Genomic DNA, 53,867 nt, shown 5'->3' with positions numbered 1-53,867 from the left:
CCGCACCAAGGATCCTGCCGAGGCGCACTGGACCTGGCGAAGCTACCAAATCACCGACCTGCGCGCACGCCAGGAGATCGGCGCCGAGCAGGCCCTGCCGGCGTCGGTGCGCGACGCCTTCCTGTCGCCCAGCCACGGCTGCCAGATAGATTTCGAGGACGACTTCCTCTATGGCGACCTGCCCGACCTCAGGCACGATTTCGCGGAGGCGCGCGGGCTCACCCATTTCCGCTTCGCCTTCAACGACAAGATGCTGGTCGGCGCCCGCAAGCAGCCGCTGGAATCGGTCGACAAGATCCGCAAGCAGGTGGAGAGCGGCGCGCGCAAATTCCGCACGCCGGCCGAGCTGATCGAGGCGGTGATGGGCCAATCGCTCGACGGCATGGCGGTCGAGCTCGACAAGATGGGCGACACGCTCGACGGCATCGAGGACCGCATCGTCGTAGACGCATGGCATAGCGAGCGGCAGGCGCTGGTCGACGCACGCCGGCAGTTGGTGATCATCCACCGGCAGATGGCGACGCTCACCAACCTCTTCCGCCATCTCGACCACTCGCATCGCGACGAGCTGCCGGACCCGATCAACGAGATGGCCGCACGGCTTTCGCACCGGGCGCACACGCTGCATCACGACGGCGAGCAATTGCAGGCGCGCACGCGCCTGTTGCAGGACGAGCTGATGGCCAAGCTGACCGAGCGGTCGAACCAGCTGCTCTACGTCCTCTCCGTCATGACGGCGGTGCTGCTGCCGATGACCATCATCTCGGGCCTGTTCGGCATGAATGTCGGCGGGCTGCCGCTGGTCGACACGCCGATGGGTTTTTGGGTGGTGACGGCGATTTCGGTCGTCATCGCCGGCATCGTCTATATGTTCGTGCGGCGGCTCGGGCGGGTGTAGCGCTACGCTCTTGCTCGCAAATCCTCGACGATGGTGCCGACCGCACTGACTTCCGCCTCGTGGCCCGGCTCACGCCACGTCTCGGCAAGCCCGGCCGCGTACCATTCGCGCATGGCCGGCAGGTCGAGCAGCCGCTTCGGATAGGCAGCGGCCGCACCCTCGAAAGCCAGGCCATAGGACTGCGCCCTGAACGCAACGGGGGCGAAGAAGGCGTCGATCGCGCTGAAGCGGGCGCCGGTCAGGAACGGCCCGCCAAAGCGCGCAAGGCCATCGTTCCACAAGTCTCCCATGCGGAAGATGTCGTGCTTCAGCGCATCGGACATCGGTGCCAGCTCAACGCGCACGCCGCAGCTCATCGGGCAGTCATTGCGCAGGGCGGTGAAGCTGGAATGCATCTCGGCGGCGGCCGAACGCGCCCAGGCGCGCGCCTTGGCGTCCGCCGGCCAGACGCCTTGATGGCGTTCGGCAAGATATTCGACGATCGACAGCGAATCCCAGACCGCCCAGCCGTCATCGACCAGGCACGGCACGCGGCCATTGGGCGAGAACGACCGAAAGAGGCTGAAGCTCGGTCCGGTCGGGAACGGCGTCAGCCGCTCCTCGAAGGGAATATCGAGGACACGCATCAGCAGCCAAGGCCGCAGCGACCAGGACGAATAGTTCTTGTTGGCGATATGCAGAACGTACATCGGGCGCCCTCTTGTCTATCGTGTCGCGGAGGCCGGTTGGCGAACCTCGCGGCCCCTGAACATCGACCAGCTGTACATCGCCAGCGCCGCCCAGATCAGCGCGAAGGCGATGGCCTGGGTCGTGCCGAACGGCTCATCGAAGATCAGCACGGCGATCAGGAACACCATGGTCGGCGCGATGTATTGCATGATGCCGATGGTGGACAGGCGCAGCAGCCTGGCGCCGAAGGCAAAGAGCAGCAGCGGCACCGCGGTGATCGGACCGCAGCCGATCAGCAGCGCGGTGTCGGCACCGGCGCTGGAAATGAAATGATCCTGGCCAGTGGCGATCAGGTAGGCGATGTAGCCGAGCGCCGGCACGGAGAGCAGCAGCACTTCGAGCAGGAAACCCTGGCTCGGGCCGATCGGCAGTGTCTTGCGGAAGAAGCCGTAGGCGGCGAAGGAAAAGGCAAGTGCCAGCGACACCCAGGGCAGCTTGCCACCCTCGATGGTGAGCACCGTCACCGCGATCGCGGCCAGCGCAACGGCTGCGATCTGCAGCCGGTCGAGCCGCTCGCCGAGCAGCACCGCTCCGACGACGACGCTGACTAGCGGGTTGATGTAATAGCCGAGCGCTGTCTCAACGGTGCGGTCGACCGCGATTGCCCAGACATAGATGCCCCAGTTGATTGAGATCAGCACTGCCGTCAGCGCCGCCATCGCAAGGCTCTTCGGCGAGCGGATCGCCGCCTTGAAGTCGGCGGTGCGGCCGGCCCAGATCAGCACCGCCGCTGCGATCGGCACCGACCAGACGACCCGGTTGGCGATCACCTCCGCAAGCGGCAGATGCGCCACCGCCTTCATGTAGAAGGGCAGCAGCCCCCAGAGGAAATAAGCGCCAAGCGCCAAAAGAAAGCCGCGGCGGGCCTTGGCGTCTTGATCGAGATCGGCTGTTGCGGTCACCATGGCCCAACGCTATGGCCCAGCGGGCTGTTCAAGACCATCACAAAATTATGATGGATCAATGGACTTTTTGTGATGGTTCAAGCGGCTTTCGCAGGCCCCTCTCCCCGCTCCGCGGGGCGAGGACAGGAGGCGGTGCTACTCCGCCGCCACCAGCCCGGCCATCTCGCGGTTCTTCATCAGCTTGTAGACGATCGAATCCATCAGCGCCTGGAAGGACGCGTCGATGATGTTTTCCGAGACGCCCACCGTCCACCAGCGGGCGCCGGTGGAATCATGCGATTCGACCAGGACGCGGGTGATGGCCTCGGTGCCGCCGTTGAGGATACGCACCTTGAAGTCGGCAAGCTCGAGATCGACGATCTCGCTCTGGTACTTGCCGAGATCCTTGCGCAGCGCGATGTCGAGCGCGTTGACCGGGCCATGACCCTCGGCCACCGACATTTTTTCTTCGCCATCGACCTCGACCTTCACGATCGCCTCGGAGACGGTCTTGAGATTGCCGTTGGCGTCGAAGCGGCGCTCGACCATGCAGCGGAAGGAGGTGACGTTGAAGAACTCCGGCAGGCCGTGCAGCATCTTGCGGGCGAGCAGCTCGAACGAAGCGTCGGCGCCCTCATAGGCATAGCCTTCGGCCTCGCGCTCCTTGACGACCGAGATCAGCGCGTCGAGCCGGTGGTCGTCCTTCGGCACATCGATGCCGCGCCGCTTCAATTCGGCGAGGAAATTGGCCTTGCCGCCCTGGTCGGAGACCATGACGCGGCGACGGTTGCCGACCGCCTCAGGCGGCACGTGCTCATAGGTCGCCGGCTCCTTGGCGAGCGCCGAGGCATGGATGCCCGCCTTGGTCGCAAAAGCGGACGAGCCGACATAGGGCGCCTGCGCTTCCGGCGCGCGATTGAGCAACTCGTCGAAGGCGCGGGAGAGCCGCGAAATGCCGGTCAGCGCCTCGGCCGAAATGCCGGTCTCGAAGCGATCGGCGAAGGCCGGCTTCAGCGCCAGCGTCGGCACGATCGAGATCAGATTGGCGTTGCCGCAGCGCTCGCCGATGCCGTTCAGCGTGCCCTGGATCTGGCGCACGCCCGCCTCGACCGCGGCGAGCGAATTCGCCACCGCCTGGCCGGTGTCGTCATGGGCATGGATGCCGAGATGGTCGCCGGGAATGCCGCCGGCGATGACTTTGCCGACGATTTCGCGCACTTCCGAAGGCTGCGTGCCGCCATTGGTGTCGCAAAGCACCACCCAGCGCGCGCCGGCGTCATAGGCGGTTTTGGCGCAGGCCAGCGCGTAATCGGGATTGGCTTTGAAGCCGTCGAAGAAATGCTCGCAGTCGACCATGGCTTCCTTGCCCGCGCCCACCGCCGTCTCGACCGAGGCCTTGATCGATTCCAGGTTCTCCTCGTTGGTGCAACCGAGCGCGACGCGCACATGATAGTCCCAGCTCTTGGCGACGAAGCAGATGGCGTCGGACTTCGACTGTACCAGCGCCGCCAGCCCCGGATCGTTGGAAGCCGAGACCCCTGCCCGCTTGGTCATGCCGAAGGCGACGAAGCTGGCATTTGCCGTCCGCTTTTTCTGGAAGAAGGCGGTATCGGTCGGATTGGCGCCCGGATAGCCGCCCTCGACATAGTCGACGCCGAAATCGTCGAGCAGCTTGGCGATGGCGATCTTGTCCTCGACGGAAAAGTCGATGCCCGGCGTCTGCTGGCCGTCGCGGAGGGTGGTGTCGAAGAGATAAAGGCGTTGTTTTGTCATGACAGTAACTCGAAAGGCCGCCGTAGAGCACGAACCTGCATGGTTATTTCCCCGCAAACCCATCCGTCGCGCGGATCAGCCGATCCTGTATCCCCGGCTCCGAATAAGCATGGCCGGCGCCCTCGATGAGGTGGAAATCCGCCTTCGGCCAGGCCTTGTGCAGCGCCCAGGCGTATTTCGCCGGGCACGGCATGTCGTAGCGGCCATGGACGATGGTGCCGGGGATGTCCTTCAGCTTCCACGCATCGCGCAGCAACTGACCTTCCTCCAGCCAGCCGGCATGGACGAAATAATGGTTCTCGATACGGGCGAAGGCCAACGCATAGTCGTCCTGGCCGAACGGCGTGCTGGTCTCGGGCTCGGGCAGCAGCGTGATCGTCTCGCCTTCCCACAGGCTCCAGGCAAGCGCGGCCTGAACTTGAGCCTTGCGGTCGGAGCCGACAAGCCGCTTGCGGTAGGCGGCCATCATGTCGCCGCGCTCGACCTCGGGGATGGGTGCTACAAAACGCTCCCATTTGTCGGGGAACATTTCGGAGACGCCGAACTGATAATACCACTCGAGCTCGGCGCGGGTCAGCGTGTAGATGCCGCGCACGACGAGCTCGCTGACACGTTCCGGATGCGTCTCGGCATAGGCGAGCGCCAGCGTCGAACCCCAGGAGCCGCCAAACACAAGCCATTTGCCGAAGCCCGCCATCTCACGCAGCCGCTCGATGTCGGCGACGAGATGCCAGGTGGTGTTGGCCTCCAGCGAAGCGTTGGGCGTCGATTTCCCGCAGCCGCGCTGGTCGAACAGGATGACGTCGTAGAGCTTTGGATCGAACAGCCGCCGGTGCTTTGGCGAGATGGTGCCGCCCGGGCCGCCATGCAGGAACACGGCGGGCTTGGCGCCCCTGGTGCCGCAGCGTTCCCAATAGATGGTGTGGCCGTCGCCGACATCGAGCATACCCGACTCGAACGGCTCGATCTCGGGATAGAGCGTACGCAAGGAACTGCCGTGGATCGTCATAGTTTCAAGCCATGCTGCGGCCAGTTGGCCGTCTCGTGGTCGGGATGCTGGAAGGAGATGATCTGCTCCTGCCGCCGATAGAAGTCGGGGTCGTCGAGGACCGGCGCCTCGAAGATCTTCTCCACCCAGGGCAGGCGAACCGCGTAGTTGACCTGGATCTGCGGCGCGAGATCGGAGCGGTCGTCGAAGGCGCCGATGGCGATCTCCAGCGCGCCCGGCTGACGATAGGTCAGCGGCGTGCCGCAGCGCGCGCAGAAGCCGCGATCGATGTTGACCGACGACTGGAAGTAGCTCGGCTCCTCGTGGGTCCATTCGACGCCGTCCTTCGGCACCGTCACCAGCGCGCCGAAGAAATTGCCGAATTGTTTCTGGCACATGCGGCAATGGCAGATGGACGCACGCCCGAGCTTGCCCTTGATGCGGAAGCGTACGGCGCCGCACTGGCAACCGCCGGTTCGAACTTGATCGGTCATGGTGTTTCCTCCGGCGGCCATTGGTCGGTGTCGTGATCGGGATGCTGATAGGAGACGAGCTCGGCGAGATAAGGCGCCGAGGCGATATCGGCCATCGTGTCTTCGCCCGGCAATTGGGGAATTCCATCGACGTAAGGGAGCTTCGCCTCGATGCCCCATTGGACGGTCGGGACAATGCCGGACGGATCGTCGAAGGCGGCGATTGCCAGCGCCATGCCGTCCGGCGCCTCGAAGGTCAGCGGCGTGCCGCATTCGGCGCAGAAGCCGCGCCAGACGGCATTGGATGAACGGAAGCGCTTCGGCTCGCCGCGCGTCCAGTCGAGCTTCGCGCCGCGCACCGAAACCAGCGGCAGATAGAAGTTGCCGCTCGCCTTCTGGCACATGCGGCAATGGCAGACCGAGGCGTCGCCCAATGTCCCCTCAACGCGGAAGCGCACGGCGCCGCACTGACAGCCGCCTGTATAGACCGGCCGGTTGTCGAGGCTCATGATACACTCCGGGTCATCGGTTCACTCCGGGCCATAGCAGACCGCCTCGACATTGTTGCCGTCGGGATCGAAGACGAAGGCGCCGTAATAATTGGGGTGGTAGTGCGCCCGCAGGCCGGGCGCGCAATTGTCCCTGCCGCCGGCGGCAAGGGCGGCCGCATGGGACGCGTCGACCTCGGCGCGGCTGCGCGCGGTGAAGGCGACATGCTGGGCGGTCCTGGGTTTGTCGGTTCCACCGCTCAACCAGAACACCGGCCGGTCGCGGCCGTAACCGCCGACCTTGGCGCCGCCGGTATATTCCTCCGGCACCATATAGAGCAGCGAAGCGCCCAGCGGCGCCATCGCCTTGTCGTAGAAGGTTTTGGACCTGTCGAAATCGGAGACGGTGATCCCGAGATGGTCGATCATGGAACGAGCTCCTGCGTTGGTGGCGCGGGCACATCGGCCACGCCGGCCACGATGACGATGTGCTGGCAGACATTGTCGATATCGCGGATCACGTCGTCGTTCCAGAAGCGCAGGATGGTCCAGCCGCTGGCGGCTAGATAGGCGCTTCTTGCTTCATCGTATCGTGAGTGCTCTGCATCCGCGTGCTGGCTGCCATCGACCTCGACTATCAGGCGATGTGTCGAGCAGGCGAAGTCAACAATGTAAGGCCCTATCGGCACCTGCCGCCGAAAGCTCATGCCCATCAGCCGATGGGCGCGTAACTCGTTCCAAAGCTTCAGCTCGGCATCGGTCATTGCGCGCCGCATCGATTTGGCGTTTTTGCGCTGACGGGATGGAACGAGGTCGTGGCCCATGGCTACACGACCCCACGTTGAAGATTAGCGAAACCGCAGGCGAGAGCTAATCTCCCCCCTTGCGGGGGAGATGTCCGGCAGGACAGAGGGGGGTGCTGTCCCGCCAACGTGGCAGTTGGAAAGAGCTGCTTTCTCTGGGAGTGGCGGCGAGTGTAGAAGCGGGCAAGCCGAAACGCTGGCGTTCCTTCACACCCCCCTCTGTCCTGCCGGACATCTCCCCCGCAAGGGGGGAGATCAGCTGTCACGAGCGCTTTCGCCAATCGCCAAAGTACCCTCACCGCTTGATCTCCCACGTCGTCACGCGCTCACCGGTAACCGGATCCTTGCCGTCCTTGAGCTGCACGCCCTGCGCCAGGAGTTCCTCGCGCATGCGGTCGGCTTCGGCCCAGTTCTTGGCGGCAATCAGCGCAAGCCGGTCGGCGATCGCCTTGGCGACCGCGGCCTCGTCCACCTTCGCCGCCCCGATATCGAAGCCGAGGAAGGCCAGCGCCGCCTTCAAGGAAGCAGCGGCTTTCTCGCCGGCGGGGCCGGCATCGATCGCCTCGCCGGCAAGCTGCGTCAGCCGCTGGAAGGCGGCGTAGGTGGCGAGGTCGTCGGAGAGCGCTTCCACCACCTCGGCCGGCAGGTCCTCCGCGGCCGCGGGCGCGAAGTCCGCGGCACGCTTCCATTTGCGCAGCGTGTTTTCCGCTTCCTCCAGCTTGCGCACGGAAAAGTCGATCGGCTCGCGGTAGTGCGTCATCAGCATCGCCAGCCGCAGCACTTCGCCCGGCCATTTGCGGCCGCCGAAAGTCTCGGTCTCCAGCAGTTCGTGGATCGAATAGAAATTGCCCAGGCTCTTCGACATCTTCTGGCCTTCGACCTGCAGGAAGCCGTTGTGCATCCACACATTGGCCATGACCTTGGTGCCGTGGGCGCAGCGCGACTGGGCGATCTCGTTCTCGTGGTGCGGGAAGATCAGGTCGAGCCCGCCGCCATGGATGTCGAAGACCTCGCCAAGATAGGCGGCAGACATGGCCGAGCACTCGATATGCCAGCCCGGCCGGCCCCTGCCCCATGGGCTTTCCCAGCCGGGCTCCTCCGGGGTCGACAATTTCCACAGCACGAAGTCGCCGGGGTTCTTCTTGTGCGCGTCGACCGCGATGCGAGCGCCCGCTTGCTGCTCGTCGAGGTTGCGCTTCGACAATTCGCCATAGTCCGGCATCGAGGCGGTGTCGAACAGCACCTCGCCGCCGGCGACATAGGCGTGGCCGCGCTCGATCAATTGCCGGATCAGCGACAGCATGTCGACCTTGCCGTCGGCGCGGGGCGCGACGAATTCGGTCGCGCGCGGCTCGTAGGTCGGCTGCAGGCAGCCGAGCGCGGCAACATCCCGGTGGTACTGGTCAGCGGTCTTTTCGGTGACCTTGCGGATGGCGTCGTTGAGCGAAAGCCTTCCGGCCGCGATCTCTGCGCCGAAATCGCGAAGCGCGCGTGTGTTGATCTTGTCGTCCACGTCCGTGATGTTGCGCACATACGTGACGTGGTCCTCGCCGTAGAGATGGCGCAACAGACGGAAGAGAACGTCGAAGACGATCGCCGGGCGCGCATTGCCGACATGGGCAAAGTCGTAGACGGTCGGGCCGCAGACATACATGCGCACATTCTGCGGATCGATCGGGATGAATCGTTCCTTCGTCCGCGTTAGCGTGTTGTAGAGACTGAGGCCCTTCGATGCGTCAGACATGCGTGCTCCGATTCCCTGGACTTGGATGGAACCTCCTTGCGCCAAGGCGCAAATCGGGTTCCAGCCTGCTGGCCGGGGCGTTTGTCCAATCTAGGGAAAGATGAGGCGAAAACGTCCGGACCAGCGCGAGGCTAGCCAATAATGCAAATGCCACAAATGGCGAAAGACGTTTTCATGGGCGGCTTTATCGCGCTGGCGGGTGTTGCCGTCAAGTCGCTCAACTTAGGAAAAATGTCGTTGGATCACAGGTAAAGACCGGCCGAAACATTTTATTAAACATGTCGGCACAGTGATGAAACATTCGCCGGCTAGACCCGCCAGATGTCACGATTTGGTCGGAATCGGCCGCCAAACGCTGAACACGAAACTGTTACCAGGGAAGAGAACAATGGCTCGCAACAAGCAGGAACAGACCCGAACGGCGCAACCGGCCTTGGCCAGCCACTATCGCGCAATCGGCCCGGCTGCCATCGTCGCAGCCCTCCTCCACACCGCGAAGAAGAAGAAGCCGGCGCAGAAGATCGTCTCGCCGCGCGCTGCCTGAAAAGGCACGACCGGCGCAGTCTCCGATCCTGGACGCCGGCGATGAGGGCGCGAACGAGCGCCCTGGAGATGAAGGCCCTGCAAGCAGCCTCTCGAGGCCAGCAGCCTTCGCTGGTTTGACGCAATTGCCGACGGAAAACCGCTCCACACTTTTCCTGGAATTGCTTAAAACAAGCTCATCTGGTTCTCGTCCGCGCCGGGCTTCCGGCGACTGACTTTTTCGGCTTGCGGCCCGACGACGCCGCGCTCCTGAATCTCCGGCCCGGTTTTGGCGACCTTATTGACCAGGTCGGAAACCGGAATTGCCTCGAAGAAATCGGGCTCGGCGGGCTTCAGCAGATCGAGCACGTCGCGCGGCTCCTGCGTGCGGCAATCGAGCCAGCGGGCGAAGTCACGCTCGTCGATTACAACCGGCATGCGGTTGTGTATGTGCGCGATGCCGGCATTGGCCTCAATCGTCAGAATCGCCCCGGTGTCCATCTCCGAGCCGCCCGGTTCGGCATAGGTCTCGATCAACCCGGCGAAGGCGACGACCCCGCCCTGCTTCGGCCGGATCCAGTAGGGTTGGCCCCCTTTGCCGCCCGATTGCTGCCATTCATAGAAGCCGGAAGCCGGAACCAGGGCGCGGCGATGGCGCATGGCGGTCTTGAACGAGGCCTTTTCCAGCACGCCTTCCGAGCGGGCGTTGAAGAGCAGCGGAAAAGCCTTGGTGTCCTCGACCCAGGTCGGAATCAGGCCCCAGCGCACCAGCATCGCCTGACGGTCCGGCAGGTTGGAACCGGGCGACCGTTGCGGCCCGGCGAGCGCCATCAGCACCGGCTGCGTCGGCGCGATGTTGTAGCGCGCCGGGAATGCCTCCAGTTCGGCCAAGCCGAGGAAGGCGGCGGTCCGGTCCGGCGTCGCGGTCAGGGCAAAACGTCCGCACATGCATCTGCGCTCTTGATTGATGTGCCATCAAAGTGGCGATGGAACCGCCGCGCTGCAACGGTTAAAACCCGGTCGGATCAACCGGTCCACAACACAGGCTGCGGAAAGACTCGGCGACCTCATGGAACAGCGCAAGATCATACCAGCCGTTTCCGTCGCCGTCATACGCGGCGAGACGGCGCTTCTGGTCAAGCGCGCGCGAGCGCCATCGCAAGGGCTCTACGCCTATCCCGGCGGCAAGGTCGAATCCGGGGAAACGCTTGCGCAAGCCGCGGCGCGCGAGTTGCGGGAAGAGACCGGCCTCGATGCGAAGGACTATCGCGCGTTGCGCGACATCCATATCGACGGCCGTGCCGACAACCATCCGGTCGATTATCTGCTGACGGTATTCGGCGCCGCCTATGCCGGCGGCGAGCCCGTAGCCAGCGACGATGCCGAAACGGCCGCCTTCTACACGCTGGCGGAAATGGCGGAAATGCCGCTCGCCGGTGACGTGTTGTCGGTCGCTGAAGAGTTGCTTGGACCGTTGCAAAACGCCCGGCGATAGGCGTTAAAAATCGCCTTGCAGGGAGTAAAATGATTCGCCACAAAAGCCCTGCCCTTTGATCGCAAGGCTTTGATGACCCGCGCTTCCCCTCTCCTCGCCGCGTGCCTTGCCATCAGCATGGCTGTCGCGGCGCGGCCGGCGTTCGCGGCCGAGTCGCCGTTCGAGCCCGGGCTGATGCGGCTGGCGGAAGTGCTGGGGTCGCTGCATTTCCTGCGCAACCTGTGCGGCGAGAAGGGCGATCAATGGCGGCTTGAAATGGAAAAGCTGCTCGAGTCGGAGAATCCAGACCCTGACCGGCGCGCCCGTTTCATCGCCTCGTTCAATCGCGGCTACCGCTCCTTCAGCGGCACCTACACCCAGTGCACGTCTTCGGCGACCGAAGCCATCGCCCGCTATATGAAGGAAGGCGAGACGTTGTCGCGCGACATTGCTTCGCGTTACGGGAATTGAGGCCGGGCGGGCCGCTGCAGCGTGTTTCGCGCAGTTTTTGCAACAATCGGCGCTAACGCCACGTGCCTTATTGTCCCAGTCTGAGGCAATCATATGTTGCACTTGTGCAACAGCATTAATGAAACGTTAGCGCGCGATTGTGGAATTAACTCAAACTGAAGGTTTTGATGCCGCAAGACGGTCTAATCGGCTAAGCTCGACACCAATTGAGCGCAGTTTCGCTCGCGACGTAGATTTCGACCCTAAAAATGTCGTATTTACAAAGACTTAGTTGAGGCTGCGGACGAACTGACAGCCCCAAGCCGGGATCGATCATCGGATCGCCGCTTGCAGAAGGTGGACATCGCAATGGAACATGGTGTCAGCGACATCGACGCGTTGGTCAGGGAGGAAAAGCGCCTGACCGCCGTGGAGAGCCACAGCGAAGCCTGGGCGGAGGGCCTGTCGGCTGGTATCGAACCGGAAATCATCGCCGAGGCAGCGCTGGAAACCGCTTTCGGCGAGATGCTGCGCGCCAATGGCGAGACCTCGGCGCTGGCGCTCCTCGACCGCATGCGCGAGAAGGTGATCGCCGGCGCGTTCGAGCCGGAACGCCTCAAGCACTAGCCGCCTGTTTCGACAGCGACTTTTGACGGCGACGCGCCGTTTGGGCATCATGCCCACATGCCTTGTCATTCAGAGCCCCGCTCGGACCAGGCCGGGTAACAATGGAGAGGCAAGCGGTGAGATTTCCGATGTCAGGCCGGCCACGCGGGCCGGCCCTCTGCATCCTGATCGCCGTTTCCTGCCTGGCGCTGCCTGTGTGCCTCACCAGCACGCCTTCTTACGCGTTGAGCGAGATCCAACGCGAGGACCTGCCTTCCCCGGTCGCTCCGCCGCCAGCCAACGGCAATAACGCCGCGCCCGGTGCCACCGTGCCGATGCCGGAGGCGCCCGGCGGCAAGCCCTCGGACAGCGGCCAGCCGGCCGACGACACGGACAAGTCGGAGCCGAAAACGCCGCCCGCCAATGGCGGCATCACCAGCCCGCGCGCCGATCCCGATGCTCCGCCGCCAGCGGTCGTCTACGACCTCGACACGCTTCCCGAACCGGTCAAGCGCATGCATGGGCTGATCATCGAGGCGTGCAGGAGCGGCGACATCGAGAAGCTGAGGCCGCTGATCGGCAAGGGCGAAGCGATGACGCAATTGTCGCTGGGCGACATTGACGGCGACCCGGTCACTTTCCTCAAGAGCCTCTCGGGCGACGGCGACGGCCAGGAAATCCTCGCCATCCTGGAAGAAGTGCTGTCGGCCGGTTACGTCCATGTCGACGCCGGCACGCCGCAGGAACTCTATGTCTGGCCGTATTTCTTCGCGCTGCCGCTCGACAAGCTCGATCCCAGGCAGCGTGTCGAACTGTTCAAGCTGGTCACGGCAAGCGACTATGACGACATGAAACAGTTCGGCGCCTACATTTTCTACCGCGTCGGCATCACGCCGACGGGACAGTGGCTGTTTTTTGTAGCCGGGGATTAGGCCGGCAGCGCCTCGGAAAACTCCACCGCCCTGCCCTGTCCGGGCGCGACGATCTCGCCTTCCCACATGACACGCATGCCGCGCACGATGGTGCCGACCGGCCAGCCGGTGACCTGCCTGCCGTCATAGGGCGTCCAGCCGGCCTTGGAGCCGGCCTGGGCGTTGGTGATGGTCTCGCGCCGTTTCATATCGACAATGGTGAAGTCCGCATCGTAGCCGGCGGCGATCCGGCCCTTCCGCGCCATGCCGAAAATGCGCTGCGGGCCGTGGCTGGAAAGGTCGACGAAGCGCTGCAAGGTGAGCCGGCCGGCGTTGACGTGGTCGAGCATGATCGGTACCAGCGTCTGCACGCCGGTCATGCCGGACGGCGAAGCCGGGTAAGGCTTCGCTTTTTCGGCCAGCGTGTGCGGCGCGTGATCCGACCCCAGAACGTCGACGATGCCTTGCGAAATGCCGTGCCAGAGGCCGTCGCGGTGGCGTGCGGCCCGCACCGGCGGGTTCATCTGGATCAGCGTGCCCAACCGCGCGTAGTCGTCCGCCGTCAGCGTCAAGTGATGCGGCGTCGCCTCGCAGGTCGCGACATCCTTGTGCTGCTCGAGGAACACGATCTCCTCGGCCGTCGAGATATGCAGCACGTGGATGCGCGCGCGCGTCTGCCTGGCGATGCGCACCAGGCGCTGCGTGCAGCGCAGCGCCGCGATCTCGTCGCGCCAGACGGGATGGGACGACGGGTCGCCCTCGATGCGCTCGCCGAGCCGTTCGCGCAGACGAAACTCGTCCTCCGAGTGGAAGGCGGAGCGGCGGCGGGTGTTGCGCAGGATCGAGGCGACGCCTTCATCGTCCTCGACCAGAAGGTCGCCCGTGGACGAGCCCATGAACACCTTTATGCCGGCAGCGCCCGGCAGCCGTTCCAGTTCGCCGACATCGCCGGCATTGTCGCGCGTGCCGCCGACCCAGAAGGCGAAGTCGCAATGCATGCGGCCGGTGGCACGGCGCACCTTGTCGGCGAGCGCCGCCTCGCTTGTGGTCAGCGGATTGGTGTTGGGCATCTCGAACACGGCGGTGACGCCGCCGAGCACCGCGGCGCGTGAGCCGGTCTCGAGATCCTCCTTGTGCTCCAGCCCCGGTTCGCGGAAATGCACCTGGCTGTCGACGACGCCCGGCAGGATGTGCAGCCCCGCGCAGTCTATGGTTTCGCCGGCCGAAGCCTGGCCGAGATCGCCGATGCGCGCGATGAGACCGGCCTTCACGCCGATGTCGCGCCGGCCCTCGCCGCCATGATTGACCACCGTGCCGCCTGTCAGGATGAGGTCGAAGGTGGTTGCCATGGGCAGGTCCAATCTCTTGCGGGGGGAGTGCGGCCGGCTTACGTAATGACCGAACGTTTTGCAAGATCAGGCCGATTTTACGCCCATGCCCTTTGCCCAGCTTAAAGACCGGACGCTCATTTCCGTTTCAGGCCCCGACGCCGAGCATTTTCTGCAGAACATCCTCACCACCGACCTCGACACGCTGGGACCCGGCCAGGCCAAACCCGGGGCGCTGCTTTCGCCGCAGGGCAAGATCCTGTTCGATTTCCTGATCTCGCGCACCGGCGACGGCGGCTTCCAACTGGAATGCCGGGCCGACATCGCCGATGACTTCGTGCGCCGGCTGATGCTGTACCGGCTAAGGGCGAAGGCCGAGATTGCCAAGCAGGATCAGGTGCTTGTCACCGTCGCATGGCATGATGATTCAACCGCCTCACCTTCCGATTCAACAGCGTTCGCCGACACACGTTTTGGCGACATTGCGATCGGCCGCGCTTATGGCGGCGAGGCAAAGGACGGCGGCGACCCAAATAGCTGGCAGGCCATTCGCGTCGCCCATGGCATCGCCGAAAGCGGCAGCGACTACCAGCTCGGCGATGCATTCCCGCATGACGTGCTGCTCGACGAGACGGGCGGCGTCGGCTTCAAGAAAGGCTGCTATATCGGCCAGGAAGTGGTCTCGCGCATGCAGCATCGCGGCACAGCGCGGCGCCGGGTGCTGCTCGCCATCGCAGCCGGACCGCTGCCCCCGGCCGGCACGGAGGTGACTGTCAATGGCCGGCCGATCGGCACGCTGGGCTCGTCAAACGACGGGCGCGGCCTCGCCATCGCCCGCATCGACCGCGTCAAGGCGGCGGTCGATGCCGGCGAGGCGATCATGGCGGGCGAGGTTCCGATAACGCTCTCGATCCCCGTATGGGCGAAGTTCTCCTTCCCTGAAGGTGCGGTCAGCGCGGAGGAGGCCTGATGGCGGCCGACCGGGCCGGCGCGCCGCCGCGCGCCTGGCAACGCATGCTTTCCGGGCGGCGGCTCGACCTGCTCGACCCCTCGCCGCTCGACATCGAGATCGCCGACATCGCGCACGGCCTTGCTCGCGTCGCCCGCTGGAACGGCCAGACCAGCGGCGAGCATGCTTTCTCCGTCGCGCAGCACTCGCTGCTGGTCGAGGCGCTCTATGGCGAACTGGCGCCGGAGGCTACGGCCGAGGCGAGGCTCGCAGCCCTGCTGCACGATGCGCCTGAATACGTCATCGGCGACATGATCTCGCCGTTCAAATCGGTGATGGGCGGCTCCTACAAGGATTGTGAGCTGCGCCTGCAGCGCGCCATCCATTTGCGTTTCGCGCTGCCGGCGGAGCTCGCTGCGACCTTGCGCAGGGACATCAAGCGCGCCGACCAGATCGCAGCCTATTTCGAGGCGACGCTGCTGGCGGGCTTTTCGACAGCGGAAGCGACCGAGTTCTTTGGCCGGCCGCGCGGCTTCTCCGCCGAGCGCTTCGACTTCACGCCAAAATCCGTGACCTGGGCGCAAGCGGCTTTTCTCGGGCGTTTCAACACGTTGGAGGCCGAGCGCCGGTTGTCGCTCGCCGTGAATTCATCCACATAAAAGAACGCTAAATTAACCTGCGACCGGGACAGTATTGCGTTCGGTCACGGTCCGAAGGCGTGCTCATGCCTGGCCCACAAGTCAAGACTGGTTCGGTCGCCGGCAAGCGGAGAGCTGCCCGCATCGACCCGGTTCGGCGAATGGCGGAAGAATTACGCGCCCAGAACGAACGCTTCGCGGCCGCTGTCGAGAACATGTCGCATGGGCTGTGCATGTTCGACGCCGACGAGCGGATGATCATCTGCAACCGCAACTACATCGACATATTCCGGCTCGACGCCAAGGTGGTGACGCCCGGCATTCGCTTCTTCGACATCCTGCAGCACAGCGTCGATATCGGTATCGCCTCTCAGAGCGCCAGCGAGCTCTATGCCATCCGTAAGCCTTACATCGAGCGCGCCAAGCCTTCGACCTATGAGGAAGTCCTGTCGGACGGGCGCATCATCGTCATTTCTCATCGGCCGATCGCCGTCGGCGGCTGGGTATCGATCTACGAGGACGTGACCGAACAATGGCGCGCCGAAGCGGAGTTGAAAGAGCAGCACCGCCGTTTCGACGCCGCGCTCGCGAACATGTCGCAAGGCCTGCTGATGTACAGCGCCAAGGGTCGGCTCATCGTGCGCAACCAGCGTTTTCTGGATCTGTGCAACGCCAAGGCCTCGGATTTCGCGCTTGGCATGACGCATCGCCAGATGCTGGCCAAACTCATTCGTCTCCGCATCTTCGCGCCTCTCGAAATCGACGCCGAAGTCGGAAAAACGAGGGCCAGCCTGGAGGCCGGCCAGTCGCGCTCGAGCTATCGCGAATTGGTCGACGGACGAACGCTCTTCGTCTTGCGGCGGCCGCTCGCCGGCGGCGGATGGGTGGCGACCTTCGAGGATGTCACCGAGCGCAGGCGCGCCGAAGAACGCATGACACATCTCGCGCATCACGACACGCTGACCAACCTGCCCAACCGCTCGATGTTTCGCGAACGGCTGGACCAGGCGCTTGGCGAGGCCAAAACAAAACCCCTGGCGATCCTCTCGGTCGACCTCGACCGCTTCAAGGCGGTCAACGATACATTCGGCCACCCGGCCGGAGACTGGCTGCTGAAATGCGTGGCCAAGCGGCTGCAGCACTCCGTGCGCAGCAGCAAGGACGTGGTGGCGCGCTTCGGCGGCGACGAGTTCGCCATCATCCAATTCGGCATCAGGAGCGCCGCCGATGCCGAAAAGCTGGCCAAGCGCATCGTCGAGATCGTCGGCAAGCCCTATCGCGACAAGGGGCGCGAAATACATGTGGGCGCGAGCCTCGGCATCGCGCTCTATCCCGGCGACGGGAACGATGCCGACACGCTGCTGAGCAACGCCGACATGGCGCTCTACCGGGGCAAGAGCGAAGGGCGCAATGTATATCGCTTCTTCGAGCCGGGCATGGATGCCCTGATGCGGGAGCGCCGGGCGCTTGAAGTCGACCTCGAAGCAGCACTTGGCAAGCGCGAATTCGAGCTCGATTTTCAGCCGATCCTCAACATCGGCTCCGGTAGAATCGTTGGCGCGGAGGCCCTGATGCGCTGGCGCTCGCCGGCGCGCGGCCTGGTGTCGCCGGAAAACTTCATCGCCGCCGCCGAAGAGACCGGATTGATCGTGCAGCTCGGCGACTGGGCACTGCGCAAGGCTTGCAACGTGGCGGCGAACTGGCCGCAGGACATGCGCATGGCCGTCAATGTCTCGGGCGCGCAGATCAAGAGCGGCGGCTTCGCCCGCAGCGTGGTCTCGGCGCTTGCCTTTTCCGGCCTGGCGGCCAACCGCCTTGAGCTCGAAATCACCGAAACGGTGATGATGGACGAAAGCGACGCGGTGCTGAAGACGCTCAGCCAGCTGCGCGGCCTCGGCGTGCGCATCGCACTCGACGATTTCGGCACCGGCTATTCCTCGCTCGGCTATCTGCGCCGCTTCCCGGTCGACAAAATCAAGATCGACCGCTCGTTCACCGGCGATCTCGACAGACGCGATACGGCGGCGATCGTGCGCACGGTCATCGGCCTTGGCGCTGAACTCGGCATCACAGTCACGGCCGAGGGCGTCGAAACCGAAGCGCAGCTCGATATGCTGCGCAAGGCCGGCTGCGGCGAGGCGCAAGGCTATCTGGTCGGCGTGCCGGCCAAGGCCACCGAAATCACCCGACTGCTGCGTTCGCAGGCGCTGCTGCGCCAGTCAGGCTGACGTCGAGCCCGGCTATCAACGCAGCGTCTCGATGTATTTCTCGTGGAAGCTCACATAGCCGGGCTCGACCACCTTGAGATGGCGCTCGATCAGCCGGTGGAATTGCGGCAGCTGGTGGAACGGCACGCCGGGATAAGCGTGGTGCTCCGCATGATAAGGCATGTTCCAGGCGAGCTTGCGCACGAACCAGTTGGTCAGCGTCGTGCGGCTGTTTTCCAGCATATTGGCGACAAACGGACAGCGGCCATGCTCGGCCAACAGATAAAGCCGCAGGAACGGCTGGCCCAGCAGCGCCGGCACGATCCAGACATAGAGCACGACCGATGCCTTGAACCAGACGGCAAGCGCCAGCAGGACGACGTAGAAGGCGATCATCGCCCGCGCCTCGGCCTTCACCTTCGGCAGGCCCTTCGGCGGCACGAAACTGTCGCGGCAGGCGCCGGTCGCATTGGTGTAGAGCGTCTTGAAATGGCCCCACCACACCGGCAGGCCGGAGATGTGGACGATGTATTGCCGCATCGTCTCGGGTTTTGGGAACGCAAGCTCCGGATCGTTTTGCGGATCCTGGGTGAAGCGGTGATGGGCGAAATGGAAATAGCGAAACCAGTCGGCGGGCAGCGCAAGCGCCAGGCTGCAGAAACGCGCGATCATATCGTTCAGCCATTGCGTTGCGAACGCCGTCCTGTGTACAGTTTCGTGCAGCAGGGTGAACAGGAACACGATCAGGATGCCCTGCGGCAGCATCAGGGCGGGCCAGAACGGCACCTTGGCGGCAATCAGCGCGCCAACAACGACGATCGCGCCGAGATGGAGCGTAAACTGGACAAGTCCCGGTCCATCCGATTTGCCGGTCAGCCGGCCGCGCTCCTCATTCGTCAGCGAGGCGATCACTTGGCGATGGTCGACGCCGGCGTGGTCGATTGCATTCATGGGATGACGATACCCAGAAAGAAACCTTTCGAAAAACGAGGATTTCTGCGAAATAGATAAGGTCACCTTATCTTTCTGGTTTCCATGGTCACCCTTCCCTCATTGCGCGGACTTCAGGCTTTCGAAGCGGCAGCGCGGACAGGCAGCTTTGCCGCCGCCGCCGAGGAACTGTCGGTTTCGGCCGCGGCCGTCAGCCAGCTGATCCGCACCGTCGAGGAACAGATGGGCCGCAAGCTCTTCCACCGCGTCAATCGCCGCGTCGTGCTTACCGAGGCCGGGGTCGAGATGCTGCCAAGGCTCAGCATGGCCTTCCGGGAAATCGGCAGTGTCGCACGCGATGTCGGTGGCGATGCGTTCCGGCCAAGGCTGGTCGTCTCGGTGCCGCCTTCTATGGCGATGGGCTGGCTCTCGGAGCGCCTCTTTGGTTTTGTCGCGGGTCACGGCGCCGCCGATATTTCGCTCAGGGGCGACGACGATCCGGTGCCGTTCGACCATGAACTGATCGACATCCGCCTCTCTTACGGTCCTCACTATCGGGAGCATCCGACCGAGGAAATCGTCAGGGACGCCGTCTATCCCGTCTGCGCTCCGACGCTCGCCGCCGCGATCAAATCCGACAGCCTTGCCGGCCTGCCGCTTATTCACACCGATTGGGGCCCGACCGGGGCGTCCTTTCCATCCTGGCGCAACTGGTTCGAGGCGGCGGGAAGCGAACTGGGCCGGGCGGCACAGCGCGGCCTTTCGGCCAACTCGTCGCGGGCGGCGCTCGATCTCGCCATTTCAGGACTGGGCGTGGCGCTGGCGCAAGGCGTCTATTGCGCCCAGGCGCTGGAGGACGGCCGGCTGGTCCGGCCTGTGGCCCGATCGCTGAAGCTGCGCCAGCCCTATTGCCTGACGATCCCGGAACGCAGCGCAAGGCGCGATATCGTGGCGGCGTTCCGCGCGTGGTTGATCGGGGAATGTGTGAGCGCCGTCAAATCGCCGGCGCTGGCCGAGTGAGCAAACAGGCTCAAAGATGCCCGGCTAGTGCCGCGACCATGTCCTTGCTGCTGGCCACAGGAACGATCTCGAACTCGACCAGATCCGCCCATTCGACGACCCAGCGCTGCAGCGTCGTCACATCATCGGCTTCCACCAGCATGAAGCAGCGGCTCATGTCGCCCGCGATCCAGCTGTGATGCACGACGAGCTCGTCGGGCTTCAGCCGGCCCTTGTCGCGGAAGCGGCGATAGATCTCCTTGCGGTCCGCGCCGTGGAAATCCTCGATCACGAAAAACAGCATTTTGCCCCTCAAATCAGGCAGTTACTTCTCCGGCCGCTACTTATCCGGCCGCTCCAGGCGCTCCAGGAACCACTGCGTCAACCGCACCCAGAGCTCGTCCTTCTCGCCCGAATCCTCCCAGCCATGGTCGAGATTGGGGTTGTCGTTGACCTCGATGACGAAGACGCCGTCTTTGGTCTCCTTGAGGTCGACGCCATAGAGCCCGTCGCCGATGCATTTTGCCGCCTTGACCGCCGTCTCGACGACATGCGGCGGCGTCTGCTTCAGCGTGAACGTCTTGATGCCGCCCTGGTCGGGCTTGCCGTTGGCCTTGTGGTTGACGATCTGCCAATGTTTTTTCGCCATCAGGTAGTGCACGGCAAACAGCGGCTGACCGCCGAGCACGCCGACGCGCCAGTCATACTCGGTCGGGATGAATTTCTGCGCGATCAGCAGATCGGAATCATCCAGCCATTCGGTAGCGAGCTTGGTGAGCTCGATCATGTTCTCGCACTTCTTGACGCCGCGCGAGAACGACGAATCCGGAATCTTCAGCACCAGCGGGAAGCCAAGCGTCTGCGCAGCCAACTCGAAATCGGACGTGCCGGCGATCATCACCGTCGGCGGCACCGGCACCTTGTTGTAGGTCATCAGTTCGTTGAGATAGACCTTGTTGGTGCAGCGGATCATCGACAGCGGATCGTCGATCACCGGCATGCCTTCCTGCTGGGCGCGGCGCGCGAAGCGATAGGTGTGGTTGGAGATCGACGTGGTCTCGCGGATGAACAGCGCGTCGTAATTGGCGAGCTTGGCGAGGTCCTTCCTGGTGATCGGCTCGACCTCGACGCCCATCTTCTCGGCGATCCTCGCCCAATAGCGCAGCGAGGAAATCTCCGACGGCGGCAATTCCTCATGCGGGTCGACCAGCGTCGCGAACGTGTAGCGCGCCGGCGTGCGGCCCTTGGTGTCGCGCCATTCGCGATTGGTGTAGGTGTCCAGGCATTGCAGGAAGAATTCGTCCTCGCTCTCGGTCATGCGGGCGAGCGGCAGGAAACCGATCTTGCGGATGGAGGCCCATTGGGCGCTGTCCTTGATATGGACCTCGAGCGCCGGCGCGCGGAACCAGTCGAACAGCAGCTTGGCGAAACGGTCCCATACTTTGGAGGGGCCGATACCGAAGAAGATCGCGACCTTCGCCGGGTAAGCCCCGCCGAGGTCCTTGCGGCATTTGTTCAAAGCGAGTTCGAGTTCCGGCAGCGCGTGCTCGTAGAGCTTGCGCTCCGAGAGGTCGATCATGGTCTCGACCGTCGGAATCACCCTGTGGCCGCGCGATCCGGCAAGCAGCGAGGCGTAGTAGCCGCGGCTCTGATAGCCGTAGTTGTTCGACAGGTTGATCACCTTCGGCCGCTGGCCGCGGAACAGCGCCGGATGGGCGAGATAGTCGCGGTTGGTGATGATCTTGTGGGGTGTGGCCACCTGATCGAGATCGTTCTGCCTGCCTGTCAGGATAACCCAGGTCATTGTTTCTCAGCGTTTTCCCAGAGTGATGGCGGCGCGCAAACCGTCGCGGCCGAACTGCGCCATATTCATGAAGATGTCGTAGGGCACCGGAATGTTGGCGGCATCGAGAATCGTCTCCTGCCGCTCATCCTCGACCCAGGGGTCGTGGATCAGGATATGATCGCCATCGTCGCCGATGGCCAGCACCCAATGCGGCACCTTCTTGCCGAACATCAGGAAGCCGCTGATCAGCACCAGCACCAGCCTGCCGTCGGCGAGCGCCGAGCGAATGTCCTCGATGCCGAACGGACGGTAGTTGACGGGGATGCCGTAAAGTTCGGCACGGCGGCGGAAATCGACCTGGGCTAGTTCCATCACCCGGCGCTTCTCCTCGCTGCGCACCGACTGCAGGAACAGCGCGCCGTAGAAGGAGACGAATATCTCGGCGGCGAGCCCGCTCTCGTAGCCGGCGACCGCCAGGCCGAAAGGCTCGCAGCCGCCCGGGCCCGACATCATGAAGACCGTGGTGGCCTCGCGCCACAGGCGGATTTCCATGACCGGGTCGGGCACGAAGCCACCGTCGAAATTGGCCATCGCCATCATCAGGCAGCACGGGCCGCAGGTGAACTCGCATGTCTGCTGGTAGAACGGCACTTTGGTCGCCGTCGGGGTATCGCCGCGCAGCGTCTTCTCGTAGCGCAGCGCCGAGGCGCCATCCTCGTAATAGTCGGGCTCGCGGCCCAACTTTCGATAGCCGGCCTGCTCGTAGATGCGGATGGCACGATCATTGTCCTCGCGCACCTCGAGGCGCAGCAACAGCCGGTCGTGCTCGAAGGCTGCTTCCTCGGCGGCCGCAAGCAGGAGCCGGCCGATGCCGAGCCGGCCGAAGAACGGACCGATGGCGATGGAATAAAGCCGCGCCACGCCGCTGCCCTTGCGAAACAGCACCACCGCGTAGCCGGCGACACGGCCTCCGTTCTCAGCGACCAGCATCTCGGCGGTTTCGCGTTCGATGAACTGGCGAAAGGAACGGCGCGAGAGCCGGTCGCCCGGAAAGACAGCCTTCTCGATGGCGGCGAGGTCATCGACGTCTGACGCGCGGGCCTTGCGGATCTCGGCAGGCATGCGGGCTTGGGAGAACCTCGATTGCGTTGTGGAAACGGCCCCGGTGGATGCGTCGCAAACACCGGCCGAAGCGCCGGCATTCAGCAAGCGCTATCGCTCCTTGAATAGGGCCGAATTGTGACAGTTTCCGGCACGGCAGGAAAGGGCGAAATGTTTGAACAGGATTGCCGTTCAAAGGACCGCCGGCTGCCGAAAAACGCAGCCGGTTCAGCTCGATATGCCGGCCAGAAGCTGGCCATAGGCGTTCTTTGCGACATCCGACAGCCGCTGCGGCGGCAATGAGCCGACGACGGCGCAGGCGTAGCCCTTGTCGAGCCAGTAGACAGCCTCCGGCCCGCCGTTCTCCGCCGTGTAGGTGCCCTTGGACGCCTCGGACGATTCGGCGGTGACAAAGAGCGAAATTCGCTCGCCCTTGGCATCCTCGTAGAGCAGCATCGCCGCCTTGCCCTGGCTGCCGGCCGGCAGCAGCCGGCCGCCGACCAGTGCGAAGCCCTCGGCCGTCAGGTCGGGCGCAACCAGCTTCAGCCCGACGCGGTTCGACAGCCAGGTCTGGAGATGGTCCTTGTCGCTGGCCGGAACCTCGACGGCATGGCGCTTCTCGGCGGCATAGAGAACATGGGCGGCGATCGCCTGCTCGGCAAGCTGGTCGTCGCCGTCGCCGCCGCGGCTGATGCTGTCGATGCCGGCTATATAGCCGCCGAACCCGCCAACGGCGAGCACCACGGCCGCAGCAGCCGAAAGCCACCAGCGCGAGCGCCATGTCGGCGACTTTGCAGGCGCGTCGCCGAGGACCACCTGCCGCAGCCTTGCCGGCACCGGCTCGTCCACCACGCCCGCGAAGGCGGCGCGCATGGCGGCGCGGTCGGCAATGTAGCGCGCGGATCTTGCCTTCATCTCGGGATTGGCCTCGAGCCAGGCGTCATAGGCCATGCGCTCCTCGCCCGGCAACTCGCCATCGAGGGCCATATGGATATCGCGTTCGGAAAAATCGCGCCGGGTCATCTCTCGACGATCCTTATCGAACGGCGGCGCGAGGTGTCGTCAAGCAGGTCACGCAATTCCTCGCGGCCGCGGGCGATGCGCGACATTAGCGTGCCGGCCGGCACGCCGAGGATGTTGGCGGCTTCGGCATAGGAAAAACCTTCGATGGCGACCATGACCAGGGCCGCGCGGCGATCGGGGCTGATCGCCTGCAAGGCATTCATGATCTCGCGCGAGGCGATGGTTTCGACCTGATCGGCGGGCGCGGCCTGGGCTTCACCGGCCTCGATAGGCAGCATCGCCGCCTCGCCGCGCCGGTTGACCTTGCGCATCTGGTCGATGAACAAGTGATGCATGATCGTAAACAGCCACCTCCGGGGGCTCTCTCCAGTTTGCCAGTTGTCGAGCCGCACAAGCGCCCGCTCCAGGCAATCCTGGACGAGATCGTCGGCGGAATCGCGGTCGCGCAGCAGCGAGCGCGCATAGCGCCGCAACCGCGGTATTTCGCTCAGGATCGCTGCCTTCTTGTCGTCCATGACCGCTGGTTTCGAGGTCGCTTTCCATTCCGATAGAACGCGCGTTCGCGGCGCGATGCAAGCAGTCAGCGCGAAGCGGCCCAACCGCTGCGGTTACCCAAGCAAGTGGATAACGCCGGCGCAGGGCGATTTATTCCCGTCAATCAATGAGAAGCCGAATTATCTCAAATCCGTCAGCAGGAAATCATTGCCTTTATAGAGCAGCGGAATAGCGAGAGCTTTCGCACAGGCGTGGGCAAAACAATCACCCAGGTTCAGATCAGCTTGATGGCCAACAGCCTTGCCATAGCGAGCGCTGGCATCGATGGCGCGCGCACCGATCTCTTCGCCGATCGGCACATTTTCTCCGCCAATTTCCACAATGAGCTGATCTACCAGATCGCGGGCTTTAAGGAGCGCTTCAGCGGTCGGCTTGCGGGAACCTGCACCGGCGCGCGCCAGGGCCTGTGTCGCTTCAAAACGGACCATCGCAGAGACGTAGAAGTCGGCAGGCCCGGAGAGCTGTTTGGACAATTCCTCCCAGCCCGCTTCCTGGTTGAGAATGGCGACGACCACCGACGCGTCGACAAACATCAGTCTTCCCACATCTCATCAGTGAATTTTTTCATATCGAAATCGGGGTTGGGCAGACCGATCTTCTTCGCCTCCGCCTGAAGCTTAACGATCCGATCGCGCAGCGGCACCTTGGCACGAGCGCGTTCCAGTTCGTGCATAAGGGCTGTCCGCACGGCCTCGGTCTTGCTTGGCGCGTTCGTCTCGCGCTGCAATTTGGTGGCCAGAGCATCCACTTCATCGTCACGTATGTAGAGCGGCATGAATATCTCCTACTGGATATTCATATATTCTGTTTTGAATATCCAAACAAGCCGGCGCGTCACGTTTCCCTGGCCGCCCTTGTCAGCAGCCGCTGGTAAAACAGCCCGATGCCGATCAGCACGGCGCCGAGGCCGATGAAGGAAAGCGCGCGCAGCACGCCTTCGAGCTCCGACATGTCGAAGAGGAAGACCTTCACCACCGCGACCGCGATCAGCACCGCGGAGGCGATGCGCAGCACCTGCGATTTCAGCCAGACGCCGGCGGTGAGCAGCGCCACGCCGATGACCAGCCAGAGCGCGGAGTAGGTGTAGGTCTCGAGCTGGCCGAGCCCGCTCCAAAGGGCGATGAACTCGCCTTTGAACAGGCGGCGCACCGAGAGCGTCGCATAGGCGAAGGCAAGCAGCGAGGCGATCAGCGCCAGCATCGCCGCATACCATCTCGGACGCTTGTCGCGGACATAGAGCGCCAGCGCACCGGCGGCGATAGCCGGCAGCAGATAGGCGAGGAACAAAAGGTTGAAGACCGGGACCGTTCCGGTCGACTCGTCCGTCAGCAGCGGGTTCAGCACCACGAAATGCTGAGCGGCGATCAAGCCGGCCGAGACCACGCCGGCGGCCATCGAGCCAAAGCGCAGAACCGAGCTTGGCGAGCGCATGTCGATGGCGACCAGTATGGCGCCGGCGCCGAGCGCGATCAGCGTGTAGATCGCCTGTTCGGCGAGGGTCACGGTGCCGGTGTCGATGACGCCGCCATGCATGGCGTGGCGCACCAGCATCGCGATGGTGAGCAGGCCAAACAGCGCCGAGGCCGCCTCCATGGCAAGGCGCGGCCGGCCGCTAGTGGTGCGGGCGAGCTGCCAGGCGGCGACGCCGAAGAAGAGCGCCGGCACGCCATAGCCCGGCAGCAGCCAGTTGAAGACCGGCGTCCTGGAAAGAGACGCCGCGCCGACGATGGTCGGATCGAAGGCGACACGGCCGAGCACGGCGACGGCCGCGCCCACGGCGATCCAACCCAGCACAGGGTAAGAGCGCCAGCGCGCCGCCAGCGCCGGAACGATCGCGGCGGCGCCCAGCAGCACGGTCGTCCAGCCCGAGCCGAAGGCCATGTGCAGCATCAGCAAGCCGGCAACGCCGGCGCCGGCGAGCGCGAACGACACGGCCGGGCCGCCGGCCAGCGGCGGCGCCTCGGCGCGCGCGATCCATTCGCCGCCGGCGGCGAAGGCCAGCACCAGCAACAGCGCCGGCAGCGCATAGCCGAGGTCGCGGTCGATGTCGCCGAAGGTCAGCCACAACGCCAGGAGCACGACCAGCGGGGCAATGACACCCCAGGCCGCCCAGCAAGCCGCGCGCACTGGCGCGGCGATGGCGAAGCGGCGCGCGGTCCAAAGGCCGGCGGCGAGGAAGACCACACCAAGCGCGATGCCGATGCGGAATGTCAGCGCATCGGACGTCGCCAAGGGCTGGGCGTCCAGCCCGATATCGAGCGCATCGGCGCCGATGGTGGCGGGCGGGATGATGCCGAGATAGATCAGCACCGTCGCGATGCCGGCGGCAAAGACCAGCGGAAGCGCGCGCGGCCGGTAGAGGGCCACCGCGACCAGCGCGACCAACAGGACCGCGCCGTGCAAGGCATCGCCGGCGCTGGCAAAAGCCGGATCGACGGACAGGCCCATCGCGCTCACGGCGATGAAGAAGCCGGGCACGATCGACGGCCAGTCGAAGCCGCGTTCGGCCCCGTCGCGGCCGGCAAGCCAGACGAAGCCGAGCACGGCGAGCGTGGCCAGGCTGATAAACAGCACGGCGGCGAGGTTCACGTCCGGCGCGTCGGTCATGTAAAGAATGGTCCAGATACCGGTGCCGGCGAAGGCAGCGGCGACCAGCGTCTTCCAGTCCCGGATGCGTGCGATTGCCGCGGTCGCGGCAAGCACGATCGCCAGATAGACGAACAGTGCCCAGGGGTTCGGCGCTTGCGCGGAAACCAGCGCCGGCGTGACCATGGCGCCGACGAGGCCGATGCCGGCCAGCGCGAGGCCATGCACGAGCGAAGCGCCTATGGTCGCGACGCCGATGACGCCGAGCAACGCGAAGGCCGGCGCCGGACCGATGAAGCCGTAGATGCCATGTGCCGCGTAGACGGTGCCGAACAGGATGAAGGCGCCGGCCGCCGTGAGGATCGCCGGAATATAGGCGCCGGCAGCACCCTGCACCGGCACCTTGAAGCCGGTGCGGCGGATGAGTTCCGCGCCGCCAACCAGCGCCAGGCCGAGGATGCCGGCCATCGTCAGGCGCACGCCGGGACCAAAAATGCCGGCCTCGATGGTGTAGCGGATCAGGAACAGGCCTCCGAGCGCGAGCGCGATGCCGCCGACCCAGACCGCCCAGCGCGTGCCCAGCGCCGTTTCGACATCGGTCCGGCGTGCCGCCTTTGCGGCCGCGCCCGGCCCCGCCACGGGCGCTTCGGCCACGGACGCAGCCTGCGCCGCTTCGGCCGGCCCAGCGGGTTGCGCCGGGCTCGCCTTGGCCTTCGTCCATGGTCTGGCCACGGCCTCGCCTTCGGCAGGCTCGGACTTTGCCATGTTCGCTTCGGCCGCGGCCGTGTCGTCAGCCAATGGCGCGGCAGGCGTCGCGGCAACCCTGGCATGTTCGGCAACGGCCTCCTGCGCGACATCGGCCGCTTTGGGTGCGGGCAGCGAGGCGCCCGACTGCATCAGGCTGCGCAGGGCGGCGAGTTCACGCTCGACCAGCGCCAGGCGGTTCTGCTGTCGTGAAACGATGACAAAAAGGGCTATGACGGCGGCAATGGCGATCAGGCTGAAAAACATGGCGGTTTTCCCTCAAAACCAGACCAGTCGTGGCCAAAAAATACGGCAATGAAACGGCTGGTCCAAATCAGCGTCTTGCCGGCCAACAAGATCGAGCATGTTTCGTCGCCGATTGCCAGCAACTTGCCGGTTTATCCAGTGCCGGAGTGTCGACGCCGCCGGCGAGATTGCGTGGCGCGCGTCGAAAAATACTCGTGCTATTCTCGCGGGATCGAAGAAAAAGCCGTGAGGTGGCCGATGCCGCAGCGAAGTGCGGGCCTGCTGATCCACAGGTGCGCCGCCGGTGTGTTCGAATTTCTGCTCGTCCACCCTGGCGGACCGTTCTGGGCACGGAAGGATGAGGGTGCGTGGTCTATCCCGAAGGGACTGATCGGCGACAATGAAGATGAGCTCAAAGCCGCCAAGCGCGAGGCTGAAGAAGAGCTCGGCATCGCCATCGACGGCGACTTCCAGCCCCTCGGCAGCTACAAGCAGCCGGGCGGCAAGATCGTCGTCGCCTGGAGCGTCGAAGCCGATGTCGACGCAACTGCCATCAAAAGCAACATGTTCACGATGGAATGGCCGCCGAAATCGGGAGCCATGAAGGCGTTTCCCGAAGTGGATCGAGCCGGCTGGTTCTCATTGCCCGAAGCCGGCCTCAAGATCCTGAAAGGCCAGCGCGCCATGCTCGACGATTTTCTGGAGCGGCGCGGAAAAGACTGGAGCGCGTCGCGCTGAACGGATGCAGGCAACGCGCTTTGAGTCTTTGTTTTGATGCAGGTCGTTGTCCCAGAAACGCTGCGTACTTCTGGGCGACATGCATTAAAAGCGCGTCGCGCTGAGATTGATTCAGCTGACGCGCGCAAGTCTTTGTTTTGATGCATGTCGCGGCGCCAGAACCGCCCCAGACTTGTGGGCATAAGACGCTGCCCTGCTATCCTGCTTCGCCAGCAATCGCCTTCGTCGCCGCATGATGCCGGCGCAGCGCGGAGAGGAAGCCGGTGCGCGCGTCGGGCGGCTCGAGGCCGCGCGGTTCGTAGACATGGCGGGTGAAGAAGAAGCCGGTCAACCGGAAGGCGTCCTCGAGCGCCGCCGCGTCGGCGCGCAAGCCCGAGCCACGCTGCAAGAAGGCCGGCAGCGCCAGCATCTTGTCGTGCCACGGAGCCCCGGCCGCGCGCGAGACCGCGCGTCCGGATTTCGGCGAGACATAGGCGAGGTCCTGCCTGGAGCCGGTTGCCGCGCATTGGCTGAGGTCGAGGCCGAAGCCGAGCTCGTCCAGGATGAGCAACTCGAAGCGCGCCACAAGCTCGCCCGCCGCGTCGGCATCGTCGAGATGGGAAATCATCACGGCCAGCGCCTCATAGAGCCCGCCATGGGCGTCGCGCTCCGGCAGCAGCCTCAGATGCGCGGCCATGGTCTGCAGGCCGTAGACGGCGACCGCGCTGTCCATCAGCCGGGCGGCATTCATCTCGATCGCCTCGGCCTGGAAGATGCCGAGATGTTCGTCGAGGCGCGCCCGCCACAGAAGGTCGACGCGGTTGCCGGCCTGCAGCACCGGCTGCTGCTTGCGCGAGCGCCCTCCCCGCACCAGGCCCAGATGGCGGCCATGGGCGCGCGTCATCACCTCGAGGATGGCGCTGGTTTCGCCATGCTTGCGGGTGCCGAGAACGATTCCCTCGTCGTGCCATTCCATGGGGTTGAGCTTTTCACCTGTTGGGTGGTGAAATCAAGAGAAGCCAGTTGTACGTATGATGTACGTACGTTATGTTTTGGCAGGAAGGATATTTTCCATGTCCAAACCAGCAAATGAAAGATCCGAGCGCTTCAACATCCGCCTGCGGCCGACGCAAAAGGCGATGATAGCCCGTGCGGCGGCGCTGTCGAACAAGGACATGACCGACTTCATTCTCGACAAAATGCTGCCCGAGGCTGAAGCCGTGATCAAGGCGACCGAGCAGACCGAGGTCTCGGAACGCGACTTCAAGCGCATTCTCGATCTACTCGAGCATCCGCCTAAGCCCAATGCGAAATTGCGCGCTGCCATCGCGGCTCTCCCTCACACGATATGACGTTGCCCGCATGGCAAGAGGAGCCGATCGCGAAATCGCATGATCGCGCGTCCTTCGATTGCGGCGACGAGCAGATGAATGATTTTCTGCGGCGTTTCGCCAGGCAGAGCCATGAGCAGAATGCGTCGAAAACATTTTGCGCGGTTGATTCTCCTGCCCGCAACCGCATCCTTGGTTTCTATACGATCGCGCCCTCCGCCCTAGCGCACGAGCAGGTGCCCACAGCCATGACAAAAGGGCTAGCCCGGCACGAAGTGCCCGCGTTCAAGCTTGCGCGGTTGGCTACCGATCTGACAGTGGCAGGCCAAGGCCTTGGTGGTCAGCTGCTCGCCGCAGCAGCCTTGCGCTGCCTGCGTGTCGCGGCTGAAGGAGGTGGCCTTTTGCTCATCATCGATGCCAAGAGCGAGGGGGCCGCGAACTGGTACCGCGAATATGGCGCCGAGCCGCTGTCGGAAAAACCTCTTACCCTAGTGATGCCGCTGGCGACCTTTGCCGCCGACCTCAGGGCAAAGGGCTTGCTGTAGACGAGGCTCATGACCGGCTGATCCGACGGAGCCGTACGCCAATTTTCGACCCCACGCGAATGCCCGCCGTGCAGCAGCATCTGGGAATCGGGAACCGGAGAGACCCACCCATGTTTATGCCTAATCGTGCCTCCATCGCGGCAACCGGCAAAGGGTAGCTGCGCGGCAAACCGAGCGATTGGGCGACAAGAACATCGGCGAGCCCGGCGATGACACTGCGACCTCTCCGCTACCGATACGCTGTCGTTCCGCACATCTATGTCCGAGACGCGGCCAAAGCCGTGGCCTTCTACGTCGATGCGTTCGGCGCCGAAGAGGTGTTGCGCATAACGGCGCCGGACGGCCTGATCGTCCACAGCGAGCTTGTTATTTGCGATGCAACGGTGATGTTGGGCGATCCGACCAGTCAGTTCTACGATGAGCCGCGGCAGCTCGGAGCATGTACCGCGGGGCTGCATCTGATGGTGGCCGACAACGCAGCGGTCCTGGCTCGTGCGGTAGCGGCAGGTTGCGAGCAGGTTCAGCCGCCAACCGACATGTTTTACGGCGCGAACTCGGCCGGCGTGCGCGACCCGTTCGGCCATGTCTGGGTGCTGCTGACATGGAAGGAAGACCTATCGCTGGCCGAAATGGAACGTCGCGGCAAAGCAGCCCTGGGTGGCGAAGCCTCTAAGGCTCAGTGACGGCGGCGGCGCCGTCTCCGGTAAACGGGTGCAAGGCTTCGAGATGTGGAGTTGGCTGCTACCTCTCACCGGCAGCCAGCCCCCTTGGCGTCTCCACCTGCGCAAGCCGCATTTTCCCCTTACGCCCGGCGCCGATGATCGGCAAGCACTTCGTCGATCACATGACGCTGCCTTTCGGCCTCGGCCTGATTGGCGTCGTGCCCGGCAACGGTGATCAGCGCCTTCCACAGCGCCCAGCCGCGGCCGCGCGCCCAGGCGGTGGCATCGACGGCAATGCGGGCGCGGAACGCTTCGCGGCTGGCGCCCTCGAAAAAAGTCCAGGTGATCGCGAGATCGCAGGAGGGATCGCCGACGCCGGACGTGCCGAAATCGATGACGGCGCTCAAGTCGCCGTCCTTAACCAGAAGGTTGCCCGAGGCGACATCGCCATGGAACCAGACCGGCGAACCATGCCAGGTGGCGGCAAGAGCTGCTTCCCAGACGGCGGCAGCGGCTTGCGTGTCGATCCGGCCTTCGAGCGCGGCGATGGCTTGCCGCGCCTCGCTGTCATAGACGGTCAGCGGTCCGCCGCGGTGAAAATTATGCTGGCCGGGTCCCGGCCCGCCTGTTGGATCGATGCCTCTCAATGCAACGAGGAAATCGGCGAGCGAGACCGCGAAGGCGTCGAGATCGTCGATGCGTCCAGTCTTCGCCGTATCGCCTTCGATCCAGCGATAGACCGACCAATGCCAGGGGTAGCCTTCGGCCGGCTCGCCCATAGCCAGCGGCGTAGGAATGGGCAGCGGCAGGAGCGGCGCGAGTTTCGGCAGCCAACGCTGTTCTTTCTCGACCTGCAGCGAATAGGGCGCGGCGCTCGGCAGGCGCACCGTCATCGCGTCGCCCAGATGGAAGGTCCGATTATCCCAGCCGCTAAACGCGACAGGCCCCACCGGCAGGTCCCGCCATTTCGGAAACTGCGCGTCGACCAGCCGCCGCACGAGATCGGTATCGATGGTTGGTTCCTGCATGTCGTCGTCTCAAATCGCCGGGCGGCCTTCCAATGTATGTCGCTCGGAAGTGTGCAGCGGTCCTGAGACAACGACATGCATCAAAACAAAGACTTAAAAGCGCGTCGCCTGAATCCGTTTCAGCGCGACGCAGTTGGACGACGATAATCAGGAGGGAAATTCCAGCCCCATCTCGCGATAGCGCTCGGGGTCGTCGCCCCAGTTCTCGCGCACCTTGACGAACAGGAAGAGGTGCACCTTCTGCTCGAGGATCCCGGCGATCTCGACGCGAGCGGCCTGGCCGATGGCGCGGATGGTTTCGCCCTTGTGGCCAAGCACGATCTTCTTCTGGCTGTCGCGCTCGACATAGATGACCTGCTCGATGCGCACCGAGCCGTCCTTCTTCTCTTCCCATTTCTCGGTCTCGATATGCGAGGAATAGGGAAGCTCCTGATGCAGCCGCAGATACAGCTTCTCGCGCGTGATCTCGGCCGCGAGCTGGCGCATCGGCAGGTCGGAGATCTGGTCCTCCGGATAGTACCAGGGGCCCAAGGGAAGCGTCTCGGCGAGATAGTCGAGCAGGTCCTTGCAGCCGGAGCCGGTGAGCGCGGAGACCATGAAGGTGCGCTTGAACGGCACTCTTTCGTTTGCTGCCGCGGACAAGGCCAGAAGCGTCTCCGGCTTGACGCGATCGACCTTGTTGAGAACCAGAAGCATCGGCTGCCGGACGTCCTTCAGCCGGTCGAGGATGGCATCGGCATCGCCCCTGATGCCGCGCTCGGCATCGATCAGAAGCACCACGACGTCGGCGTCCTTGGCGCCGCCCCAGGCGGTGGTCACCATAGCGGTGTCCAGCCGCCGCTTCGGCTTGAAGATGCCTGGCGTGTCGACAAAGACGATCTGGGCGTTGTCGTGCGTGGCGATGCCGCGCACGATGGCGCGGGTAGTCTGCACCTTGTGGGTGACGATCGACACCTTGGCGCCGACCAGCTGGTTGACGAGTGTCGATTTGCCGGCATTGGGCGCACCGATCAGCGCGACGAAACCGGAGCGAGTGGCGGGAGCCTGAGGAGTTTCCATTTCGGTCATGCCGCGCTCCATACGCCTTCGCGCAGCAAAAGGGCAGAGGCCGCCGCTTGCTCGGCCTCGCGCTTGGAACGGCCGCTGCCGGTCGCCGGAGCAAAAGCGCCTACCTTGACGCTGACGGTGAACAGGGGATCGTGATCAGGTCCCTCGCGGCCGTCGACCCGATAGACCGGCACGGCGCCGGCGGCCGCCTGGTGCGCCCATTCCTGCAATTCGGTCTTGGCGTCGCGGCGGGCGGCACCAATGGCTAGCGAGCGCGGCTGCCAGTAGCGGTGGATGAACGCGCGGGCAGCCTCAAGGCCACCATCCAGGTAAAGCACGGCAATCAGCGATTCCAGCGCATCGGCGCGCAGATTGGTGCGCTTGCGCCCTTCGAGATTGCGTACATCGGAGCCGGCGCGGATCAGCTCGGGCAGGCCGATCTCCTCGGAGATCCCGGAGAGCGCCTCGGCATTGACCAGCGCATTGTAACGCAGCGAAAGCTCGCCCTCGGCGGCGTCGGGAAACGCAGCGAGCAGCATATCGGCAATGACAAGGCCGAGAACGCGGTCGCCGAGGAACTCGAAGCGCTCATAGTCGATGCCGGCATGGCTCGAACGAGCGCTGGCATGGGTCAGCGCCCGCTGCAGGCGCTGGCGGTCAACGAAGACGTGGCCGGTGCGCTCGACAAGCGCTTCGGCGAGGGCATCGGCGGTCAAACGCTTGCTGGCCGCCATAACCTAGTGGACGAAATGGAACAGGCGCGCGGGGCGCATCAGCGACGGCCACTTCCAGATTTCGAGCGGGCTCGCCTTGCCGGCGATCGAGAAGAAGATGAGGTTGGCGCGGCCGACGAGGTTTTCAGCCGGCACGAAGCCGACGGCGAAACGGCTGTCTGAGGAATTGTCGCGGTTGTCGCCCATCATGAAATAGTGCCCGGCCGGCACGACGAACTCGCGCGTGTTGTCGCCGATCGAATCGGAATTGATGTCGAGCGTGTCGTAGCTGACGCCGTTCGGCAGCGTTTCACGATAGACGTCGATCGGCCGATTTTCCTCGGTGACGTCGGGGTTGTCGATCTGGCCGGTCTTTACGCGCGGCACGCCGACGTCGTTGATGAAAAGCTGGCCGTTCTTCACCTGGATCTTGTCGCCGGGCAGGCCGACGACGCGCTTGATGTAGTCGACCGAGGGATCCGGCGGGAACTTGAACACCGCCACGTCGCCGCGCTTGGGCTCGGAGCTCCAGATGCGGCCCGAGAAGAGATCGGGACCGAACGGCAGCGAATAGCGCGAATAGCCATAAGCCCATTTGGTGACGAAGAGATAGTCGCCTTCGAGCAGTGTCGGGCGCATCGAGCCGGACGGAATGGAGAAAGGCTGGAAGAACAGCGTGCGGATGACGAGCGCGAGCAGCAGAGCCTGGATGATGACGGAGAAGGTTTCACCAAGCCCGCCGGATTTCTTCTGCGATTTTTCAGCCACGCTCATGTCGTCCTCGATTGTGCGATGTTGGTATAGAGTCTCGGCGCGCGCTGGGCAACGTCATGCCGCTCGTGGTCAGATGGAATCAATGTGGCGCTTGTTCGGCGGGCACCGCCTCGATGATCACAAAGGCTTGAGCAAGCGGGAAATCATCGGTGATGGTGAGATGGATCAAGGCGCGATGGCCTCTTGGCAGGATTTTCTCCAGCCTGGCGGCGGCGCCGCCGGTCAGCGCCATGGTCGGCGCGCCGCTGGGCAAGTTGACCACGCCCATGTCGCGCCAGAACACACCCTCGGCCATGCCGGTGCCCAGCGCCTTTGCGCAGGCTTCCTTGGCGGCGAAGCGCTTGGCGTAGGAAGCCGCGCGAGCAGCGCGCTTTTCCGACTTGGCCTGCTCGACCTCGGTATAGATGCGCTGGACGAAGCGCTGACCATGCCGCTCCAGCGATTTCTCGATGCGTCTGATGTCGATCAGGTCGCTGCCAATGCCGATGATCATTCCGCGGGCACTTCCCGCCCGCCCTGCCGCGACTTCTTCTCGGCACGCTCTGCCATGCGCTTCTTGCGCTGCTCGCGAAACACGGTCATGCCCCAGCGCGTGATGCCATAGAACAAGAGCCCGAAGACGATGCCGAGCGGCACCGCGCCGATCAGCATCGGCTCCAGCACGGGGTGCCAGAGCTTGGCGAAGGAGAGCTTGTGCATCATTTCGCCGAGATGCTCGGGCGGGCCGTGCTTCGGCAGGCGCTCATGCAGGAGCAACTTGCCGGTTTCCCAGGATGCGCCCCACAGCAGCGGGAAAGTCAGCGGATTGCCGAAGAACACCGCGCCCAGCGCCGCCGCGACCAGATTGCCGGCGATGATCCAGCACAGCACTGCGGCGACGATGAAGTGGAAGCCAAGCGGGAAGAAGGAGGCAAAAACGCCCGCGGCGACACCGGCGGCTACGGAATGCGGCGTCGACTTCAGCCGCAGGATGCGTTTGGAAAAATACTGCACGGAACGTGAGAACGAGCGGCGCGGCCAAAGATAAGTACGCACCCGCTCAATGAGGCCATCAGGCTCTCGGCGTCGAAAAAGCACTCTGTTCCAGTTCCCGGTCCAACACCCGCCGGCCTGCCACTCGGGCCGGCCTAAGATACATATCTTGCGCTTCCAGAGCGCAGAAAGGCAACAACGACTTTGATATAGCGATAGCCTGGCCGCGCAACAATGAGACGCCGCCGCGATGGTCTGCCGCAGACGGTAACAAGGCCACCATTCTGGCGAAACTGAGGAGAAGACCTGTACAGTTCATGATCATCATTCGAGCGGCTCGTTTCGACGATGCAGAGGCACTGCCCGCCATCGAGCAGTCGGCCGGGGAAGCGTTCCGCGCCATTGCCGACCTGGCCTGGCTGGCCGAGGGGGACAATGTGAGCGTCGAGCGACACCGGCAGCTGATCGCCGAAGGCGCATGCTGGGTTGCCGCCGACGGCCAGGATCGGCCGGTCGGCTTCCTGAGTGCCGGGATCGAGGGCGATACGCTGCACATCTGGGAGCTTGACGTGCGCCTTGACCGGCAAGGATCAGGCATCGGTCGAGCGCTACTTGAACGGGCGACCGGGGACGCCAGGCGACGCGGCCTGGCCGCGGTGACGCTGACGACGTTCCGCGCCGTCGCCTGGAACGCGCCCTTCTATCGCAAGTTCGGATTTCGCGTCCTCGAGGATCCCGGGATCGACGAACGGCTCGCAAGCCTGCTCGGCGACGAAGCCGAGCATGGCATGCCTTTGGACCAGCGTTGCGCGATGCAGCTCGATCTCAGTCGAGAGGATACTCGCTGACCTCGATCAGGTTGTCGTCCGGATCGCGAAAATAGACCGACATCATGGTGCCGCGCGCGCCGGTGCGTTCGACCGGTCCGACTTCGATCGACACGCCATTGGCCTCGAGACTGGCCAGGACTTCGGCAAGCGGCACCGCTGCCACGAGGCAGAAATCGCCGGAACCCGGCGTCGGCGTCTTTGCCTTCGGCTCGAAGGTGCGGCCAACTTCGTGCAGGTTGATCTTCTGCGTGCCGAACAGCAGCGCGGTCGGCCGGTTCGGCTCGTCCAGGCGCCGCATGCCGAGCACCCGCCGGTAGAAATCGCAGGTCGCTTCGACCGAACGGACCGTCAGCACGAAATGGTCGATGGCACCTATCACAGCTAAGCTCATGCCTGGATCAGCCGGAAATCCTTTGACGGCGGCCAGTCGCCTCGATTTTCGACGCTTCGGCGACGAGCCAGTCGATAAAATAGCTAACGTCCTCACGCTGGCGCTTGGCTTCGGCGCACAGGCAATAATAGTTGTGAATGGCGGGTACGGCGAGAGGCAATGGTTGCACCAGCCTGCCCTCATCCAGGTCCCGTGCGGAGATGATTTCGTCGCTCAATGCCACGCCATAGCCGTCCCGTGCGGCTTGCAGGACGATGCCGAAGTCATCGAAAAAGACGTCCGATGAGCCGGTGTATACGCCGCCCGCCGCGGCTTGGTACCGGCGCCATTGCGAACCGTCATCCTCATGAAGCAAGCGGTGCGACGCCAAGTCGCCAATCTGCCTGATCGCGTTTGGGCCGCGTAGCAGTTGCGGACTGCATACTGGGGTCATGCGTATCCCGTGAAGCAATTGCCACCAAAAACCAGGCCAAGGTGGAACACCATAAACCACGGAGATGTCGGCCTTGCGCCAGTCCACCTGGTTGAAACGGGCCGCGGTGACGACATTGAGCGTGAAATTCCGGTTCTCCGCCATGAAGTCGAACAGGCGCGTTGCAAGCCACGCGACACCGTGAACCTGGGGCATCGATATCGTCAGCACGCTTTTGGTGATGGATGCGGCCTTGCGCGCCGCGACATCGCGAACGCCCACCATCAGCGTATCGAGTGCCTTTCGTACGGAACGTTGAAGGGTAGCGCCCTCCTCGGTCAATGCGAGCTGGCGACCGCGCTTCTCGAACAGTTCGATACCCAGAGAGAGCTGAAGGGAGCGTATCTGCTGACTGACTGCCCCTGGGGTGACGTGCAGTTCGGCGGCAGCGGCGCCCATGTGACCCAGCCTGGCGACGCTTTCGAAGACTCTAAGCGCATTCAGCGGCGGCAATCGCATTCACTCCTCCCGGCTTGTCGTGACCGTTTAGTTTTCCTGCGATTCCTTCGCACATAAATTTTAGCTTGTCTGCATTTAGCGACACGGTAGCTGTTAGCCGGCCCGGCTAGGGCGACGGCCAGAGGGAAACAAAACAATGAACATTCATTCAAAAAGGGCGGCGATGCTCCCGCTCGCTGCCGGTATAGCAATGGGAATTAGCGTGCATGCTCCGGCTGCCGCGGACAAGCCGAAATTCGCTACCGAAGGCACGCTGAAGGTTTGCACGGCGGGCGACTTTCCGCCCATGCAGTATTACAAGAACCCGGGCGATGCCAACCTCGTCGGCTTCGAGATCGACGTCATCGATGCAATCGCAAAACGCTGGGACGCGAAGGCAGAATTCGTAGTCGGCGACTTCAAGGGGCTTCTGCCGTCGCTCGACTCGCAAAGATGCGACCTGGTCGCGAGCGGCATCATGATCACCCCCGCGAGACTGGAGAAATACGACGGCGTTCCGTATTTCGGATCCCATGTCGTGCTGCTGGTGCCCGGTTCGGATGCGGACAGCAAAGCCCCGGAGGACATGAGCGGCAAGGTGATGGCGATCGAGGCCGGAACGACCTACGAAAAGGTGATCGCGGACCTGAACGCGAAGCTGGCAGCCGGCGGCAAGGCACCCATCCAGGTCCAGACCTACCCGTCGGCATCCGGCGTCATCGAACAGATACTGGTCGGGCGCGCCGCCTCCACGATCACGCAGGACACCACCGCGGCTTTTCGCATGATGCAGATGCCCAACCGGTTGAAGGTCGCCTACACCTACGCGGACAGCGAAACCTATGGCATCTACATGCGCAAGAACCCGGCAGATCGCGCAATGGTCAAGGATGCGATCGAGGCCCTTCAGAAGAGCGGCGAGATGAAGGATCTCCTGGCAAAGTGGAGTCTGCCGGCGACTTCTACCGACGTCCCGCACGACTGACGAGGCGGGCGGAATGTTTGACTACCATCTGTTCCTTTCGGCTGTCTTTGGCTGGCCCCTTGCAAAAGGGGCTCTGCTGACGATGGTGTTGTCCATATCGGTAATGACTTGCTCCTTGATCGTGGCAACACTGTTCGGATCGGTTGCCGGATCCCAGAGGAAGGCGTTGCGTTGGTCGGTCGGCGGCTATGTCTGGCTTTTCCGTGGCGCTCCGGCGCTGTTGATCCTGCTGTTCGTATGGAACGGACTTCCGCAACTGTCGCCGGTGTTCAGGCAGGCCTGGTTCACGCCTTTCTTCGCGGCCTTCCTGGCGCTGACGCTGATTGAGGTCGCCTATCTGACGGAGATCCTTCGCGGTGCCTTTGCGGCGGTCGGAAAAGGCCAACGCGAAGGCGCCGCGGCTCTCGGGCTGCATCGGTGGCAGATTTTCATCCTGATTACCATGCCGCAGGCGTTGAGAGTCGCGGTGCCTGCGCTGATCAACGAGTTCATCTCGTTGTTGAAGGCCACGTCGCTGGCAACCGTGATTTCGCTCAAGGAGCTCATGACGCTCACCCAGTTCGCCATTGCGACCAGTTTCCGGTTTCTCGAATGGTACGGCGCCGCATTGGTTTACTACATGCTGATGGTCTCCGTGCTGACAGTCTTCCAGACGCGCATCGAACGCCTGCTTTCGAAGGGGCATCGATAACGGTCGCGCATTTCACACGAGACGAAACAAATGACTTCAGAACAACTAACGGGTGCAGCCGGCGTCGCACCTGGAACGCCAGCCATTCAGCTCGTCGACGTCGCCAAGTCCTACGGCAGCTTCAAGGCTCTGCAAGGCGTGTCGATGACCGTGGAGCGAGGATCGCGAATGGTCATCTGCGGGCCGTCCGGCTCGGGCAAATCGACGCTGATCAGGTGTATCAACCGGCTCGAAATCCATGACGCGGGCGCAATCACCGTCAACGGGGCAGAACTGACCGACCAGATCGTCAGGATCGACCGCATCAGACGAGACGTCGGCATGGTGTTCCAGCACTTCAATTTGTTCCCGCATCTCACCGTTCTCCAGAACTGCACCCTGGCCCAACGCTGGGTGAGGAGACGCTCGCACAGGGAAGCGTCAGACATCGCCATGGCGCTTTTGGAACGGGTGCGCATCCCCGAAAAAGCGAGCAGCTATCCAGCAGAACTTTCGGGCGGACAACAGCAGCGGGTCGCCATCGCCCGGGCCCTGTGCATGAACCCAAGCATCATGCTGTTCGACGAGCCCACCTCCGCGCTTGACCCGGAGATGGTCAAGGAAGTGCTCGATACCATGGTCAGGCTGGCGGAAGACGGCATGACGATGATTTGCGTCACACACGAGATGGGATTTGCCAGGCAGGTCGCGAGCCAGGTCGCCTTCATGGAGGGCGGCAAGGTCATCGAGAGCAATACGCCCGAGAGGCTTTTCTCGACTCCCGCACACGAACGCACCAAGCGTTTTCTGAGCAATCTCCTTCATTGAGCGGGTGTGACGTGGGCTATCTACCGGACTGGTTCGCGGCTGAACGGGTTTCCGATAAGATCCTTCGGATCTGGGAGCCATATGTGCATCCCTTCTTCCGGGCCAACCTCTTTCACGTGACGGGAAGGGATGCCGATCTCATCATCGACTTCGGCATGGGGTTGCAGTCCCTTCGCCGGTTCCTGCGCCTCAGAGGCGGCAAGCCGGTATTGGCTGTCGCGACCCATGTTCATGTCGACCACGTAGGCTCGTTTCATGAATTCGAGCACCGTCTGGGCCACGCGGCGGAAGAAGACGGGTTCGCGGCGATGGCGGACGAGTGCACCTTGGCCGGGTTCTTTCGAGATCAGCCGGAGCCGGTTTCCCAGGCCCCCCATCCTGCGTGGTCTCCCGAGGGCTACGTCATTGCGCCGGCGCCTCTCACGGATGCGCTGATCGAGAACGGCCGCATCGAAACAGGGGATGCGTCATACCGCGTTCTTCACCTGCCGGGTCATTCTCCGGGCTCGATCGGATTGCTCGACGAGCAGAACGGCGTCCTGTTTAGCGGAGACGCCATTTACGATGGTTTGCTTGTCGATGATTTGCCCGGTTGCGATAAGGCCGAATACCGCAAAACGATGGAGCGGCTTCTTACCCTTGAGGTGGACGTGGCCTATGGAGGGCATGGCAATCCGATGTCCCAGGAGCGCATGAGGTCGATCGCCGAAGGCTATCTAAATCCGCGCTCCCCGAGTGATCCTCGACATAAGGCGTCAGAGCATACCGATGCAGTTCAGATGTTGCGGCTTCCCGGCTTCACGGCCGGAATCGCGGCGAGTTCCGGCGGCAGGCGGTCGGGCGGATAGGCCGGCACCTCATATTCGGCCAGCGCGATCAGCGGCACGCCGACGTCGGTCTTGCCGGCCGAGCGGTCGATGATGCAGGCGGCCGCCACCACTTCGGCGCCGATCTCGCGCAGGCAATCGATGGTCTCGCGGATCGACAGGCCCGTGGTGACGATGTCCTCGACGATGACGACGCGCGAGCCTTCGGCGATCTCGAAGCGGCGCAGCCGGAATTCGCCCCCTTCCCGCTCGACCCAGATCGCCGGGGCGCCGAGATGGCGCGAGGTCTCGTAGGCCGGGATCAGGCCGCCGATGGCCGGGCCGACGACATAGTCGATCCTGCCGGGCACGCTGTCTCGGATCTTCTCGGCCAGCGCCTTGCACAGGCGCTCGGTCTTGTCGGCATGCATGAAGACCCGCGCCTTCTGCAGGAAGATAGGGCTGCGCAGGCCGGACGTCAGGATGAAATGACCTTCAAGAACGGCGCCGGCCTCGCGGAAAATGCCCAGCACTTCGTCGGTGTTCATTGTTCGCTCCATGTCCATGGCGAATGGTGAATGGTGGTGGAGGTGAGAGCGCCATCTTTCACCATCCACCATTCGCTATTCACCATTCACCCATTGACGCGCCGCGCATCGCTGACGCTCGAATTGTCCTTGAGCTGCGACAGCAGCCGGTTGAGATGCTTCAAATCCCAGACCTCGAGGTCGATCAGCATCTCGGTGAAATCAGGCGCGGTGCGTATCATCGACAGCGTGTGGATGTTGGCGTCGTTCGAAGCGACGACCTGGGCGATATCGGCTAACGAACCCGGCGCATTGATGGCGGTGACCGAGATGCGCGCCGGAAACCGTTCCTTGGTCCGTTCGTCGATGTCCCAGCGCACGTCGATCCAGCGCTCGGGCTGGTCATCGAAGGCCTGCAGCGCCGGCGACTGGATCGGATAAATGGTGATGCCGGTTCCCGGCTGGATGATGCCGACGATGCGGTCGCCGGGCACCGCGCCCTCCGGCGCGAAGCGCACCGGCAGGTCGCCGCGCACGCCGCGGATCGGCACGGCACCGTCGCGCGGCTGGTCCTTGTCCTTGCGCGCGGCCCGGCTGCCGGGCATCTGGAACAGCATGCCGGCGGCGTTGCGGATCTTCGACCAGCCCTCTTCGCGCTGCTTTGGCGCAGCGACCGTGACGCGCTCGTCCTTATAGTCGGGGAAGACCGCTTTCATGACGTCGGTGGAGCTCAGCTCGCCGCGCCCGACCGAGGCCAGCACGTCCTCGATGTCCTTGCGCGCCAGCCGGTGCAGCACCGGCTTCAGGCTCTCCTTGGTGAAGGTCTTGCCGGCGCGCTCGAAAGCACGTTCGAGGATGCGGGCGCCGAGGCCGGAATATTGCTTGCGGATGGCATTCTTGGTGGCGCGGCGGATGGCGGCGCGCGCCTTGCCGGTGACCACGACCGATTCCCAGGCGGCGGGCGGGACCTGCGCCTTGGAGCGGATGATCTCGACCTCGTCGCCGTTCTTCAGTTCCGTCATCAGCGGCATGATGCGGCCGTTGACCTTGGCGCCGACGCAGGTGTCGCCGACATCGGTGTGGACCGCATAGGCGAAATCGATCGGGGTGGCGCCGCGCGGCAGCGCGATCAGCATGCCCTTTGGCGTGAAGCAGAACACCTGGTCCTGGAACAGCTCGAGCTTGGTGTTTTCGAGGAAGTCCTCCGGATTGTCACCTTCGGCCAGCTGCTCAATGGTGCGCCGCAGCCAGGCATAGGCATTGGTCTCCTTGGAGATCGTGTGGCCGGCGCCGTTCATCTTGCCGCCCGTGTCCTTGTAGATCGAATGCGCGGCGACGCCGTATTCGGCTATTTTGTTCATCTCCTTGGTGCGGATCTGCAATTCGACGCGCTGGCGCGACGGGCCGACGATGGTGGTGTGGATGGAACGGTAGTCGTTCTGCTTCGGCGTCGAGATGTAGTCCTTGAAGCGGCCGGGCACCATCGACCACGTGGTGTGGATGGCACCAAGCGCGCGGTAGCAGTCGTCGACCGAATCGACGACGACGCGGAAGCCGAAAATGTCGGAGAGCTGCTCGAAGGACAGCGCCTTGGCCTCCATCTTGCGGAACACCGACCACGGCTTCTTCTGCCGGCTCTTCACGCTCGCCTTGATGGCGTGTTTTTCGAACAGGCCCGACAGCGCCGTCTCGATCTCCTGCAGGACGCCCTTGTTGCGCTCGAAAATCTCGGCAAGCCTTGCGGTAACGGCGCGATAAGCCTCCGGATTGATGTAGCGGAAGGCGATCTCTTCAAGTTCCTCGCGCATGCCCTGCATGCCCATGCGCCCGGCAAGCGGCGCATAGATGTCCATCGTCTCCTCGGCGATGCGCAGGCGCTTGGCTTCCGGCATATGGTCGAGGGTGCGCATGTTATGCAGGCGGTCGGCGAGCTTGACGAGCAGAACGCGGACGTCCTCGGAGATCGCGAGCAGAAGCTTGCGCAGGTTTTCCGCCTGCTCGGCCTTCTTCGAGACCAGATCGAGCTTCTTCAGCTTGGTGAGGCCCTCGACCAACTTGCCCATTTCGGGACCGAACAATTCGTCGATCTCGGCCCTGGTCGCGGTCGTGTCCTCGATCGTGTCATGCAGCAGGGCAACGGCGATCGTCGCCTCGTCCATGTGCATGTCGGTAAGGATGGCGGCGACTTCGAGCGGATGCGAGAAATAGGGGTCGCCCGAGGCGCGCTTCTGGTGGCCATGCTTCTGCATGGCGTAGACGTAAGCCTTGTTGAGCAGCGCCTCGTTGACGTCAGGCTTGTAGCGCTGGACGCGCTCGACAAGCTCATACTGACGCATCATGGGCGGGATCTCGCGGTGCGGAAATGATTGATGCGCCGCACCAACGTGCGACGCATCCCATAGATAGCCACGAAACCTAAGCGACGGAAGTGCCGGATGCTTGATCCAGGCAAGTTCCGAGAGTCTTAGTAGTCGTCACTCTTTTCCGGCGGCACCAGACCTTCGATGCCGGCGAGCAGATCTTCCTCGCTCATGCGGTCGAAAGTGATGTTCTCCTCGGCGTCGTCCGTGTCTGCCGCCACGGCGGTCGCGCTGGTCTGGTCGGTGATCGCCTCGCCCTCGGCCTCCGGCTCGTCGACCTCGACATGCTTCTGCAGCGAGTGGATCAGATCTTCCTTGAGGTCGTCGGGCGACAGCGTCTCGTCGGCGATCTCGCGCAGCGCGATGACCGGGTTCTTGTCATTGTCGCGCGGAACGGTGATCTGCGCGCCCTGGCTGATCTGGCGGGCGCGGTGGCCGGCGAGCAGCACGAGTTCAAAACGGTTGTCGACCTTGTCGATGCAATCTTCAACGGTTACGCGGGCCATGGACTGCCCCTTTCATGCGATGGATTTGATGGAAAGCTGGCGCGCTCCATAACGCGGGCGCGGCCGAAATACAAGCTTTATGGCGTCGGCGTCGGCTTCGTCGGGCTCCGCCGGCTCAACATCGGATGCCGCGCCATGATGCAAGTCACATAGTCGCGATCACAATTGCTTGCAATGCGGGCCTTGCCCTTGGATATCCATAAATTGCGCGTTATCTCCGAAGTGACGGCACCGAGGCCCATTTGTCGGACCTTTTCGTCAAACGCTTTTAGACGACAAAAATTTTTCGAAAGGGATGTTTTTCAATGTTCGATCCCCGTGAAAAGATCGCTCTTTTCATCGACGGCGCCAATCTCTATGCCACCTCCCGCGCGTTGGGCTTCGACATCGACTATCGCAAGCTTCTGTCGAGCTTCCAGAAGCGCGGCTACCTGCTGCGCGCTTATTACTACACCGCGCTGGTCGAGGATCAGGAGTATTCCTCGATCCGGCCGCTGATCGACTGGCTCGACTATAACGGCTTCAAGGTGGTGACCAAGCCCGCCAAGGAATTCACCGACTCGACCGGCCGCCGCAAGATCAAGGGCAACATGGACATCGAGCTGACCGTCGATGCGCTCGAGCTCGCCGATGTCGTCGACCACTACGTGATCTTCTCCGGCGACGGCGACTTCCGCACGCTGGTGGAGGCGCTGCAGCGACGCGGCCGCAAGGTGTCGATCATCTCGACCATGGCGTCGCAGCCGCCGATGATTTCGGACGATCTGCGCCGCCAGGCCGACCACTTCATCGACCTGATGACGCTGAAGAACGAAGTCGGCCGCGACCCGTCCGAGCGGCCCGTGCGCCGGCCGGAACCTGCCGAAGTCGACGAGGACGATTATTGAGAGCGGCGGCCTTGACCGCCGCCCCCTCCCCCGAACCCAGCCGCGACTGCCCGCTTTGCCCGCGGCTGCATGATTTCATCGCCGCCTGGCGCGAGCGCGAGCCCGGCTGGTTCAACGCGCCGGTGCCGACCTTTCTGCCGCCGGAGGGCGAAGACTCGGTCCGCCTGCTGATCGTCGGCCTGGCGCCCGGCCTGCGCGGCGCCAACCGCACCGGGCGCCCCTTCACCGGCGATTATGCCGGCGACCTGCTCTACGGCACGATGATCGCGCATGGCTTGGCGCGGGGCGAATTCAAGGCAAGGCCGGATGACGGACTCGAGCTTGTCGGCACCGCCGTCACCAATGCGGTGCGCTGCGTACCGCCGGACAACAAACCGGTCGGCGCCGAGATTGCCACCTGCCGCACCTTTCTGAAGCCGACCATCTCGCGCTTTCCCAATCTCCGCGCTATCCTGACGCTTGGTTCGATCGCGCACCAGTCGACGGTGCGAGCGCTGGGCGAGCGCGTCGCTGCCTTTCCGTTCCGCCATGGCGGCCGGCAGCAGGCCGGCGGCATCGCGCTGTTTTCCAGCTATCACTGCTCGCGCTACAACACCAACACGGGCGTGCTGACGGAACAGATGTTCGTCGATGTGTTCAGGGAGATCGCGGCGTTCCTGAAGAACTAGAGTCAGGCGCCGAGGCAAAGAGTTCCGATAGCCGCGCCGGCCCGCCCTTCAGCACATTCAGGTCGACGTCGCCGTCGATGCCGTCGACACGGCCGGTATCGAGATATTGCCAATAGACCCACCCTCCCTCTCCCGGCGGCATCGCAATCGAGCGCAGCCAGCGCGGGCGAACCGGAATATGAGCGGCATAGGCCGGCGCCGCCTCATCGGTGATGTAGACGATGGCTGGCTTGCCATAGGCCGCCTCGACCGGACCCAGGAAGGCAAGCAGTTCCGCGTTCAGCTCGGCGGGCGAAGGCCGATGCGGACAATTGCCGTGAAATTCGATGTCGACGACCGGCGGCAAAAGCGGCTCGCCGCGCGGCACCACCGAGATGAAGTTCTTCGCCTGGTCAGCGCCCGGGCGGCAGAAGGTGAAGAAATGGTAGGCGCCGACCGCCAGGCCCGCAGCGCGCGCGCCGCGCAGATTTTCGGCGAAAGTATCGTCGACGTGGTCGCCGCCTTCGGTGGCCTTGATGATGGCGAAGGCGACATCATTGGCCGCAACGCGCTGCCAGTCGATCTTGCCCTGGTGGTGCGAAACGTCGATGCCCCTCATGGGGAATTCGCCACGATCCGGTGGGAAAGCGCGAGGTCGAAGAAGGCTTTCCGCCCAGATGGCAACCGCCAGAAAAACGAAAGCCAGGGCCAGGACAATGAAGCGGTTCCTCAAGCCTTGGCTCCCTGCCCGCTTTGCCTCGATATAGCCGATCTGTGTACACGCAATTCCGGACGGAAAACCGCTGCACACTTTTCCTGGAATTGCTCTAGCCGCGTTCCTTCAGCAGCCGGCCCTTCTCACGCGACCAGTCGCGCTGTTTTTCGGTCTCGCGCTTGTCGTGCAGTTTCTTGCCACGGGCAATGGCGAGCAGCAGCTTGGCGCGGCCGCGATCATTGAAATAGATTTTCAGCGGCACCAGCGTCATGCCCTCGCGCTCGACGCTTTGCGCAAGCTTGGCCATCTCGCGCTTCGAGACCAGCAATTTGCGGCGCCGGCGCGGCTCGTGGTTGAAGCGATTGGCCTGCAAATATTCCGGCAGATAGGAATTGATCAGCCAGATCTCGCCGCCCTCGGCCGACGCATAGCTCTCCTGGATGTTGGCCTGGCCCTGGCGCAGCGACTTGACCTCGGTGCCGGTCAGCACCAAGCCGGTCTCGATCGTGTCGAGCACCTCGTAGGAAAAGCGCGCCTTGCGGTTTTCGGCGACCGTCCTGTTGTTTGGATCGGCTTTCTTGATTTGATTCATGACGTCCAGAGTCCGTTTCGAAACTCGCTCCTGCGAGTCAGGTGAAGGTGCCACCGAGAACCGGAGCGGAGCGTACATATAGTACGTGAGCACCGGAAGCGCAGGTGGCGCCTTCAGATGGCCGCAGGTGTAGAGTTTCCAAACGGGCTCGCTAATTTATCAAGCCGGCATGCTTCAGCGCCGCGTCGAGCTTCTCGGCGGTCGAGGCCTCGACGGTCACCAGCGGCGAGCGCACCACGTTCTCGACCTTGCCCAGCTTCGACAGCGCGTATTTGGCGCCGGAGACGCCGGGTTCCATGAAGATCGCCTTGTGCAGCGGCAACAGACGGTCCTGCAGCTCGAGCGCCTTGGCGCTGTCGCCGGACAGCGTCGCTTCCTGGAATTCGGCGCAAAGGCGCGGCGCGACATTCGACGTGACCGAAATGCAGCCGACGCCGCCATGCGCGTTGAAGCCGAGCGCGGATGCATCCTCGCCGGAGAGCTGGATGAAATCCTTGCCGCAGGTCATGCGCTGCTCGGAGACGCGCTCGACCTTGCCGGTCGCGTCCTTGACGCCGGCGATGTTCTTGAAGTCGTGGCGCAGCCTGCCCATCGTCTCCGGGCTCATGTCGATCACCGAGCGCGGCGGGATGTTGTAGATGATGATCGGCAGCGTGGTCGCCCTGGCGACGGCGGCGAAATGTTCATAAAGGCCGCGCTGCGTGGGCTTGTTGTAGTAGGGCGTGACGACAAGGGCGGCGTCGGCGCCGGCCTTCTCGGCATATTGCACCAGCCCGACCGCTTCCTCGGTGTTGTTGGAGCCGGCCCCGGCGACGACCGGAACCCGGCCCTTGGCGACCTCGATGCAAACCTTGACGACCTGACGGTGCTCCTCATGCGACAGCGTCGGCGACTCGCCGGTGGTGCCGACGGGAACCAGACCCTTGGTGCCTTCGGCGATCTGCCATTCGACAAACGACCGAAAGGCTTTCTCGTCGAAACGCCCGCTCTTTTCGAACGGTGTGACGAGCGCGGTCAGCGAGCCTCTCAGCATGTCGTCCAAACTCCTTGGAACCTTGTTGGCACTGCATGTCGTTTTCCCGCCCTCGGGCGACATGCGTCGGTATTTTATTTGCGCGCCTTCTAACCGAAAGCGAAGCCGCGCACCATAGTCTCGACACGCTTCAGCGGCAAGGATCGCCATGGAGCCAGCAAGGGCAATTCGAACAGCCTCGATAACCTTTTGTTTACGAGCCCTTCACGACCTAAGTTTAGGCTCTTATTCCGGCTCTTAAGTCCCCGCGCCTGCTGACGATGTGCTAGGATTGCAACAATGCCGACGAAGCGGCCTCATATCTTCGCGCTTCTCGGCGCGATCGTCGCGGCGACGCCTACCGTGGCGATCGGCGGGAGTGTCGATGCGCGCCCGACCGCTTCCATTCCCATGCCCGACGCACCGCAGGCCCCCGGGCAGACGTCGACCGCCCCGTCCTCCGACATAGCGCAACTGAAGAGCGGGCTCGATGCGCTGGCCGCCAACAACATCGCCGGCGCGCGCAACGCGCGCGACAGGCTGCCCGCCATTTCGCTCGACCGGCATATCCTCGCCTGGGCGATCGCGCTTTACGGCGGCGACAAGGTGCCGAGCGGCGAGATCGCCGATGCGGCCAAGATGCTGCCGGGATGGCCGGGCACGATCGCGCTGCGCAAAAACAGCGAGCGCGCGCTCTATCGCGAGAATCCGCCGCCGCAAGTGGTGGTGCAGGCCTTCGGCCGCAGCCAACCGCTGACGCCGGAGGGCGTGATCATCCTTGCCCGCTCGCAAGTGGCGCTCGGCAACCAGGCCGCGGCGCGGTCGGTGCTGGTGCCGTTCTGGCGCACGGAAAAGCTGGAGGTAAAGGACGAGGCGACCGTCATCAAGGAGTTCGGCGCGCTGATCCCGGCCGCGGACCATCGCTACCGCATGGAGCGGATGTTCTATGCCGACCGGCCGTCCTCGGCACTGCGCGTCGCGGGTCTCGCGGGCGCACAGCCCCTGGCGGACGCCTGGGCGGCGGTGGACAAGGGCGACAAGAACGCCGCCAGGCTGTTGAAGGCGGTGCCGGCGGCGCAGCGCTCGGCCGGCTATTTCTTCGCCGAGGCGGAATATCTGCGCAAGCAGCAGAAATTCGCTGAGGCCGCTTCCGTGGTGATGAATGCGCCGACCGATCGCAATTCACTGGTCGACCCTGATGCCTGGTGGGTCGAGCGTCGCGTGCTCTCGCGCGAGCTGGTCGACCAGGGCGACGTGAAGACCGCCTACAAGATCGTTGCCATGCACGCCGCCGAGAGCCCGCAGAACGCCGCCGAAGCCGAATTCCACGCCGGCTGGTATGCGCTGCGCGGTCTCAACGACCCGGCGACCGCCGCCAGGCATTTCACGCGCATTACCGAGCTGGCCCAGGGACCGGTCTCGCTGTCGCGCGCCTATTACTGGCTCGGCCGCGCAGCCGAAGTCGGCGGTCCGGGGAGCGCCAGGGATTATTTCACGCGCGCGGCCAGCTATGGCACGACCTTCTACGGCCAGCTCGCCGGCGAGCGCGTCGGCTTGAGGACCCTCAACATCGTCTATCCGAAACCGAGTGCGGCCGACCGCCAGAGCTTCGACGGCCGCGAGGCGGTCAGCGCGATCAAGCGGCTGCAGGAAGCGGGTTACGACCGCTATGCCGAGACGCTCTACCGCGACCTTGCAGGGCAATTGACCAGCCCGGGCGAGCTGGCGCTGCTTGCGGTGCTGGCCGAAAAGCAGGGCAACCACTTCATGGCGCTGAAGGTCGGCAAGATCGCCGCCCAGCGCGGCATCGATGTCGGCGCGCTGTCGCATCCGCTCGGCGTCATTCCCGATTCGGCCAACATATCCGGATCCGGCAAGGCGCTCGCCTATGCCATTGCCCGCCAGGAAAGCGAGTTCAATGTCGGCGCCGTTTCCAGCGCCGGCGCGCGCGGCCTGCTGCAGTTGATGCCGGGCACCGCCAAGCAGCTGGCGAAAAAGGCCGGCATGATCTTCTCGCAGGCGCGGCTGACCAGCGATGCCGGCTACAACGCGACGCTGGGCTCGGCCTTTCTCGGCGAGCAGCTCGACCGCTTCGGCGGCTCCTATGTGCTGACCTTCGCCGGCTACAATGCCGGCCCCAACCGCGCCGCCCAGTGGGTGGCCAAATACGGCGACCCGCGCGGCAAGGACGTGGACGCCGTCGTCGACTGGATCGAGCGGATTCCCTACACGGAAACAAGAAGTTACGTGCAACGCGTGATGGAGAATTACGAGGTCTACAGGATGCGTATTTCAGGCAAATACGACATCGTGGGGGATCTGGTGAACGGGCGGAGCTGAGGGCTGTCTTCCTTCTCCCCTTGTGGAGAAGGTGGATCGGCGCGCAGCGCCGAGACGGATGAGGGGCGTTCCAGCAAAGTGAGACGTTGGCGTTGCCTGGAGCACCCCTCATCCGTCGCCTTCGGCGCCACCTTCTCCCACAAGGGGAGAAGGGAAGAACTCCCCATTTGACGACTCCTGCCCTCGCCTGTAGCTGTCGGTCACCCCCAAGCTGAGTGAGGCATTCCAGTGGCGAGCGACCAAGGTTTCTCCGATTTCTTCTATGCCGCACCTGACGGGCTGAAGCTCCACGCCCGGATCTACGGCGAGGCGAACGCAGGCCACTGGCCGGTCGTCTGCCTGCCCGGTCTCACCCGCAATGCCCGTGACTTCCATGAGCTCGCGCTCTACCTTTCCAGCAAGGCAGAGCACCCACGCAAGGTCATCGCCTTCGACTATCGCGGCCGCGGACTATCCGACCACGATCCCGATATCGGCCACTATAATGTCGGCGTCGAAGCCGGCGACGTGCTTGCCGGGCTGTCCGCGCTCGGCATCGACCAGGCGGCCTTCATCGGCACCTCGCGCGGCGGCCTGATCATTCACGTGCTCGGCGCGCTGAAGCCGACCGCATTGAACGCCATCGTGCTCAACGACATCGGCCCGGTGATCGAGGCTGAAGGTCTTGCCCATATCCGCTCCTACCTCGAGCGTGCGCCGAAGCCGAGGACATTTGCCGAGGCGGTGGCGGCGCAACGGCGCGCGCATGGCGCCGATTTCCCGAGCCTCGCCGATGCCCACTGGGCACGCATGGTGGCTGCGATCTTCCGCGAGACGGAAACCGGCTGGGCGCCGGATTTCGATCCGGCCCTGGTCGACACGCTCGCCGGCGCCGACTTCAGCAAGCCGCTGCCGGATCTCTGGCCACAATTCGAGGCGCTTGCCGCCGTGCCGCTGCTTGCCATACGCGGCAGCAATTCGAAGCTGCTGTCCGCAGCGACGCTCGATGAGATGGGAAAGCGCCATCCCGGCATGGAGGCGATCATGGTCGAAGGCCAAGGTCATGCGCCGTTCCTGGAAACCGGCACTCTGCCGCACACCATTGCCGCATTCCTCGATCGAGCCGACAGCAAATCAAGATAAAGTAAAGCCAGAGACTAACTCAGCCTCAGGCTTTCCTTATACAATATAGATTCGCCCCTGCGAGCCGGGGTTCGGCGTGCGCCTATTTGACCTTCGAGCTCTTGCGGCGCGCCTTCGCCGGATCCGATCCGCTCTCCTTGCGGGCGGCTTTGGCGGGTGACGGCGTGGTCAAAGGAGAGGCAAAGACGGAGCCTTCCACTGAGCGCGATGCCTCGTCGCCACGCGGCTTCTCGAGCACGACGACGCAGCCGTCGAGATCGTTGGTGGCGAGATGCGCATAACGCATGGTCATCGACAGCGTCTGGTGACCGAGCCACATCTGTACGCGCCTGATATCGATGCCGCCCTGGACGAGACGCGAGGCGCAGGTGTGGCGCAGGATATGCGGCACCACCTGCTCGTCGGCGCCAAGGCCGACCTCGGTCTTGGCCTCGTTCCAGATGGCGCGGTACTGCGCCTGGCTGAGCTTGGTAAACGGGCCTTTCGGCCGGCGTCCTTCCGTGTTCGGCGGCAGCTTGATCACGTCCTTGACGCGTTCGGTCATCGGAATGGTGCGGCTGCGGCCGGACTTGGTGATCCAGAACGAGACGCGGTGCTCCTGGATGTCGTTCCAGATCAGGCCGAGCGCCTCGCCGAGACGGCAGCCGCTATCGACCAGGAAGACGGAGAGCCGGTAAGCATCCTCGCAGCGGCTCTTGATGGCGGCGAACAGCCTTGCCTCTTCGTCCCTTTCGAGGAAACGAATCCGCCCCGCCCGCTCCTTCTGGCGGCGGAACTCGGGCAAGCTGTGGATATCCCCCATCTTGTGAGCCTTGCGCAGCAGTTTGCTAAGGGCAGCCATCTTGCGATTGATGGTTGCGTTGCTGTTGCCGCGCTGGCGCAAAGTACCGATAAGATTGTCCAGGGTGTTCTGGTCAAAGGTGCTGAAACGCTCTCCCAGAAGGATCTCGTCTATTTCACCAATGAAAGAGCTGACATTGTACTTATGCCGCCCATCGTCCCAAAGTATGTCCCGGTATGCTGCGAAAAGCTCCCCGATCCTGTGCGATTTTACTTCTCTAATCTTGTTATAGGTATACTTAAACTTCGAATTTTGAGAAGAAAATACCGCAAAATGACCAGAGGGGTCCCCCTCTTGAATCGCTTCGTTTGTCATTGATTTGACCACACCCCCGAGTGGATAGAGCACACCTATCTGCTCGGAAGCGTCCTTTCAAGAGTTTATGTCTGACAAAACGATTTCATCCGCCATCGGCGGATCCCACGAAACCGTTCGCAGACTTCAGCTACCAGTCCCCCTTTTCCTTTTTCGCTCGCCCTTGCCAGTCACGAAAACAAACAGCCCGGGCGTTGATGCGCCCGGGCTGGATTTCGCCTGTGTAGTTCCAGCCCTTAGAACGAGCGCTGGAAGCGGAGCATACCGCCGACTGCATCCTTCTTGGGGAATGCGGACCTGTCGGTCCAGTTGATGCCTTCTTCACCCCAATGCGACCAGTCGACTTCGGCCGTGACCGTGAAGCCGGGAACGATGTCGTAAGCGACGTTCGCCGCCACGCTATAGTTCTTCTCATCGTCACCCGAGGCCTGGAGGTTGAACGAGGTCTTCTCGTTGAACTTGTAGGTGCCGCCGCCCCACACCGCCCAGTTGCCGCCCCACTGCTTGTAGAAGCCGCGGCCGCCAGCCGGAGTTGCCCAGGTCGGGTCGCTCAGGTTGTCGTCGGTGCCGTAGCCAGCCATGATCCACAGCGACAGCGCGTCGTTGACGTTCACGTCCAGGCGAACCTTGCCGGCAACTTCTTCATAGTTGCTGTCATAGGCGACGACGCCGCTGATGGCGCCCCAGCCCTGCGTCCACTTCAAGCCGCCGACGACATGCGGAACGTAGCTGTCGATGGTGCCGATGACGCCCGAACCTTCTTCGAGCGAGACCACGGCCGAGAAGCCATTGCCGGCATCGAAGTAATACTGGACGACGTTGGTGTCGAAGTCGCCGTAGGGAACCAGCGTATCGTTGATGACGTTGCCGGCGTAGCCGGTGAACGTATTGAAGGCCGATTCGTCCTTACCGACGCGCAGGCCGCCGAGCTGGATCCAGGCGAAGTTCAGCGAAACGCC

Annotated in this window: 60 protein-coding genes (1 of these 60 running past the window's edge); 23 read left to right on the top strand and 37 right to left on the bottom strand. The window is 63.7% G+C overall.

Translation table 11 applies throughout. The annotated features are described in order from the left end of the window. Positions 1 to 898, top strand: partial view of a transporter gene (locus tag F3H96_RS26320; protein WP_149804589.1) — the 3' portion only. It extends 98 nt beyond the left edge of the window; only the last 898 of its 996 coding nucleotides appear in the window; the start codon falls outside the window, past its left edge; its stop codon occupies positions 896 to 898. Positions 899 to 900: 2 nt separating this feature from the next. Here F3H96_RS26320 and F3H96_RS26315 read toward each other — a convergent pair whose 3' ends face one another. The 9 genes from F3H96_RS26315 to cysS all read right to left on the bottom strand — a co-directional run bounded on the left by F3H96_RS26315 (position 901) and on the right by cysS (position 8,780). Next, positions 901 to 1,587: a glutathione S-transferase family protein gene (locus F3H96_RS26315; protein WP_149804588.1), complete on the bottom strand. Its 687-nt coding sequence runs from the start codon at positions 1,585 to 1,587 to the stop codon at positions 901 to 903. A 15-nt stretch (positions 1,588 to 1,602) separates the two neighbouring features. Beyond that, positions 1,603 to 2,532, bottom strand: a complete 930-nt coding sequence (rarD, locus tag F3H96_RS26310; RefSeq protein WP_149804587.1) for an EamA family transporter RarD — start codon at positions 2,530 to 2,532, stop codon at positions 1,603 to 1,605. Between the two features lie 135 nt (positions 2,533 to 2,667). Further along, complete coding sequence (cimA, locus tag F3H96_RS26305) at positions 2,668 to 4,284, bottom strand: citramalate synthase (protein ID WP_149804586.1); 1,617 nt, start codon at positions 4,282 to 4,284, stop codon at positions 2,668 to 2,670. A 43-nt stretch (positions 4,285 to 4,327) separates the two neighbouring features. Then, the gene (gene pip, locus F3H96_RS26300) at positions 4,328 to 5,293 is read right to left on the bottom strand and encodes a prolyl aminopeptidase (RefSeq protein ID WP_149804585.1); all 966 of its coding nucleotides are present in this window, start codon (positions 5,291 to 5,293) and stop codon (positions 4,328 to 4,330) included. Then, entirely contained in the window at positions 5,290 to 5,766 is a 477-nt protein-coding gene (locus tag F3H96_RS26295; protein WP_149804584.1) for a GFA family protein, read from the bottom strand. Before F3H96_RS26295 ends, pip begins: the two co-directional genes overlap by 4 nt. Continuing rightward, positions 5,763 to 6,254 (bottom strand): GFA family protein, encoded by a 492-nt coding sequence (locus tag F3H96_RS26290; RefSeq protein WP_149804583.1) that lies wholly within the window; start codon positions 6,252 to 6,254, stop codon positions 5,763 to 5,765. The genes F3H96_RS26295 and F3H96_RS26290 overlap by 4 nt, the downstream gene beginning before the upstream one ends. 21 nt (positions 6,255 to 6,275) lie before the next feature. Then, positions 6,276 to 6,662 carry a VOC family protein gene (locus F3H96_RS26285; protein ID WP_149804582.1) on the bottom strand — a complete coding sequence of 129 codons (387 nt, stop codon included), beginning with the start codon at positions 6,660 to 6,662 and terminating at the stop codon, positions 6,276 to 6,278. Continuing rightward, the gene (locus F3H96_RS26280) at positions 6,659 to 7,057 is read right to left on the bottom strand and encodes an endonuclease domain-containing protein (protein ID WP_149804581.1); all 399 of its coding nucleotides are present in this window, start codon (positions 7,055 to 7,057) and stop codon (positions 6,659 to 6,661) included. The genes F3H96_RS26285 and F3H96_RS26280 overlap by 4 nt, the downstream gene beginning before the upstream one ends. Before the next feature lie 274 nt (positions 7,058 to 7,331). Further along, the gene (gene cysS / locus F3H96_RS26275) at positions 7,332 to 8,780 is read right to left on the bottom strand and encodes a cysteine--tRNA ligase (protein ID WP_149804580.1); all 1,449 of its coding nucleotides are present in this window, start codon (positions 8,778 to 8,780) and stop codon (positions 7,332 to 7,334) included. 388 nt (positions 8,781 to 9,168) lie between these two features. Between cysS and F3H96_RS26270 the strand changes: the two genes are divergently transcribed. Then, a complete protein-coding gene (locus F3H96_RS26270) occupies positions 9,169 to 9,324 on the top strand; it encodes a hypothetical protein (RefSeq protein WP_149804579.1) in 156 nt (51 codons plus the stop codon). A 164-nt stretch (positions 9,325 to 9,488) separates the two neighbouring features. Here the strand turns inward: F3H96_RS26270 and F3H96_RS26265 are convergent, their stop codons facing one another. Then, the gene (locus F3H96_RS26265; protein WP_149804578.1) at positions 9,489 to 10,250 is read right to left on the bottom strand and encodes an SOS response-associated peptidase; all 762 of its coding nucleotides are present in this window, start codon (positions 10,248 to 10,250) and stop codon (positions 9,489 to 9,491) included. A 121-nt stretch (positions 10,251 to 10,371) separates the two neighbouring features. Here F3H96_RS26265 and F3H96_RS26260 point away from each other — a divergent pair, with 121 nt between their 5' ends. The 4 genes from F3H96_RS26260 (at position 10,372) to F3H96_RS26245 (ending at position 12,764) form a co-directional block, all read left to right on the top strand. After that, a complete protein-coding gene (locus tag F3H96_RS26260) occupies positions 10,372 to 10,797 on the top strand; it encodes an NUDIX hydrolase (protein WP_149804577.1) in 426 nt (141 codons plus the stop codon). Between the two features lie 72 nt (positions 10,798 to 10,869). Then, on the top strand, positions 10,870 to 11,247 hold the full coding sequence (locus F3H96_RS26255; RefSeq protein ID WP_149804576.1) for a TIGR02301 family protein: 378 nt from the start codon (positions 10,870 to 10,872) through the stop codon (positions 11,245 to 11,247). Positions 11,248 to 11,595: 348 nt separating this feature from the next. Then, positions 11,596 to 11,853, top strand: coding sequence for a hypothetical protein (locus F3H96_RS26250; RefSeq protein WP_040984202.1), 258 nt, complete (start codon positions 11,596 to 11,598; stop codon positions 11,851 to 11,853). A 116-nt stretch (positions 11,854 to 11,969) separates the two neighbouring features. Next, the gene (locus tag F3H96_RS26245) at positions 11,970 to 12,764 is read left to right on the top strand and encodes a hypothetical protein (RefSeq protein ID WP_188131544.1); all 795 of its coding nucleotides are present in this window, start codon (positions 11,970 to 11,972) and stop codon (positions 12,762 to 12,764) included. On the opposite strand, the gene F3H96_RS26240 is transcribed toward F3H96_RS26245, so the two are convergent. Further along, positions 12,761 to 14,092 (bottom strand): dihydroorotase, encoded by a 1,332-nt coding sequence (locus tag F3H96_RS26240; RefSeq protein ID WP_149804574.1) that lies wholly within the window; start codon positions 14,090 to 14,092, stop codon positions 12,761 to 12,763. The two genes, F3H96_RS26245 and F3H96_RS26240, sit on opposite strands and share 4 nt — an antisense overlap. Before the next feature lie 85 nt (positions 14,093 to 14,177). On the opposite strand from F3H96_RS26240, the gene F3H96_RS26235 reads away from it, so the two are divergent. From F3H96_RS26235 to F3H96_RS26225, 3 genes are all read left to right on the top strand, one after another. After that, positions 14,178 to 15,041, top strand: a complete 864-nt coding sequence (locus tag F3H96_RS26235; RefSeq protein ID WP_149804573.1) for a folate-binding protein YgfZ — start codon at positions 14,178 to 14,180, stop codon at positions 15,039 to 15,041. After that, positions 15,041 to 15,679: an HD family hydrolase gene (locus tag F3H96_RS26230; RefSeq protein ID WP_149804572.1), complete on the top strand. Its 639-nt coding sequence runs from the start codon at positions 15,041 to 15,043 to the stop codon at positions 15,677 to 15,679. The genes F3H96_RS26235 and F3H96_RS26230 overlap by 1 nt, the downstream gene beginning before the upstream one ends. Before the next feature lie 65 nt (positions 15,680 to 15,744). Further along, positions 15,745 to 17,886 (top strand): EAL domain-containing protein, encoded by a 2,142-nt coding sequence (locus F3H96_RS26225; RefSeq protein WP_149804571.1) that lies wholly within the window; start codon positions 15,745 to 15,747, stop codon positions 17,884 to 17,886. Between the two features lie 15 nt (positions 17,887 to 17,901). Here F3H96_RS26225 and F3H96_RS26220 read toward each other — a convergent pair whose 3' ends face one another. Continuing rightward, a complete protein-coding gene (locus F3H96_RS26220; RefSeq protein ID WP_149804570.1) occupies positions 17,902 to 18,816 on the bottom strand; it encodes a fatty acid desaturase family protein in 915 nt (304 codons plus the stop codon). A gap of 84 nt (positions 18,817 to 18,900) precedes the next feature. Between F3H96_RS26220 and F3H96_RS26215 the strand changes: the two genes are divergently transcribed. Beyond that, positions 18,901 to 19,815, top strand: coding sequence for a LysR substrate-binding domain-containing protein (locus F3H96_RS26215; protein ID WP_149804569.1), 915 nt, complete (start codon positions 18,901 to 18,903; stop codon positions 19,813 to 19,815). A 10-nt stretch (positions 19,816 to 19,825) separates the two neighbouring features. Here the strand turns inward: F3H96_RS26215 and F3H96_RS26210 are convergent, their stop codons facing one another. The 8 genes from F3H96_RS26210 to F3H96_RS26175 form a co-directional block, all read right to left on the bottom strand. After that, positions 19,826 to 20,098, bottom strand: coding sequence for a DUF3303 family protein (locus F3H96_RS26210; RefSeq protein WP_149804568.1), 273 nt, complete (start codon positions 20,096 to 20,098; stop codon positions 19,826 to 19,828). 36 nt (positions 20,099 to 20,134) lie between these two features. Continuing rightward, a complete protein-coding gene (locus F3H96_RS26205) occupies positions 20,135 to 21,598 on the bottom strand; it encodes a RimK family protein (RefSeq protein ID WP_149804567.1) in 1,464 nt (487 codons plus the stop codon). A gap of 6 nt (positions 21,599 to 21,604) precedes the next feature. Continuing rightward, positions 21,605 to 22,702 carry a peptidase C39 family protein gene (locus F3H96_RS26200; protein ID WP_149804566.1) on the bottom strand — a complete coding sequence of 366 codons (1,098 nt, stop codon included), beginning with the start codon at positions 22,700 to 22,702 and terminating at the stop codon, positions 21,605 to 21,607. A 207-nt stretch (positions 22,703 to 22,909) separates the two neighbouring features. Beyond that, positions 22,910 to 23,704 (bottom strand): anti-sigma factor, encoded by a 795-nt coding sequence (locus F3H96_RS26195; protein WP_149804565.1) that lies wholly within the window; start codon positions 23,702 to 23,704, stop codon positions 22,910 to 22,912. Beyond that, entirely contained in the window at positions 23,701 to 24,219 is a 519-nt protein-coding gene (locus F3H96_RS26190; RefSeq protein ID WP_149804564.1) for an RNA polymerase sigma factor, read from the bottom strand. The genes F3H96_RS26195 and F3H96_RS26190 overlap by 4 nt, the downstream gene beginning before the upstream one ends. A gap of 159 nt (positions 24,220 to 24,378) precedes the next feature. Beyond that, on the bottom strand, positions 24,379 to 24,792 hold the full coding sequence (locus tag F3H96_RS26185; RefSeq protein WP_149804563.1) for a type II toxin-antitoxin system VapC family toxin: 414 nt from the start codon (positions 24,790 to 24,792) through the stop codon (positions 24,379 to 24,381). After that, positions 24,792 to 25,034: a type II toxin-antitoxin system VapB family antitoxin gene (locus F3H96_RS26180; protein WP_149804562.1), complete on the bottom strand. Its 243-nt coding sequence runs from the start codon at positions 25,032 to 25,034 to the stop codon at positions 24,792 to 24,794. Before F3H96_RS26180 ends, F3H96_RS26185 begins: the two co-directional genes overlap by 1 nt. A 59-nt stretch (positions 25,035 to 25,093) precedes the next feature. Beyond that, positions 25,094 to 27,856 (bottom strand): DUF2339 domain-containing protein, encoded by a 2,763-nt coding sequence (locus F3H96_RS26175; RefSeq protein WP_149804561.1) that lies wholly within the window; start codon positions 27,854 to 27,856, stop codon positions 25,094 to 25,096. Positions 27,857 to 28,093: 237 nt separating this feature from the next. On the opposite strand from F3H96_RS26175, the gene F3H96_RS26170 reads away from it, so the two are divergent. After that, entirely contained in the window at positions 28,094 to 28,573 is a 480-nt protein-coding gene (locus tag F3H96_RS26170) for an NUDIX domain-containing protein (protein ID WP_149804637.1), read from the top strand. A gap of 196 nt (positions 28,574 to 28,769) precedes the next feature. Here the strand turns inward: F3H96_RS26170 and recO are convergent, their stop codons facing one another. Beyond that, positions 28,770 to 29,528: a DNA repair protein RecO gene (gene recO / locus F3H96_RS26165; RefSeq protein ID WP_149804560.1), complete on the bottom strand. Its 759-nt coding sequence runs from the start codon at positions 29,526 to 29,528 to the stop codon at positions 28,770 to 28,772. A gap of 97 nt (positions 29,529 to 29,625) precedes the next feature. On the opposite strand from recO, the gene F3H96_RS26160 reads away from it, so the two are divergent. From F3H96_RS26160 to F3H96_RS26150, 3 genes are all read left to right on the top strand, one after another. Continuing rightward, complete coding sequence (locus tag F3H96_RS26160) at positions 29,626 to 29,904, top strand: DUF1778 domain-containing protein (protein WP_149804559.1); 279 nt, start codon at positions 29,626 to 29,628, stop codon at positions 29,902 to 29,904. Then, on the top strand, positions 29,901 to 30,428 hold the full coding sequence (locus tag F3H96_RS26155; RefSeq protein WP_149804558.1) for a GNAT family N-acetyltransferase: 528 nt from the start codon (positions 29,901 to 29,903) through the stop codon (positions 30,426 to 30,428). The genes F3H96_RS26160 and F3H96_RS26155 overlap by 4 nt, the downstream gene beginning before the upstream one ends. Positions 30,429 to 30,637: 209 nt before the next feature. Continuing rightward, positions 30,638 to 31,111 (top strand): VOC family protein, encoded by a 474-nt coding sequence (locus F3H96_RS26150; protein WP_149804557.1) that lies wholly within the window; start codon positions 30,638 to 30,640, stop codon positions 31,109 to 31,111. Between the two features lie 119 nt (positions 31,112 to 31,230). Here F3H96_RS26150 and F3H96_RS26145 read toward each other — a convergent pair whose 3' ends face one another. The 6 genes from F3H96_RS26145 to F3H96_RS26120 form a co-directional block, all read right to left on the bottom strand. Next, positions 31,231 to 32,118: an aminoglycoside phosphotransferase family protein gene (locus tag F3H96_RS26145; RefSeq protein ID WP_149804556.1), complete on the bottom strand. Its 888-nt coding sequence runs from the start codon at positions 32,116 to 32,118 to the stop codon at positions 31,231 to 31,233. Between the two features lie 147 nt (positions 32,119 to 32,265). Then, positions 32,266 to 33,198 carry a GTPase Era gene (gene era / locus F3H96_RS26140; RefSeq protein WP_188131543.1) on the bottom strand — a complete coding sequence of 311 codons (933 nt, stop codon included), beginning with the start codon at positions 33,196 to 33,198 and terminating at the stop codon, positions 32,266 to 32,268. Continuing rightward, positions 33,183 to 33,899, bottom strand: coding sequence for a ribonuclease III (rnc, locus tag F3H96_RS26135; RefSeq protein ID WP_149804554.1), 717 nt, complete (start codon positions 33,897 to 33,899; stop codon positions 33,183 to 33,185). The genes era and rnc overlap by 16 nt, the downstream gene beginning before the upstream one ends. 3 nt (positions 33,900 to 33,902) lie before the next feature. Continuing rightward, entirely contained in the window at positions 33,903 to 34,652 is a 750-nt protein-coding gene (gene lepB / locus F3H96_RS26130; protein ID WP_149804553.1) for a signal peptidase I, read from the bottom strand. Positions 34,653 to 34,731: 79 nt separating this feature from the next. Further along, complete coding sequence (gene acpS / locus F3H96_RS26125; protein ID WP_149804552.1) at positions 34,732 to 35,145, bottom strand: holo-ACP synthase; 414 nt, start codon at positions 35,143 to 35,145, stop codon at positions 34,732 to 34,734. Then, the gene (locus F3H96_RS26120; RefSeq protein ID WP_149804551.1) at positions 35,142 to 35,729 is read right to left on the bottom strand and encodes a DUF2062 domain-containing protein; all 588 of its coding nucleotides are present in this window, start codon (positions 35,727 to 35,729) and stop codon (positions 35,142 to 35,144) included. Before F3H96_RS26120 ends, acpS begins: the two co-directional genes overlap by 4 nt. A gap of 212 nt (positions 35,730 to 35,941) precedes the next feature. Here F3H96_RS26120 and F3H96_RS26115 point away from each other — a divergent pair, with 212 nt between their 5' ends. After that, positions 35,942 to 36,472, top strand: coding sequence for a GNAT family N-acetyltransferase (locus F3H96_RS26115; RefSeq protein ID WP_149804550.1), 531 nt, complete (start codon positions 35,942 to 35,944; stop codon positions 36,470 to 36,472). Here F3H96_RS26115 and F3H96_RS26110 read toward each other — a convergent pair. Further along, on the bottom strand, positions 36,450 to 36,845 hold the full coding sequence (locus tag F3H96_RS26110; RefSeq protein WP_210248175.1) for a VOC family protein: 396 nt from the start codon (positions 36,843 to 36,845) through the stop codon (positions 36,450 to 36,452). The two genes, F3H96_RS26115 and F3H96_RS26110, sit on opposite strands and share 23 nt — an antisense overlap. Positions 36,846 to 36,852: 7 nt before the next feature. Further along, positions 36,853 to 37,776, bottom strand: a complete 924-nt coding sequence (locus tag F3H96_RS26105; RefSeq protein ID WP_149804549.1) for a LysR substrate-binding domain-containing protein — start codon at positions 37,774 to 37,776, stop codon at positions 36,853 to 36,855. A gap of 202 nt (positions 37,777 to 37,978) precedes the next feature. Here F3H96_RS26105 and F3H96_RS26100 point away from each other — a divergent pair, with 202 nt between their 5' ends. The 4 genes from F3H96_RS26100 (at position 37,979) to F3H96_RS26085 (ending at position 41,086) form a co-directional block, all read left to right on the top strand. Continuing rightward, positions 37,979 to 38,740 (top strand): transporter substrate-binding domain-containing protein, encoded by a 762-nt coding sequence (locus F3H96_RS26100; protein ID WP_244620161.1) that lies wholly within the window; start codon positions 37,979 to 37,981, stop codon positions 38,738 to 38,740. A gap of 13 nt (positions 38,741 to 38,753) precedes the next feature. Beyond that, positions 38,754 to 39,431: an amino acid ABC transporter permease gene (locus tag F3H96_RS26095; protein ID WP_149804547.1), complete on the top strand. Its 678-nt coding sequence runs from the start codon at positions 38,754 to 38,756 to the stop codon at positions 39,429 to 39,431. A gap of 30 nt (positions 39,432 to 39,461) precedes the next feature. Beyond that, a complete protein-coding gene (locus F3H96_RS26090) occupies positions 39,462 to 40,238 on the top strand; it encodes an amino acid ABC transporter ATP-binding protein (protein WP_149804546.1) in 777 nt (258 codons plus the stop codon). Between the two features lie 83 nt (positions 40,239 to 40,321). Then, positions 40,322 to 41,086: an MBL fold metallo-hydrolase gene (locus F3H96_RS26085; RefSeq protein WP_244620160.1), complete on the top strand. Its 765-nt coding sequence runs from the start codon at positions 40,322 to 40,324 to the stop codon at positions 41,084 to 41,086. Here the strand turns inward: F3H96_RS26085 and pyrE are convergent. The 3 genes from pyrE to rpoZ form a co-directional block, all read right to left on the bottom strand. Next, positions 41,014 to 41,592 carry an orotate phosphoribosyltransferase gene (pyrE, locus tag F3H96_RS26080; protein ID WP_149804544.1) on the bottom strand — a complete coding sequence of 193 codons (579 nt, stop codon included), beginning with the start codon at positions 41,590 to 41,592 and terminating at the stop codon, positions 41,014 to 41,016. The two genes, F3H96_RS26085 and pyrE, sit on opposite strands and share 73 nt — an antisense overlap. Positions 41,593 to 41,678: 86 nt before the next feature. After that, positions 41,679 to 43,910: a bifunctional (p)ppGpp synthetase/guanosine-3',5'-bis(diphosphate) 3'-pyrophosphohydrolase gene (locus F3H96_RS26075; protein WP_149804543.1), complete on the bottom strand. Its 2,232-nt coding sequence runs from the start codon at positions 43,908 to 43,910 to the stop codon at positions 41,679 to 41,681. A 125-nt stretch (positions 43,911 to 44,035) separates the two neighbouring features. Beyond that, entirely contained in the window at positions 44,036 to 44,437 is a 402-nt protein-coding gene (rpoZ, locus tag F3H96_RS26070; protein WP_149804542.1) for a DNA-directed RNA polymerase subunit omega, read from the bottom strand. 305 nt (positions 44,438 to 44,742) lie between these two features. Here rpoZ and F3H96_RS26065 point away from each other — a divergent pair, with 305 nt between their 5' ends. Both F3H96_RS26065 and F3H96_RS26060 read left to right on the top strand, forming a co-directional pair. After that, the gene (locus F3H96_RS26065; protein WP_059189095.1) at positions 44,743 to 45,324 is read left to right on the top strand and encodes an NYN domain-containing protein; all 582 of its coding nucleotides are present in this window, start codon (positions 44,743 to 44,745) and stop codon (positions 45,322 to 45,324) included. Then, positions 45,321 to 45,992 carry a uracil-DNA glycosylase gene (locus F3H96_RS26060; RefSeq protein ID WP_188131542.1) on the top strand — a complete coding sequence of 224 codons (672 nt, stop codon included), beginning with the start codon at positions 45,321 to 45,323 and terminating at the stop codon, positions 45,990 to 45,992. Before F3H96_RS26065 ends, F3H96_RS26060 begins: the two co-directional genes overlap by 4 nt. On the opposite strand, the gene F3H96_RS26055 is transcribed toward F3H96_RS26060, so the two are convergent. The 3 genes from F3H96_RS26055 to dapA all read right to left on the bottom strand — a co-directional run bounded on the left by F3H96_RS26055 (position 45,961) and on the right by dapA (position 48,311). Further along, a complete protein-coding gene (locus tag F3H96_RS26055) occupies positions 45,961 to 46,590 on the bottom strand; it encodes a GH25 family lysozyme (protein WP_149804540.1) in 630 nt (209 codons plus the stop codon). The genes F3H96_RS26060 and F3H96_RS26055 overlap by 32 nt on opposite strands. 208 nt (positions 46,591 to 46,798) lie before the next feature. After that, the gene (gene smpB, locus F3H96_RS26050) at positions 46,799 to 47,278 is read right to left on the bottom strand and encodes an SsrA-binding protein SmpB (RefSeq protein WP_149804539.1); all 480 of its coding nucleotides are present in this window, start codon (positions 47,276 to 47,278) and stop codon (positions 46,799 to 46,801) included. Positions 47,279 to 47,429: 151 nt separating this feature from the next. Then, a complete protein-coding gene (gene dapA / locus F3H96_RS26045; protein ID WP_149804538.1) occupies positions 47,430 to 48,311 on the bottom strand; it encodes a 4-hydroxy-tetrahydrodipicolinate synthase in 882 nt (293 codons plus the stop codon). A 279-nt stretch (positions 48,312 to 48,590) separates the two neighbouring features. Between dapA and F3H96_RS26040 the strand changes: the two genes are divergently transcribed. After that, entirely contained in the window at positions 48,591 to 50,630 is a 2,040-nt protein-coding gene (locus tag F3H96_RS26040) for a lytic transglycosylase domain-containing protein (RefSeq protein WP_149804537.1), read from the top strand. 228 nt (positions 50,631 to 50,858) lie between these two features. Further along, complete coding sequence (locus tag F3H96_RS26035; protein ID WP_149804536.1) at positions 50,859 to 51,752, top strand: alpha/beta hydrolase; 894 nt, start codon at positions 50,859 to 50,861, stop codon at positions 51,750 to 51,752. An 82-nt stretch (positions 51,753 to 51,834) separates the two neighbouring features. Here F3H96_RS26035 and F3H96_RS26030 read toward each other — a convergent pair whose 3' ends face one another. Both F3H96_RS26030 and F3H96_RS26025 read right to left on the bottom strand, forming a co-directional pair. Further along, a complete protein-coding gene (locus F3H96_RS26030) occupies positions 51,835 to 52,908 on the bottom strand; it encodes a site-specific integrase (protein WP_149804535.1) in 1,074 nt (357 codons plus the stop codon). A gap of 236 nt (positions 52,909 to 53,144) precedes the next feature. Further along, a partial coding sequence (locus F3H96_RS26025) for a porin (RefSeq protein ID WP_149804534.1) occupies positions 53,145 to 53,867 on the bottom strand: 723 nt, incomplete at its 5' end.

Source organism: Mesorhizobium sp. NFR06, assembly GCF_900115245.1.
Lineage (GTDB): Bacteria > Pseudomonadota > Alphaproteobacteria > Rhizobiales > Rhizobiaceae > Mesorhizobium.
The sequence above is the reverse complement of the archived record's forward strand: the minus strand, read 5'-3'. Positions and strand labels throughout refer to the sequence as shown.

Excerpts from the sequence above, each read along its gene's own strand:
- F3H96_RS26315 (WP_149804588.1), bottom strand. The coding sequence starts at position 1,587 with ATGTACGTTCTGCATATCGCCAACAAGAACTATTCGTCCTGGTCGCTG.
- rarD (WP_149804587.1), bottom strand. The coding sequence starts at position 2,532 with ATGGTGACCGCAACAGCCGATCTCGATCAAGACGCCAAGGCCCGCCGC.
- cimA (WP_149804586.1), bottom strand. The coding sequence starts at position 4,284 with ATGACAAAACAACGCCTTTATCTCTTCGACACCACCCTCCGCGACGGC.
- pip (WP_149804585.1), bottom strand. The coding sequence starts at position 5,293 with ATGACGATCCACGGCAGTTCCTTGCGTACGCTCTATCCCGAGATCGAG.
- F3H96_RS26295 (WP_149804584.1), bottom strand. The coding sequence starts at position 5,766 with ATGACCGATCAAGTTCGAACCGGCGGTTGCCAGTGCGGCGCCGTACGC.
- F3H96_RS26290 (WP_149804583.1), bottom strand. The coding sequence starts at position 6,254 with ATGAGCCTCGACAACCGGCCGGTCTATACAGGCGGCTGTCAGTGCGGC.
- F3H96_RS26285 (WP_149804582.1), bottom strand. The coding sequence starts at position 6,662 with ATGATCGACCATCTCGGGATCACCGTCTCCGATTTCGACAGGTCCAAA.
- F3H96_RS26280 (WP_149804581.1), bottom strand. The coding sequence starts at position 7,057 with ATGGGCCACGACCTCGTTCCATCCCGTCAGCGCAAAAACGCCAAATCG.
- cysS (WP_149804580.1), bottom strand. The coding sequence starts at position 8,780 with ATGTCTGACGCATCGAAGGGCCTCAGTCTCTACAACACGCTAACGCGG.
- F3H96_RS26270 (WP_149804579.1), top strand. The coding sequence starts at position 9,169 with ATGGCTCGCAACAAGCAGGAACAGACCCGAACGGCGCAACCGGCCTTG.
- F3H96_RS26265 (WP_149804578.1), bottom strand. The coding sequence starts at position 10,250 with ATGTGCGGACGTTTTGCCCTGACCGCGACGCCGGACCGGACCGCCGCC.
- F3H96_RS26260 (WP_149804577.1), top strand. The coding sequence starts at position 10,372 with ATGGAACAGCGCAAGATCATACCAGCCGTTTCCGTCGCCGTCATACGC.
- F3H96_RS26255 (WP_149804576.1), top strand. The coding sequence starts at position 10,870 with ATGACCCGCGCTTCCCCTCTCCTCGCCGCGTGCCTTGCCATCAGCATG.
- F3H96_RS26250 (WP_040984202.1), top strand. The coding sequence starts at position 11,596 with ATGGAACATGGTGTCAGCGACATCGACGCGTTGGTCAGGGAGGAAAAG.
- F3H96_RS26240 (WP_149804574.1), bottom strand. The coding sequence starts at position 14,092 with ATGGCAACCACCTTCGACCTCATCCTGACAGGCGGCACGGTGGTCAAT.
- F3H96_RS26235 (WP_149804573.1), top strand. The coding sequence starts at position 14,178 with ATGCCCTTTGCCCAGCTTAAAGACCGGACGCTCATTTCCGTTTCAGGC.
- F3H96_RS26230 (WP_149804572.1), top strand. The coding sequence starts at position 15,041 with ATGGCGGCCGACCGGGCCGGCGCGCCGCCGCGCGCCTGGCAACGCATG.
- F3H96_RS26225 (WP_149804571.1), top strand. The coding sequence starts at position 15,745 with ATGCCTGGCCCACAAGTCAAGACTGGTTCGGTCGCCGGCAAGCGGAGA.
- F3H96_RS26220 (WP_149804570.1), bottom strand. The coding sequence starts at position 18,816 with ATGAATGCAATCGACCACGCCGGCGTCGACCATCGCCAAGTGATCGCC.
- F3H96_RS26215 (WP_149804569.1), top strand. The coding sequence starts at position 18,901 with ATGGTCACCCTTCCCTCATTGCGCGGACTTCAGGCTTTCGAAGCGGCA.
- F3H96_RS26210 (WP_149804568.1), bottom strand. The coding sequence starts at position 20,098 with ATGCTGTTTTTCGTGATCGAGGATTTCCACGGCGCGGACCGCAAGGAG.
- F3H96_RS26205 (WP_149804567.1), bottom strand. The coding sequence starts at position 21,598 with ATGACCTGGGTTATCCTGACAGGCAGGCAGAACGATCTCGATCAGGTG.
- F3H96_RS26200 (WP_149804566.1), bottom strand. The coding sequence starts at position 22,702 with ATGCCTGCCGAGATCCGCAAGGCCCGCGCGTCAGACGTCGATGACCTC.
- F3H96_RS26195 (WP_149804565.1), bottom strand. The coding sequence starts at position 23,704 with ATGACCCGGCGCGATTTTTCCGAACGCGATATCCATATGGCCCTCGAT.
- F3H96_RS26190 (WP_149804564.1), bottom strand. The coding sequence starts at position 24,219 with ATGGACGACAAGAAGGCAGCGATCCTGAGCGAAATACCGCGGTTGCGG.
- F3H96_RS26185 (WP_149804563.1), bottom strand. The coding sequence starts at position 24,792 with ATGTTTGTCGACGCGTCGGTGGTCGTCGCCATTCTCAACCAGGAAGCG.
- F3H96_RS26180 (WP_149804562.1), bottom strand. The coding sequence starts at position 25,034 with ATGCCGCTCTACATACGTGACGATGAAGTGGATGCTCTGGCCACCAAA.
- F3H96_RS26175 (WP_149804561.1), bottom strand. The coding sequence starts at position 27,856 with ATGTTTTTCAGCCTGATCGCCATTGCCGCCGTCATAGCCCTTTTTGTC.
- F3H96_RS26170 (WP_149804637.1), top strand. The coding sequence starts at position 28,094 with ATGCCGCAGCGAAGTGCGGGCCTGCTGATCCACAGGTGCGCCGCCGGT.
- recO (WP_149804560.1), bottom strand. The coding sequence starts at position 29,528 with ATGGAATGGCACGACGAGGGAATCGTTCTCGGCACCCGCAAGCATGGC.
- F3H96_RS26160 (WP_149804559.1), top strand. The coding sequence starts at position 29,626 with ATGTCCAAACCAGCAAATGAAAGATCCGAGCGCTTCAACATCCGCCTG.
- F3H96_RS26155 (WP_149804558.1), top strand. The coding sequence starts at position 29,901 with ATGACGTTGCCCGCATGGCAAGAGGAGCCGATCGCGAAATCGCATGAT.
- F3H96_RS26150 (WP_149804557.1), top strand. The coding sequence starts at position 30,638 with ATGACACTGCGACCTCTCCGCTACCGATACGCTGTCGTTCCGCACATC.
- F3H96_RS26145 (WP_149804556.1), bottom strand. The coding sequence starts at position 32,118 with ATGCAGGAACCAACCATCGATACCGATCTCGTGCGGCGGCTGGTCGAC.
- era (WP_188131543.1), bottom strand. The coding sequence starts at position 33,198 with ATGGAGCGCGGCATGACCGAAATGGAAACTCCTCAGGCTCCCGCCACT.
- rnc (WP_149804554.1), bottom strand. The coding sequence starts at position 33,899 with ATGGCGGCCAGCAAGCGTTTGACCGCCGATGCCCTCGCCGAAGCGCTT.
- lepB (WP_149804553.1), bottom strand. The coding sequence starts at position 34,652 with ATGAGCGTGGCTGAAAAATCGCAGAAGAAATCCGGCGGGCTTGGTGAA.
- acpS (WP_149804552.1), bottom strand. The coding sequence starts at position 35,145 with ATGATCATCGGCATTGGCAGCGACCTGATCGACATCAGACGCATCGAG.
- F3H96_RS26115 (WP_149804550.1), top strand. The coding sequence starts at position 35,942 with ATGATCATCATTCGAGCGGCTCGTTTCGACGATGCAGAGGCACTGCCC.
- F3H96_RS26110 (WP_210248175.1), bottom strand. The coding sequence starts at position 36,845 with ATGAGCTTAGCTGTGATAGGTGCCATCGACCATTTCGTGCTGACGGTC.
- F3H96_RS26105 (WP_149804549.1), bottom strand. The coding sequence starts at position 37,776 with ATGCGATTGCCGCCGCTGAATGCGCTTAGAGTCTTCGAAAGCGTCGCC.
- F3H96_RS26095 (WP_149804547.1), top strand. The coding sequence starts at position 38,754 with ATGTTTGACTACCATCTGTTCCTTTCGGCTGTCTTTGGCTGGCCCCTT.
- F3H96_RS26090 (WP_149804546.1), top strand. The coding sequence starts at position 39,462 with ATGACTTCAGAACAACTAACGGGTGCAGCCGGCGTCGCACCTGGAACG.
- pyrE (WP_149804544.1), bottom strand. The coding sequence starts at position 41,592 with ATGAACACCGACGAAGTGCTGGGCATTTTCCGCGAGGCCGGCGCCGTT.
- F3H96_RS26075 (WP_149804543.1), bottom strand. The coding sequence starts at position 43,910 with ATGATGCGTCAGTATGAGCTTGTCGAGCGCGTCCAGCGCTACAAGCCT.
- rpoZ (WP_149804542.1), bottom strand. The coding sequence starts at position 44,437 with ATGGCCCGCGTAACCGTTGAAGATTGCATCGACAAGGTCGACAACCGT.
- F3H96_RS26065 (WP_059189095.1), top strand. The coding sequence starts at position 44,743 with ATGTTCGATCCCCGTGAAAAGATCGCTCTTTTCATCGACGGCGCCAAT.
- F3H96_RS26055 (WP_149804540.1), bottom strand. The coding sequence starts at position 46,590 with ATGAGGGGCATCGACGTTTCGCACCACCAGGGCAAGATCGACTGGCAG.
- smpB (WP_149804539.1), bottom strand. The coding sequence starts at position 47,278 with ATGAATCAAATCAAGAAAGCCGATCCAAACAACAGGACGGTCGCCGAA.
- dapA (WP_149804538.1), bottom strand. The coding sequence starts at position 48,311 with ATGCTGAGAGGCTCGCTGACCGCGCTCGTCACACCGTTCGAAAAGAGC.
- F3H96_RS26040 (WP_149804537.1), top strand. The coding sequence starts at position 48,591 with ATGCCGACGAAGCGGCCTCATATCTTCGCGCTTCTCGGCGCGATCGTC.
- F3H96_RS26030 (WP_149804535.1), bottom strand. The coding sequence starts at position 52,908 with ATGACAAACGAAGCGATTCAAGAGGGGGACCCCTCTGGTCATTTTGCG.